Below are 43,036 nucleotides of genomic sequence, written 5' to 3'. Positions count from 1 at the left end.
CAAGCCAGCGTCATTTAGGCGCTGGCTTGGTTTTTCGGCCTTCTAGGCCGCGCTTCAAGCCACCCCTCTTAGGGGTGGTCTTGACTTTTTGTTTTAATGCTTTCCTAAAGAGTTATAGTCTTTATTGAGTTTAGCCACAATCCCAGCGCCCGCTAAGAGGGCGATGATGTTGGGCAGGAACATGAGGCCGTTGAACATATCGGACATGTTCCATACTAAGTCTACCTTTAGGCTGGAGCCCAACAGGACAAAGAGAACCACCAAGGCAGCATAGATCTTGACAGCTTTCTTTCCAAAGAGGGCCTTGACATTGACCTCGCCGAAGAAATACCAGCCGATGATGGTGGTGAGGGCAAAGAAGAACATACAGATGGCGATGAAGATCTTTCCGAAAGAGCCAAAAGCAGAGTCAAAGGCCGACTGGGCCAGGGGCGCGGCAGTCAATCCGTTGCCTAACACTCCGGTGGAAAGGATGACCAGGGCGGTCAGGGTCAGGATGATAAAGGTGTCGATAAAAACGCCCATCATGGCGATGATGCCTTGATCGCTGGGGTGTTTGACCTTGGCGATGGCGTGGGCATGGGGGGTAGAACCCAAACCTGCCTCGTTGGAGAAAAGTCCCTTAGCCACACCGTAGCGCATGGCTTGTTGGACCCCTATGCCCAGGGCCCCACCCATGACGGCCTGGGGATAAAAAGCGCCCACAAAGATATCCCGGAAAGCCTGAGCGACACCGGAGCCATTCATAAAGAGGATGATGAGGCAGCCCACCATATAGAAGACCGCCATGAGGGGCACTACCTTTTCGGTGACCCGGGCGATCCTCTTGACGCCGCCCAAAAAGACAAAGCCGGCGATGAGGGCGACAACGATGCCTATAGACCAAGCGGGAATCCCGAAAGCGGTGTGGAAGGCGTCTCCGATGGAGTTGGACTGGACCATGTTGCCTATAAAGCCCAGTGCCAGAATGAGGGCTACAGAGAAGAAACCTGCCAGGAATTTACCGAATTTCCCTTTAAATAGATATTTGATATAGTAGACAGGGCCGCCGATAAGCTGGCCATCCTCTTCTTTCCGGGTCTTTTGGGCCAGTACTGCCTCCGCGTAGATGGTGGCCATGCCGAAGAAGGCGGAAAGCCACATCCAGAAGATGGCGCCAGGTCCGCCGGATGCGATGGCGGTGGCGGCGCCGGCAATATTTCCGGTGCCCACCTGGGCTGCGATGGCGGTGGTCAGCGCCTGAAAGGAGCTGAGGCCGTTTTCCTGATCCTTGCCATGGAGGGAAAAGTTGCCGAAAAGTTTTTTCATACCGGTACCGAACCGGCGGATTTGGACAAATCCCAGCCGGATGGTGAAAAAGATGCCGGTGCCCATCAGCAGGAAAATCAGGGCATAATCCCAAAGCCAGCTGTTAATCAGCTGCACGACCCCATCCACGCTGTCCATGGCGGACGCGAAGAATTGTGAAATTGCTTCCATACTGATAAATCTCCCCTCTTTTTTCGGAGACTCCAACAAAGCGGGCCATAAAAAAAGAGCTGACATATTTGTCAGCTCCGGAACAACAGACGGCAAAGGGCAGCCCTTAGCCCGCGGTTTTCTCACCTAGGCCTTTCTGCCATTTGACCATAACCCTGTCCTTTTGCCTGAGAGATTCATGGCGATCAGCCACTTTCACCTTCGGCACCCACCTATATGGGATTCTCCAGAGCGCCATCCAACCACAGTCCTGTCCCCACCGGGGACGCCTGAGAGTATCATTCCTTCGGCAAGCATTCGCTGTTTTCCTGCGGTTTTCATCTGGCTTTGATCAATTAGCTTCTATCATAACGGAATTTGTAGGATTTGTCAATCTTCACGGGGGCTTTGGTGAATTTTTACCCTCTCTTTGGCCGGTGGATTTTCGCCGGTTCCAAGGATAAGATGGAAAAAAGAGCGGCAAAAGCTGGAGGAAACCCTCTATCGATACCCATTGACTTTTATCCGTTTTCGGACTATAATGCCAGATGCCCGCCTCTGGAAGGAAAGGAGGAGCCGATGGAAAATATGACGAGTGATCCCCTTGCGTTGTTTAACCAGCTTTATAAGGAAATGGATGAGATTTACCATCAATATGCAAAAAGACGGGGAATTTCCGACACAGCCTTGTGGCTGTTGTATTCCCTTTATGAAGACGGCGCCGGCTATACCCAAAGGGAACTGTGCTCCGCCTGGCATTACCCGCCCCAGACCATTAATTCCGCCCTGAAAAGCCTTGTGAACCAGGGCTACATCCGGCTGAAACCGGTGGAGGGCAACCAGAAAAACAAGCGAATCGCCTTGACCGAAACGGGAAAAGAATTGATGCGAGAGGTCATTTTCCCCCTCATCCAGGCGGAGAAAAGAACGTTCCAGAGATTAGAAAAGAGTGAAAGGGATACCTTACTGTCCCTGACCCATAAATATGTGAGTCTTTTGAAAAGTGAAGTCAAATAAATCCAGCTTCCCCGCCAGCGTCCAGTAGTTTTGGCAGGGAGAAGCAAAAGATGGTAGGAAAGGAAGGGATACCCATTTATGAGCTCCATCGCATTGTTTGCGAAAACACCGCCGCTGAAGCTATTCTTTTTGGCGTCCATTCCCGGCGCCATCAGCATGCTGGCTTCCGCCCTTTATCAGACCATTGACGGCGTCTTTGTAGGCCAGTTTTTAGGCGCCACCGCTTTTGCGGCCCTGAATCTGGCCATGCCCTTTGTCATTATCAACTTTTCCTTGGCGGATCTGATCGGTGTCGGGTCCTCGGTACCCATTTCGGTGAATCTGGGTAAGGAAAACAGCCGAGAAGCGCACAACATCTTCACCTGCGCCTGTCTGATGATTATAGGAGCCGGCGTTGTCATCGGCGCTATTATGTTTGCGGCGGCTCCTTTGCTTATGCGGCTGATGGGCGCCGAAGGGGAGTTTGCCCGGCTGGCGGTACAGTATTTACGGGTTTATGCCTTATGTTCCCCGGTGACCACCATCATCTTTGCCGTAGACAATTATCTGCGGATTTGCGGATATATCCGGGGCAGTATGGGGCTGAACATCTTCATGTCTATGATCAGCGCCGGATTGGAGTTCTTATTCCTGGGCGTGTTTCATTGGGGGATCTGGGCGGCAGCTTTGGCTACCTGTTCAGGGATGTGTATCAGCGCTGTCATCGCCTTTATCCCGTTTTTCCGGGGAAAGGCCCTCCTCCGGTTTTGCAAGCCACGGTTTTCGGGGAAGATGATCCGGCAGATTATTGCCTGCGGAAGCCCCAACTTTTTAAACAACATCGCCGGCAGGATTACCTCCATTCTGATGAACTTTATCCTGGTTCGGCTGGGCGGGGAGACGGCGGTATCGGTCTATGGTATTCTGATGTTCGCCGAAGGGTTTATCCAGCCGCTGCTGTACGGCATGTGCGACTCCCTCCAGCCAGCGGTGGGATACAACTGGGGGGCCCAGAAGTTTTCGCGGGTCCGCGCCATTGAAAAATGCTGCTTTGCAGCGGCTGCTGTTGTTTCCCTGCTGTCGGTATTTGCCATCGCCTTTTTCCCGGAGCAGATCACCAGGCTGTTTGTGGCCAACCCAAGCAACGACATCCTCAACATGTCCATTGGCGCTCTGCGGCTCTTTAGTCTGACCTATGTGACACGGTGGTTCTCCTTTGCCACCCAGAGCTATATGCTGGCCATTGAAAAGCCCCTGCCAGCGTCCCTCATCTCCCTATCCACTGCATTGCTGTTCCCCGTCGTACTGGTAGGCGCTCTCTGGCCTTTAGGTCTGACAGGCATCTGGATGAACTTTGCGGGGACTTCCCTGCTGGCAGCCATCCTTTCTGCGATCATCCTGAAAAAGCTGTGGCATGAGCTGAAAAAGCCGGATGCAGAAAAAGCGGTGGCCTCTGAGGGAAATTCCTGATCGACAATCAGCTGAAAAACGGTTGCAAAAACGCCAAGCTCCTATGGGGCTTGGCGTTTTTTACCGGAGGGAAATCCACTACAAAAAAACAAGGCCTTCCATGGGAGCCCATGGAAGGCCTTGTTTATTCATGCTGAAAAAACTACGTTTTGACAGCTTATTTGTTTGCCTCTTCTACTGCGACAGCGCAGGCAACAGTGGCGCCAACCATGGGGTTGTTGCCCATGCCGATGAGTCCCATCATCTCCACGTGTGCGGGGACGGAGGAAGAACCTGCGAACTGTGCGTCGCCGTGCATACGGCCCATGGAGTCGGTCAGGCCATAGGAAGCCGGGCCAGCAGCCATGTTGTCCGGATGGAGGGTACGGCCGGTGCCGCCGCCGGAAGCGACGGAGAAGTATTTGACGCCGTTCTCATAGGACCATTTCTTATAAGTGCCGGCCACCAGATGCTGGAAGCGGGTGGGGTTGGTGGAGTTACCGGTGATGGAAACGTCAACCTTCTCATGTTTCATGATGGCAACGCCTTCCAGAACGTCGTTGGCGCCGTAGCATTTGACCTTGGCTTTGTCGCCGTCGGAGAATGCTTTCTCTTCCACGACTTTCAGCTCGCCAGTGGCGAAGTCATAATCAGTCTTTACATAGGTAAAGCCGTTGATTCTGGAAATGATATAAGCGGCGTCCTTGCCCAGGCCGTTGAGGATAACCCGGAGGGGTTTCTTTCTTGCCTTGTTGGCGGTTCTGGCGATACCGATTGCGCCTTCTGCGGCGGCGAAGGACTCATGTCCTGCCAGGAAGCAGAAGCAGTCGGTCTCTTCTCTCAGGAGCATTGCGCCCAGGTTACCATGGCCGCGGCCCACGTCTCTCTGCTCAGCGACGGAACCGGGGACACAGAATGCCTGCAGACCCAGGCCGATAGCCTCAGCAGCGTCAGCGGCAACTTTGATACCTTTTTTCAGCGCAATGGCAACGCCCAGGGTGTAAGCCCAGACGGCGTTTTCAAATGCGATGGGCTGTACGCCTTTGACAATGGCGTCAACATCTATACCCTTGCTCAAGCAAAGGTCACGTGCCTCCTCGAGGGATGCAAAGCCGTACTCAGCCAGGCATTTCTCGATTTTGGCCATTCTTCTTTCTTTACCTTCAAACTGTGCCATGTTTGTTACCTCCTTCTTCCTTATTCTTCACGCGGATCAATGTACTTGGCAGCGCCCTCATAGCGGCCGTATGTACCGATCGCCTTCTCATAAGCTTCTTTCGGATCCATGCCATGGCGGATGTTTTCCAGCATGACGCCCAGTTTTACGAATTTGTAGCCGATGACCTCGCCGTTCTCATCCAGAGCGATCTGCAGAACATAACCTTCAGCCATTTCCAGATAACGGACGCCTTTTTCCTTGGTGGAGAACATGGTGCCCACCTGGGAGCGCAGACCTTTGCCCAGGTCTTCCAAACCGGCGCCGATGGGAAGTCCGCCCTCGGAGAAAGCGGTCTGGCTGCGGCCGTAAGCCAGCTGTTTGAAGATTTCCCGCATAGCTACGTTGATAGCGTCGCAGACCAGGTCGGTGTTGAGAGCTTCCAGCAGGGTTTTGCCCGGGAGGATCTCAGCGGCCATTGCTGCGGAATGGGTCATGCCGGAGCAGCCCAGGGTTTCTACCATGGCCTCTTCGATGATGCCCTCTTTGACATTCAGGGTGAGCTTACATGCGCCCTGCTGGGGTGCGCACCAACCCACACCGTGGGAAAGACCGGAAATATCAGAAATCTGATAAGCTTTGACCCATTTTCCCTCTTCAGGAATGGGCGCCGGGCCGTGTTTGGGGCCCTTTGTGACGACACACATTTTCTCAACTTCATGAGAATAGTTCATATCGGTACTCCTTTCGGCTCCACGGGAAATCCCCGTGAACATAGATTTGAACGTCCGGGCCGCTTTCTTGGCCGGTGGTAACAGCGGCTGACGTAAAATTCTCCGTCCGCCATTCTGTACCTGATTCACGGCAAAATATGCCGTTTTTGGACAGAATCGCGTACCTACCTTGTATTATAATATGGGCAGGGGTATTAATCAAGATAAAAACCGGTTAAAATTGTGTCAATCCTGCAAAAATGCTTGATTTCAAGCCGTTTATTCACTGAATGTTCATCCATTCACAGGGGAGCTTGACTATAATGATAATGTTTGCTGGCCGAAGCTTTTGCCTCCAAAAGGGCCCTTCCTCCCGGCGGTTGGCCATGTCCGGGACGGCGCCCGTCGGCCGCGTTTTTCTGCCGCCTGTAGGCCAAAGGTGCCTTGGCCCCGGCGTTGACAAACGCCAGGAGGGCGGCTAGAATAGGAAATGCTCACAGGAATCCGGTTTGCACCGTATAAAACGGTGTTTCCAATAGATATTAGAGGTGAAATTACTATGGGTTTTCTGGAAAAAATCTTTGGCTCCTATTCCCAAAAGGAGCTCAAACGGATCAACCCCATTGTGGATAAGGTCATCGCCTTGGAGGACAAATTCAAGGCAATGAGCGACAGCGAGCTGAAAGCCATGACCCCTGCCCTGAAGGAGCGGCTGAAAAACGGCGAGACGGTGGATGACATTCTGCCTGAGGCCTTCGCCACCTGCCGGGAGGCTGCCGACCGGGTGCTGGGGATGCGCCACTTCCCGGTACAGATCGTAGGCGGCGTGGTCCTCCACCAGGGCCGGATCGCTGAGATGCGCACCGGTGAAGGCAAGACCTTGGTGGCCACCCTGCCGGCCTATCTCAACGGCCTGACAGGGGAGGGCGTGCACATCGTCACCGTCAACGACTACCTGGCCCGCCGTGACTCGGAGTGGATGGGCAAGGTCTACCGTTTCCTGGGCCTGTCTGTGGGCCTGATTGTCAACGGCCTCAACAACGAGGAGCGCCGCAAGGCTTATAGCTGTGACATCACCTACGGCACCAACAATGAATTCGGATTTGACTACCTGCGGGACAATATGGTCATCTACAAGACCGACAAGGTCCAGCGGGGATTTCATTACGCCATTGTGGACGAGGTGGACTCCATCCTCATCGATGAGGCCAGGACCCCTCTGATTATCTCCGGCCAGGGAGATAAATCCACCGATCTATACTCTATGGCGGATCAGTTTGCCCGCACCCTCCGCTGCAAAAAGGTCAAGGAGCTCAACGACAAGGAGGAGCAGGAGGACGAGGTAGGAGAAGATTACGACTACATCGTGGACGAAAAGGCCAAGACCTGCACCCTGACCAAAAACGGCATCAAGAAGGCGGAGGCCTACTTTAATGTAGAAAACCTGATGGATGCCGACAACATGACGCTGCAGCATCATATTAACCAGGCCATCCGGGCCCACGGCATCATGCACCGGGATATTGACTATGTGGTCAAAGATGACCAGGTCATCATCGTCGACGAGTTTACCGGCCGTCTCATGATCGGCCGCCGTTATAACGAAGGACTCCATCAGGCCATTGAGGCCAAGGAAGGGGTCAAGGTGGAGCGGGAGTCCAAGACCCTGGCCACCATCACCTTCCAGAACTACTTTAGGATGTACAAGAAACTGGCCGGTATGACCGGTACCGCCCTCACCGAGGAGGCTGAGTTCCGGGAGATTTACAAGCTGGACGTCATCGAGATCCCCACCAACAAGCCCTCCCAGAGGGTCGACCATCCCGATGTGGTCTTTAAAAATGAGGCTGGAAAATTCAACGCTGTCATTGAGCAGATTGTCCAGTGCCATGAAAAGGGCCAGCCGGTGCTGGTCGGTACCATCTCCATCGATAAGTCGGAGCGGCTGGGCAATATGCTGAAGCGCCGGGGGATCAAACATGAAATCCTCAACGCCAAATACCACGAAAAAGAGGCGGAGATTGTCGCCCAGGCCGGCAAATACGGCGCTGTGACCATCGCTACCAACATGGCCGGACGTGGTACCGATATTATGCTGGGCGGTAACGCCGAGTTTATGGCCAAGGCGGAGATGCGCAAGATGGGCCTTCCCGAGGAGCTCATCAGCGAATCCACCGGTTTCTCTGACACAGATAATCAGGAGATTCTGGACGCGAGAAAGACCTTCCAGGAATTAAACGCCAAGTATAAAGAAGAGATCGCCGGTGAGGCCGAGAAGGTCAAAGCCGCCGGAGGCCTCTTTATTGTGGGTACCGAGCGCCACGAGTCCCGCCGTATTGACAATCAGCTGCGAGGCCGTGCCGGCCGTCAGGGAGACCCAGGTGAAACCCGGTTCTACCTGTCCATGGAGGATGATCTGATGCGGCTGTTTGGCGGCGAGCGGATGCAGAACATGATGGAAGCCCTCAATCTGGAAGACGATATGCCCATCGAAAATAAGATGCTGACAGGCACCATTGAGTCGGCCCAGCAGAAGGTGGAAGCCCGTAACTTTGGCATCCGCAAAAACGTCCTTCAGTTTGACGACGTTATGAACCGTCAGCGTGAAATCATCTACGACCAGCGTTCCAAGGTGCTGGATGGGGAGGATCTCCACGACAACATTTCGAAGATGATCGAGGCGGTGGTCCAGACCGCTGTGGATCAGTTCATTCCCGATACCGACGACAAGGACGACTGGAATTTAGACGGCCTGCGGGGATATTTCCTCGGCTGGGTGCTGACAGATGATGATCTGAAATACACAGATGACCAGCTCTTCGGCCTGACCCGGGAGGAGCTGGTGAAGGATATCACCGATAAGGCCCGGGTTCTCTATGCCGCCAAAGAGGAGAAACTGGGCAGCGAGCTGATGCGGGAACTGGAGCGGGTTGTCCTTTTGCGGAATGTGGACGCCAAATGGATGGATCACATCGACGCTATGGATGAGCTCAAACGGGGTATTTACCTGCGCTCCTATGCCCAGAAGGATCCGGTCGTGGAATACCGTCTGGAAGGCTTTGACATGTTCGAGGAGATGAACAACTCCATCCGAGAGGATACGGTGAAGATGCTCTTTACCATCCAGGTCAAGACCGAGGAAGCCCCCAAACGGGAGCAGGTAGCCAAACCTACCACTGCTTCCCACGGCGGCGACGGAGACGGCTCCGAGAAAAAACAGCCCATTAAAAAGGGCAAGAAGATCGGCCGCAACGACCCCTGCCCCTGCGGTTCCGGCAAAAAGTATAAGAAGTGCTGCGGCCGCGACGCCTGACCTGCTCTCAGCAGGAGGCCTCCCGGCTGCGGAAGGAAACCGCTGATCCTATGATGGCGTCGGAGCAGTGGACTTCTGACACGAATCGCGGCCAGATTAAAGCTGTGCCGTCTCATCCGCCGGCAGGTATTTGAATATAACAGAAAAAAGGACCGTGGAATTTTCCACGGTCCTTTTTCAGTGACAATGATGCGGCTTATTCACCGAAGATCCGGGCATATTCGCTGTTAATGCGGGCGATTTCCTCATCAGAGAGCTCCCAGTCGGCGGCAGCTACATTCTGCAGCGCCTGCTCCGGAGTGCGCATGCCCACCAAAGCGGTGGAAACCAGATCGTTCTGGGTGGTCCAGTTAATGGCAACCTGTCCCACCGGCACATTGTGGTCGGCGGCGATGGAACGAAGCACCTCTACCAGGGCCATGCACTTGCTCCACTTGGGCTCCTGGAAGAAGTCATAGAAGTTGGCGCGGTTGTCGCCAGGGCCAAATTTAGGCAGTTCTTTATATTTGCCGGAGAGAACGCCGGAGCCCAGGGAACCATAGGTCAGAACGCCCATGCCGTGCTCCTTAGCATAGCGGAGCAGATGTTCCTGATCGCGGTAGATCAGGGAGAACTGGGGCTGAATGCTGACCACTTCTCCAGCTTTGAGGCAAGCGTCCATCTGCTCAGGGCTGAAGTTGGAAACGCCGATGTAGCGAATCTTTCCCTGGTCTTTGGCCTTCATCAGGGTAGCCATTGTATCCTCAAAGGGGGTCTTATAAACCGGTTCCGGCCAGTGGATCTGCATCAGGTCGATGGTGTCCACATCCAGACGGGTCAGGGAATCCTCGATCCCCTTCATCAATGCCTCCGGAGAGCAGTCTTTAATGATCCGTTCGGTGTCGGACCAGCGGATGCCGCATTTGGTGGCCAAAACTACCTTGTCCCGAACACCTTTGATGGCTTCTGCTACAATTTTTTCCGCATGGCCGTGGCCGTAGGCAGGAGCAGTATCCACCAGGGTCACACCTGCGTCAATGGCGGTGCGGATGGTTTTGATGGAGTTGGCGTCATCTACAGCGCCCCAGAAGTCACCGCCGATGGCCCAGGTACCTACGCCGATGACGGAAACATTCAGATCCGTATTTCCCAATCTTTTAAAACGCATGTTTTTTGCCTCCTGTTTTTCAGGTTTCGTTTTTGCAACATCTCTTATTATATCACTTTTTGATAGCAAGACAAGACGCTGCTTCTCTGCAACTTGTACCGGAATTCTCCGTCCCAAAGGGGTCGTGATGATAAAAAAGAGCTTCCCATCCTGAGATGGGAAGCTCTTTTGTTGGGTACATTGATTTTAGGCGAAAAGTTCTGTCAACACCCGCTTGGTGTCTTCCAGGGTAAAGATGCCGGGAGTATTCTGGAAATTGGCGTTGCCCTTAAAGCGGGGCAGGTAGTCCTCGATCTGGGGCGGAGTCATCTTTACGTCCATCCGGCTCATTTCTCGGATCAGGCAGAGGAAGGTTTCCATGTGCTGGCCCAGGACGCTTTCAAACCGGGCGTACTTTTGAGGATCGGCTTTCTCAGCCCGGCGGATATACTCCGCCAGGAAGACGGCACAGGCTTTGCCGTGGGAGATGTGATAATCCTCGGTCAGGATATAGCTCAGGGCGTGGCAGAAGGTGGTGCCGGTGATATTGATGACAAGGCCGCCGTAGAGGGAGGCGTAATAGAGCCGCTCCCGGAGGGTGTGGGGGAGATGTTCCCCGCTGTCCCCTTTGTGCATATACAGCTGGATCAGGCTGCCGCCCAGGATGGAGATGGCCCGGAGGGCATAACTGTCGGAAACCTCGTTGCCATGGGCTGCGAAAAGGCCCTCCACCGAGTGGCACAGGGCATCCAGCGCCGTGCTGACGGTGAAATCATAGTTTAAGCTATAGGTGTATTTGGGATCCCCAAAGGAGAGGGCGGCATAGGTTTGATCGCACTTAAAGCTTTTTTTCTGGCCGGTGGCGTCGTTGGTCAGCACCGAAACGGCTGTCACCTCACTGCCGGTGCCGGCGGTTGTGCCCACCAAAACAAAGGGAAGGGCTTTGTTCTCCCAGCTGCCGTAGATCCCTTCGGGGGGAAGCTGGGGATTGGCGGTAAAGACCGCCACCGCCTTGGCAGCGTCCAGAGGGGAACCGCCGCCGATGCCGATGATGAACTGGGCGCCTATTTCCCGGGCAACACTCCCCGCCTTATGGCAGGTGGAGACATAGGGGTTTTGGGTGACCTCGTCAAAGACCTGATAACCGATGTTTTCCTTTTCCAGGGCCTGGATGACGTCATCCAGAGCCCCACAGGCCTTGGCGCTGTGCTTACCGGTGACAATGAGGCATTGATTCCCCAGCTGCCGCAGTTTGCCGCTGTTTTTGAGGACACAGTCCTCCCCGCTGATGACGCGGGCCGGCATATACATATCAAAATTCATAGATAACCGATCTCCTCTCTATGGCTGGCCTTCGCCCAGCTATGGGCCGAAGACGGGATGTTCCCCTCTATTATAGTCCTTCCCGCCCTGGGAAGCAAGCTTTGGGGAGGAAAGGACAAAAAAATAGCAGCCAAAGCCGCTATTTTTTCTCGTCCTCCTCAGGCTGATCCTCCCAAGGGGCCGGATAGGGTTCGGTGCGGGAAGGAGCTTCCTCGGTTTCTCCCTCCTCATCATGGGGCTGAGGAGGAGGATAGACCTCCTTGTTTCCCCACTTTCCTATGTGGATGAAAGGAATTTTCACACTTTTGCCGCTGCCCAGATGGATTTCCTGGGGCTCGGCTTCATAGTCTTTGGTGCGCCAGGGCATCCCCTGCTTTTCCAGCCGCTTTTCGGTGACGCCCCGGATGATGGAGTAAAGGACGGCAAAGACCGGAATCCCCAGGAGCATGCCGAGAAAGCCAAACTGGCCGCCGGCTAAAATGATAGCTAACAGGGCCCAAAAGGCGGGAAGGCCGGTTTTGCTGCCGGAAATTTTAGGTTCAATAATGTTGCCGTCAATCTGTTGGAGGACAACAATAAAGATGACAAAGAAGATAGCCTGGAGGGGGTTGACCATCAAAATAATCAAGGTGGAGATGATGGAGCCGATGATGGCGCCGAAGAAGGGAATCAGGCTGCACACTCCCATAATCACCGCCACCAGCAGCGGATAGGGCCAGCGGAAAAGGCTCAGACAGACAAAGCAGACCACGCCTACCAGCAGGCCGTCAATGAGCTTGCCGGTGATAAAGCCGATGAAGATCTGATGGCTGTGACGGGCCAAATTGACAGCGCCGTCCATAAATTTCCGGGGCAGGAAGGCATAGAGTACCTTTTTGACCTGGGCGCAAAATTTTTCCTTGTTGACCAGCATATAAAAGGAGACAACCAAACCTAGGAAAAAGTTGGCCAGCCCCGACCCCAGGGAGACAGAGAAATCCAGAACCCTGGGCAGGGCCATGTTGACAAGTTCCAGCGCCTTGGTCATGATTTCTTCGCCCGACATCATAAATTTGGAGACAAGAGCGCTGATTTCCGGCTGTTCAGCCAGGAATCGGTTGACCCAATCGGTGAGCTGATCCACATAGCCGGGAACGCTGCGGGCCAGGCTATAAACGCTGCTGACCAGTTGGGGGAGGATAAAGGAAAAGAGGGTGACCAATACGGCCAAGGCCACCAGATAAGCGGTGATGACGGCCAGATTGCGCTTGAGTTTTTTGTGAGGCTTATTTTTCTCCAGGAGCCGGCCGTAAATCCGCTCGAAAAAGTTCATGGGAGTATTGAGGATGTAGGCGATAAAAAAGCCGATGAAAAAGGGGGTAAGAATGCTGAGCAGCCTTTGAAGGCCGCTCATGACGGAGCCCAGGTTCCAAAAGAAAAGAAAAATCAGAACACCGGCGGCAAGGACGATGATATTAGAAATGGTCCGGGATGTATATCGACGGTTCCAGCGGAATTTCAACGGATGGAGCACCTCACTTTTCACGTTTTTAGGAACAACCTGTCCCACTTTATACCACTAGTATAGAGCACTTTGGCTAAAAAATCCAGCGAAGGCGGTCAATGTTAAGGAAAGTTTTCATTTTATACATCCTGGGGTTACCAGGGACAATTGAAAAAATCCTATTTTTTTGGTATAGTAAATATTATTTATAGCCTCTGCCGCCAGAGGTGGGAGGAAAAACAGAGGATGGGCGGATAAGCCGCCCCAATCAAGGGAAGGTGAGGAAGATGATCCGGGATTTATCCAAGCAAAACAGAAGCTATACCTGCTTTAACCAGAGCGCGGCTGTCCCCTACGAGCTGTTGGAAAGCCTGGTGGACGCCGCCCGGTACGCGCCTTCCTGCCTGAACATCCAGCCCCTGCGGTATGTGATCAGCTGTACCGAGCGGAAGAACCAGAAAATTTTCCCCGCCATCAATTGGAATGTGCTGCTGCGAGGCTATGACGGGCCACGGGAGGGCCAGAAACCCATGGCTTACATTGTGCTCATCGCCGACAAGGGGCTGATGCCGGAAGACGAGATGATGTGGATCGACATTGGCATTTCCGCCCAGACCATGATGCTGGCGGCGGTGGAACAGGGCCTGGGAGGCTGTATGATCGCCAATTTTGACAAGGCGGCCCTGGCCCGGGAGCTGCGGCTGGAAAAATGGTATGACCCGGTGCTGATCCTGGCGCTGGGCAAGCCCAACGAGCGGATCTTTTTAGATTATATCAACCGCACCGACGCCACCGAATTCTACCGGGACCGGGAAGGATACCTTCACATCCCCAAGCGCCGGCTGGAGGATGTGATCCTCCCCTTTGAGCCCAAAGACTAATATGCCCTGCTCCCGGCCCGCAAAATATGCTTTTCTTTTTGCCTGGGCTCGTGTATGATAGGGAAGCAGGTTTTGCAATGCCAACAAGAAGGAATGAGGATATGTACAACTATCTCAAGCGCACCTGGGCCGAAATCGACCTGGACTGCATTTCACATAATGTCAAATCCATCCGGTCCCTCCTGGCTCCGGACTGTAAGCTGCTGGGAGTGGTGAAGGCCGACGCCTACGGCCACGGGGATAAAACCGTGGCTTTGCAGATGCAGCAGGACGGGGTGGATTGGTTCGGCATCTCCAATGTGGAGGAAGGCGTGGGCCTCAGGGAGGCGGGCATTACCGGCCCTATTCTCATCTTTGGCGCCACACCGGTGGAATGGGTGGAGACCCTGGCCAAATACCGGATTACCCAGGCTTTATTTTCCCCCGAATACGCTGTGCAGCTGAGCCAGGCGGCGGTGGAGGCCAGGGTCCAGGTGGATGTTCATGTGAAGGTGGACACCGGCATGACCCGGATTGGTTTCCCCTGTACCGGGGGTATTGACAAAGCGGCGGAGCAGATTGCGGCCGCCTGCCGCCTGCCCCATCTGCACCCTACAGGGATTTTTACCCACTTTGCCGTGTCCGATGAGCTCAGCGATGGGTCGGTGGAGTACACAGAGAGACAGTTTTCCCAGTTCATGGCGGTGGTGGAGGCCCTGGAGGGGCGGGGGATCACCTTCCCCCTGCGTCACTGCTGCAACAGCGCCGGGGTCATCAGCTATCCCCAGATGCACCTGGATATGGTGCGTCCGGGCATCATCTGCTACGGCCTGAAGCCTTCCAACGAGCTGCGCCGGGATCTGGACCTGCGCCAGGCCATGAGTCTCAAATCCATCATCTCCATGGTCAAGGAGATCCCTGAGGGGACCACCGTCAGCTATGGGCGGAAATTTACAAGCGCCCGGCCCTCCCGGATTGCCACCGTGCCCATCGGCTACGCCGACGGCTACAACCGGATGCTGGGGGGCAGGGCCTATGCCCTGGTTCGGGGGAAGAAGGCGCCGGTGGTGGGCCGGGTATGCATGGATCAGATTATGCTGGACGTCACCGACATCCCCGGTGTACAGGATGGGGATGTGGTCACCCTCCTGGGCCGGGACGGCCAGGGCAATGAGATCGACATCAATGAGGTAGGAGCATTGTGCGGCACCATTGGCTATGAGGTGGTCTGCCTCATTGGAAAGCGGGTGCCCCGGGTCTATCTGAAAGACGGCAAACAGGTAGGGGTGGTGGATTACATCAACCCTTACCGAAAATAAGAGAATTTCCTACAGAAAACCCCGCCCTCCTTCGGGAGGGCGGGGTTTATTATCTTTAGGTAGCGGAGCCCTTGAACCCTTCCGGGTAGGCCAGCAGGGCCATCACTTCCAGTTCCTGCATCATCCGCTTGCTCTGCCGTTCAAAAAGGAGCATGTCCACCTGGTAGACGGCATTATTCTTGACAGCGTTGGAATTTTGATAGAGGGGGCAGAGTTTGACCAGCTCCACATCCACCGATTTGTCCACAAACAGGACGTCGGGGTTGGTCTGTTCCACCTCGTCAGCGGCGAGGGCCCAGCCGGTGGAATCCTCCGCCAGATTAATCAGGCCCATCTGGTGGAGGATATCCCCGGCGAAGGTGTCTCCGGTGGCCACAGTGTTGTCCAGCATCCGGATCAGGTAGCAGCTCTTCCCCGCCCGCTTAAGGACGGTGCGCAGTTCGAAAATCCGGGTGGCCATGATGGAGTAGAGGTCTACCCCCTTCTGTGCTCCGGTGATCCGGCCTCCCAGGACAGCGCCCAGGGTCTGATAAACCCGGCGGAGATCCCACAAAGAATCAGCCGGGGGAATTTTTACCACCACAATTCCCATCCGCTGGATTTGGGCAATATCGTCTTCCAGCAGGCCGGAGGATACAAGGAGGTAGTCGGGGGAGATTTCCTCCAGCTGCTCCAGATCAGGGGTGCGGATGGATCCCACCGCGGGGAGATCGTCTGTCTGGGGGGGATAATCACAGCTGTCGCTGACCGCCACCAGCTTATCCCCATACCCCAGGGTATAGACGATTTCGGTGAGGGAGGGGGAGAGGGAAGCCACCCGGAGGGGCTCGCTCCGGATCACGGTGCTTTCATCGACTTCATAGGGATATTCCTCTTGGGAGGAGGTGGTGGGAGGAGCCGCCGTTGAGGAGGAATCTTCTTCGAGATTATTACAAGAAGTAAAATTGATTAATAAAATAACACAAAGCAATATATTGACTAACCGTTTCACAGGACACCTCCTTGTCAGCTGCTCCACTGGAATGTCAAAATTTCCGAGCCCCTAACAGGCGGAAACAGAGAGGATCAATATAAGCTGGACGGTGGAACCCATCGGTTGCTGGTGGGCCACAAAAGCGCCTCTAAAGAGGGGCGCTAAAAAGACACAGCATCTGTTTAGGCATATGGTATTGTTTCTTATTTTACCCTCCTCTTCCTATAGTGTCAATTTCTTTCCCTTTTTTTGCCTTTTTCTGCAAATGGGGCGGGGCTGAAAAAAGAGTTGACGGGGCGCCGCCCACAATCGTATAATTATTTACAACTTTAACTGTCGAAAATAATCCTGGCTTCACAGGTTTTGGATGGGCCTTACCCGATCTGCGCCTGTTGAGAGCGGGGAAAGACGGCAGCAGGAAAGAGAGGAATTGCAGATGAGAATGACAGGTGCCGCGGCTATGGTAAAATGTTTGGAGAACGAGGGCGTATCTGTCGTATTCGGCTATCCAGGGGCCACCATCTGCCCGTTTTACGATAGTCTGTCCCATTCCTCGGTCCGCCATGTGCTGGTGCGGCAGGAGCAGAATGCGGGACATGGGGCCAGCGGCTATGCCCGCATTTCTGGAAAGGTGGGGGTGTGCGCCGTCACCTCCGGGCCCGGAGCCACCAACCTGATTACCGCCCTGGCCACCGCCTATATGGATTCTATCCCCATGGTGGCCATTACCGGCCAGGTGCAGAGCGACCTTTTGGGCCGGGATGTGTTCCAGGAGGCTGACATTACCGGCGCGGCGGAACCTTTTGTGAAACATAGCTACCTGATTAAGGACGCCACCCAGATCCCACGGGTTTTCAAGGAGGCTTTTTATATCGCGTCCACCGGGCGGCCGGGGCCGGTGCTCATCGATGTGCCCATTGACATTCAGAATACAGAAATTGAATTTTCCTACCCCTCCGGCGTCAGCATCCGGGGGTATAAACCCAACACCAAAGGGCACATTGTCCAGATGAAACGGGTGGTGGACGCCATTATCCACAGCGAGCGGCCGGTCATCTGTGCCGGCGGCGGGGTGATTGCGGCCGGCGCCAAGCGGGAACTGCGGGAATACGCGGAGAAGTGCGGGATTCCGGTGGTGTCCACCATGATGGGCATCGGGGTCATGGCCTCCGGCCATCCCCTCTACCTTGGGATGCTGGGAACCCATGGCACCTGGGCGGCCAACCGGGCCATTGACGCCTCCGACCTATTGATTATCATCGGCGCCCGGGTGGGAGATCGGGCGGTAGCCACCCCCGGCGTTTTGGAAAAGCGGACCCGGGTAATCCATATCGATATTGACCCGGCGGAGATCGGGAAAAATATGGGCACCGCCATCCCCCTGGTAGGAGATGCCAAGCACATCCTCCACCACCTCTACGACATGACGCCGGGCACCGACTTTTCCCAGTGGCTGGTCCAGGTCCGCCAGTGGCGGGAGGAGGTTTCCTTTGACCTGGAGGACCGGGAGGGATATATCAATCCCCGGCAGCTGATTCGCCAGCTTTCCGCCGCCCTGCCCGATGACGCGGTGGTGGTCTCCGATGTGGGGCAAAACCAGATTTGGACGGCCAACAACATCAATGTCCGGCCGGGAGGCCGTTTCCTCACCACAGGGGGGATGGGCACCATGGGCTATTCCCTGCCGGCGGCAGTTGGGGCCCAATTCGCCGACCCGGGCCGGGCGGTAGTGGCGGTCTGCGGAGACGGCGCCTTCCAGATGCAGATGATGGAGCTGGCCACCATCTGCCAGGAGAATCTGTCGGTAAAGGTTATCCTGATGAAAAACGGCAGCCTGGGGATGATCCGGGAGCTGCAAAAGAATTTATACCATGGCAACTATATGGCTGTAGGGCTGGAGGGCGGACCGGATTACATCAAGATTGCGGGAGCCTATGGCATAAAAGCCGCCAGTATCCGGGAGCAGAGCCAGGCGGAAGAGGCCATCCAGGAGATGCTTCGCCATCCGGGCCCCTATCTGCTCCAGTGCCTGGTCCGGCCGGACGAGCCTTCACACTAAAGAAAGGACGGAAGAGAAGATGAAGCATACCATTTCAGTCCTGGTGGAAAACCACTCCGGCGTCCTTTCCCGGGTGTCGGGGCTGTTTTCCCGGCGGGGCTTTAACATTGACAGCCTGGCGGTGGGAATCACCGAAGACCCCACTATTTCCCGGATGACCATCGTGGTGGAGGGAAACGACTACACGGTGGAGCAGGTGGAAAAGCAGCTCAATAAGCTCATCGACGTTATCAAGGTCCGCACCATCCCCGAGGAGGAGCTGGTGACCCGGGAACTGGTCCTTTTTAAGATCCAGACCGAGATTTCCCAGCGCAGCGAGGTAATGGACCTGTGCAAGATTATGGGGGCCAAGATCATCGACATCTCCCGCTCCACTCTGACTGTGGAGATGACCGATACCGCCGAGCAAATCGCCCTGCTGGAGGATCTGCTCACCCCCTACCGCATCCTGGAGGTGGCCCGCACCGGCCTGATCGCCGTGCAGAAAGGGGCACTGACCATCAACAAAAAATAAGCGCCGTTTTCAGAGCAAAAAAACCGTGCCTTCCCGGGCACGGTTTTTTTATTCGTCGGATAAAGTTTGCGAGAGGGCAACAATTTCTGAGAGCTGGCCGGTGTCCTCCACGTCGTAATAGGTGGTGAGGAAGGAAAGGAAGGGAACGTGATAATACAGGCTAAAGCGGTTGTTCACCTCTGAAATAAATTCCATCCGCCCAGGCGCCTCCACCTCAATAATGGTGTTGCCCAGGGTCCTGGTCTCATCCAGGGAGATGTGCCGCTGGAAGGAAAGGGCCTGGATCTCCTCCATCAAGGCGGCCACATGGGCAGGGTCGGTGACCTCCCAATAGTCATCCCCATGGCGGACCGAAATCCGATAGACGTCGGCAACCCGCAGGGACAGGGCGTCCTCTCCCGAAAGCTGGTCGTCTAAGGCGTAGGAGATAATGGGAATCAGGGTTAACAAAAGCAGTACGACGGCGGCGATCATCCAAATTTTGCTGCGCGGCTTTTCTGCCATCTCCGTTACCCTCCCCAATATCACTCCACGAAATGCACCTGTTTTTATCTATTTCGATACTACAACTATTATATTATAAAATAGTAAAGAGTGCAACTGGAGAAGAGGGCCGGCGTCAGGAAAAATCAGCCTCCAAGCCGGATTCCTTTTCAAACTGGTCAAAGATAAAGTCGAGCATATCGCTGGACATCTGAAAGGCCTCCTTCACCTTGGAAAGGGACAGGTCCAGAGGGATGTCGGCGGGATACCGGGTCTCAATGTAGCACCGGTTGAGCTTGGCCGATTGAGAAAGCCACCGGGCAAAGGTCCCGTCCAGCTTCACCGCCTGTTTGCAAAGCCAGGTCAGGTTGTGACCGTCCACCAGATTGCCGGTGCGGAAGAGGATATAGCCTTTGAGCCCCTTCTCGATGGCCTGTTGGCAGTGGAAAGCGGAAAGATTGTAGCACCGCTCATTCTGCATCAGCAGCTGGGCGGCGGCCATATCGTCCTCGGCCTGGTTGAACCAGTCGTAATACCGCCGGGAATCCCGGGGATTAATTCTTCGCCTACCCATCGATCACACTCCCTGTCTGCGCGATCCGCCAGGCAAAGGAACCCTCACAATTTTTCAGATGGTTCCACTGGGCGGGGGTGTAGATGAGCAGGTCAAAGGGGATATCGCAGTCGATGGTCAGATAGAGCTGGCGCTCTACCTCCGACGGACGCCGGGTGTCCAGGATAAGACAGAGTTTAAAGGAGGTGGTCTCCCCGGTCACGGCATGCTTTTCGTTATAAAGGATGATCTGCTCTACCGGATATCTCTGGCGGATACTATCCGCCACCTGTTGAATGATAGGGCTGCACTGCATAGAAAAGACTCCTTTTTAAAAGATGGGGCAGTCTATGCCCGGATGGGAAGGTTAATCCAATTCGTCCAAGGTCAGATAGAATCCGGCCATGAACTCGTCCAAAAAGATGTCGGCCTCCGGAAGTTGATAGGCGCGGATGGCCTTTTCTGTGGAGACCTTGGCCTTGGAAAATTCAGAGTTGGAGGCTTTTTCCTCCTCCACGCATTTGATCAGGGCGCAGATTTTGTCCGCCGCCTTGACCAACCGGAGCAGGTAGCCATCCTCTTGGGGCGGGAAGAAGATGGCCTCATAATCGGGGCGCAGATCCTCCGGCAGCATGGAGAGAAGCTTTTTTCCAGCCACCTGCTCCACCTGCTGATAGGCCTGCCGGATGGCGGGATTATAGTATTTGACGGGGGTGGGCAGATCCCCGGTGAGGATTTCCTCCGCGTCATGGTAGAGGGCCAGGACGGCGGCCCGGTTTCCGTCCAGGTTTTTGTGAAGCCGGCGGTTGCCGATGACGCACAGGGCGTGGGCGATGACAGCGGCCATGAGGCTGTGTTCGCTGAGGTTTTCCTGGCGGGTGTTGCGCATGAGGGCCCACCGGTCAATATATTGCATTCGGGAAATCATGGCGAAGAAATTTCCCTTTCCCATAAAGATCGCCTGCTTTCTTTGGAGATTGCTTCCCGCCGGCCCCCTGCTGGCATGCTGTCGGGGCGGGGCGGAATATGTTGGGTGATATTGTTTTCAGTATACCTGATCCCACAGGGGTTTTCCACCGCCGGGCTTAATTTTTTATGACTTTTTCAGGCCCATGCTGACCGGATGGGTAAATTGTGGTATAATAACCCAGAAGCGGCAGTTTTGCTGCCAAGGCAAAATCAATGCCAAAATAAAGAAATACGCATTTTTTCATAGATTTTATGACACTGAGAAAGAAAAGAAACAGGCGGTGAAACCCATGGATTTGGTACAGAGTTTGGAGAACGGCTCCACCAAAAAGTATAAACAGGCGTTTTTTCTGGCCCTTCTGACGGCGGCGGTGATGTTTCTGCCCTACGTCATTATGGGCGGCGGATACTTTACCTTCTACGGGGATTTTAATGTCCAGCAGATCCCCTTTTATAAGCTGGCCCATGAGGCCATCCGCTCCGGGGATATCTTCTGGAACTGGTATACCGATCTAGGGGCCAACTTTATCGGCTCCTACAGCTTTTACCTTCTCATGAGCCCCTTTTTCTGGCTGACCCTGCTCTTCCCCACCAGCTTTGTCCCCTACCTGATGGCGCCTTTGCTGGTGCTGAAATTCGCCTGCGTCTCTCTGACAGGGTACGCTTTTATCTCCCGGTTTGTCCGCAACCAGAATTACGCCCTGGTGGGCGGATTGCTCTATGCGTTTTCCGGCTTTGGCATCTATAATATCTTTTTTAACCATTTCCATGAGGCCATGGTCTTCTATCCCCTGCTCCTCATCGCCCTGGAGGAGTTTGTCCTCCACGACCGCAGAGGGGTTTTTGCCCTGGCGGTAGCGGCCAATGCCATTGTCAACTATTGGTTCTTTATCGGGGAAGTAGTCTTTACCATCCTCTACTTCTTTGTGCGGCTGACAAGCCCCAGCTTCCGGTTGAGCTTTCAGCGGTTCCTCTGGCTCTTCTTCGAGGCGGTGCTGGGGATGGGCCTGGCCCTCTTTATCTTCCTGCCCTCGGTGCTGGCCATCCTGGGCAACCCCCGCACCGGTACCGACTCCCTCCTCTCGGGGTGGAACCTGTGGCTTTACAGCCATCCCCAGCGCTACTGCGGGATCATCCAGTCCCTGTTCTTTCCGCCGGATCTGCCTCCCGCCCCCAACTTTTTCCCCGACCACGGCGGGAAATGGTCCTCCCTTTCGGCATGGCTGCCCTTGTTCAGTATGTCGGGGGTCTTGGCCTACCTGCTCTCGGTGAAGAAAAACTGGCTGAAACGGATGCTCTGCATCTGCCTGGTCATGGCTCTGGTGCCTGGCCTCAACGCCCTGTTTATCCTGCTGAACAACTCCTATTATGCCCGGTGGTTTTATATGCCCATCCTCCTGATGGCTTTGGCCTCCGCCAAGGCTCTGGACAGCCCCCAGGTGGACTTTATGCGGGGGATGAAGTGGACCGGGATCATCTCCCTGATCATCGCCATTCCGGTGGGGCTCACCCCCCAGAAGGTGGATGGGGAATGGCGGATCGGCCTTGCCGCTGATGCCGGCCAGTTCTGGGCCTATGTGCTCATGGCGGCGGTCTGCTTTGTGCTGTGCTATCTGATTATGCATCACTACCGGAAGGATCCCCGATTTATTGCCTTCCTCCTCAGCGGGGTCATGGGGGTGAGCGCCTGCTTCGGAATGATCTATCTGGGCATGGGCTATTTCAGCACCAACGGCGGGGAGATTGTAGAGACCGCCATCCAGGGGCGGGATCAGCTCCAGCTGCCGGAGGATGACGCCTTCTACCGCAGCGATTTTTACGAGACCACCACCAATCTGGGGATGTTCTGGCATCTGCCCAACATCCAGGCCTTCCACTCCATTGTGCCGGTTTCCCTCATGGAGTTTTACCCGGAGGTGGGGGTAACCCGGGATGTTTCCTCCAAGCCGGATATCTCCCTGTATGCCCTGCGGGGGCTGCTCTCGGTCAAATATCTTTTTGCCGACCAGGACGCGGAAGAGGCGCCGGATCTTCCCGGCTTTGAAAAGGTGGACAACCAGTTAGGGCACGATATCTACGAAAACCAGTATTTTGTACCCATGGGCTTTGCCTATGATTACTATATCGACGACACCGCTTTTGAGACCTGCACCGAGTCCAAACGCTCCAACCTGCTGATGCAGGCGCTCTACCTGACCGACGAGCAGATCGCGGAGTATGGGGATATATTGGGGCCGCTGCCCAACAGCGCCTTCCCTGACCTTACCCGGGAACAGTATCTGGAGGACTGCCTGGACCGGCGCTCCATGAGCTGCGACACCTTTGAAATCGACAACCGCGGCTTTACGGCCACGGCCAATCTGGACCGGGAGAACCTGATGTTCTTCAGCGTCCCCTACGACGACGGATGGAGCGCCACCGTCAACGGGGAGCCGGTGGAAATCGAACAGGTGAGCATTGGCTTTATGGCGGTGAAGGTGCCGGCAGGCCCCTGTGAAATCCGCTTTGAATATGTGGCGCCAGGGCTGATTCCGGGCCTTGGGGTGACAGGGGCCAGCATCCTGGTGCTGGCGGCCTATCTGCTGTGGGTGCGCCGCAGCAAAAAGCGGGTCTCCGCCCAGGCGCTGGCAGCGCCCCGGCCGGGGGAAATTATCCCGGCGGCGCAGGACTGGGAAGACCTTTTGAAGGATCGCGATGAAAGAGATCCCGGCGAAGGGAATCTGCCGGATCAGGAGAAGAAATAAAAGAAAGGCGTGAAGAATGTGACAAGCCCGGTACTCTATATTGTGGTGCCCTGCTATAACGAGCAGGAGGTGCTCCACGAAACGGCCAAACGGCTGACCGCCAAGCTGGAAAGCCTGATGGCCCAGCGGAAAATTTCCGGCGACAGCCGGATGCTCTTTGTCAACGACGGCAGTAAGGACGCCACCTGGAGCATCATTGAGGAACTGTGTCAGGAAAATAGCTATGTCTGTGGCCTGAAGCTCTCCCGGAACAAGGGGCATCAGAACGCCCTGCTGGCGGGGCTGATGACCGCCAAAGAGCTGTGTGACTGCGCTATCTCCATGGATGCGGATCTCCAGGACGACATTGAGGCGGTGGATGGCTTCCTGGAAAAATTCCAGGAAGGCTGCGACGTGGTCTACGGCGTGCGCAGTAAGCGGGATACCGACACCTTCTTTAAACGGAGTACGGCCCGGGGCTTTTACAAATTCATGAAGGCCCTTGGGGTGGATATTGTGGAGGATCATGCGGATTACCGCCTTATGAGCCGGCGCGCGCTGGAATCCCTCTCCCAATTTGATGAGGTCAACCTGTTTTTGCGGGGGATCGTTCCCCTCATCGGCTATAAGAGCGGGATTGTCACCTATGAACGCCACGAACGCTTTGCCGGGGAATCCAAATACCCCCTCAAAAAGATGATCGCCTTTGCCTTTGATGGAATTACCTCCTTTAGCGTCAAGCCCATCCGGCTCATTGCCACCATCGGCTTTGTCATCTTCTTTGTCTCCATTCTGGTGCTCCTCTATTCCTTGATCGTGTGGCTGATGGGACATACCGTCCCGGGATGGACCACCCTGGCCGCGTCCATCTGGCTCATCGGCGGAATTCAGTTGCTCTGTTTGGGAGTCATCGGGGAGTACATAGGCAAAATTTATGGTGAGGTCAAGCATCGGCCTCGGTATATTATCGAAACGTTTTTAAAACAATAGACCAACGAAAAAAGGGCGGCGGACTCATGGTCCGCCGCCCTTTTTACACGAACAACGACATCATATTGACATCGTTTTATAACAGAAATATAATAGATTCGATATCATAAAAAACGCAACTGCTGCTGGTTTAGCCACTGCAATCCGGCCGCCTCTAGCGTTTTATTATAGGAGCACAGCAAATCTTCGATGACCTCATAAAAATGTATGGTCGATAGTTCCAACTCATTGAATCGCTGTGCAATTTTTTCCGCCATCTGGCGGTTGGGAAAAAGGCCCTCAACTTTCTCACCGGTTACTGCATGAATGCTAAAGCAACCGTTGGATGGGCTTTTCACCACGTAGTACCTGTTCATCCCATGGCAACTCCTTTACAATTTGTATATTTTGATTATAAAGAAACGGTTGGTATTGTCAAGGGCTGTTTGTAAAAAACAAAAGAAATATAGGGGTTTTTTACCATAAACGGATAATTGAGGAGGGATTATGATGAAATCGTGCATGGTAGAAAAGCTCATTTATCTAAAAAAACGGGACAGGATGACGACCCGGGAGCTATCGAGAAAGAGCGGGATACCCATCGGTACCCTGAACAAAATTTTATGCGGGGAAACCAAGCGGCCGTCTTTGAGCAGTGTGGAACGGTTGGCGGTGGCTTTCGATGTAGCGGTGCGCTATTTGATGGACGACGATGTTCCGGTGGAATGCGCTGAGGGCGCGGTGACGGCGCTGGCGGAAAAGTACGACTTTTATGCCATCAGTGAGAGGGAACGGCTATTGGTAGAAAGATTCCGATGTTGCACCTCCCGAGAAAAAGAGGTAGTAGAGCGGCTGGCGGGACAGCTGCAGCAGGTCAGGGGAATGGGAGAAAAGGCCGGGAGCAGGCGGCTTCCGGTATATTTGGCAGCGGCCGCCGGCGGACAGGGCGTGGCCATAGGCGCGGCGCTGGTGGAGGAAATGCTCATCCAGGACGACAACATCTCCCGCCAATCTGATTTTGTGGTCCAGGTCATGGGTGATGCCATGGCGCCTCTTTACAACAAAGGGGATCTGCTGGGGGTCCGGCAGGGCGAGGCGAAGCACAACCAGATCGGCGCGTTCCTCCTCAATGGGGAGGGCTTTGTGCGAAGATATTTTCACAGCAAGGGCGTTACCAAGCTGATCTCCATCAACCGAAAGGTGCCGATCATCCAAGTGAAGGATGGCGACGATCTGTGCTGCATGGGCGTCGTGGTGGGGATTGTCCGCCGCGCTTCAGGGAAAGAGATGCCGATGTCCGTCAAAAAAATCCGCACTCTGGACCATGAGCCCATGGAACGGTAACTCCTATCATATCCGATAAAAAAAGCACCGGCCTAGCCGGTGCTTTTTAGATTCTCTTATTTTACCTGGGCAAATTCCAGTTCTTCGCCGTCGGGACCGGAAATTTTAAAATACCGGTTGGACTTGGGGGCGAACATATCATTGGATTCGATGCCCTGGGTGGTAATTTTGTATCCTAAGGAAACAGCCTCTTCATAGGCGGCGTCAATGTCGTTGGAGACAAAGGCAATGTGGTCGATAATGCCGATGGGTTTCTGGGAAAGGTCGTCATGGCGCTGATAGATTTCCATGGTACATCCATTGTTCTCCAGCATGCAGGATTCTTCCAGCATAACGACTTCTTTAAAGCCGAGGCTCTTATAGAATTCCACGGATGTTTTGAAATCTTTCACAGGCAGACCGATGTGGGCCAAACCGACGGGATTATTTTTCATAATACACACACCTCTTTTATAAAAATAGTGAAAACGCCTGTCTCTATTATAGTTGTCCCCACAGGGAATTGCAAGGAAAGGACCTTCAGAAAATCTGACGGATCTCTTGGTGAAAATCACAGAAAAGTCCAGATAAAAGATTGTTTAAGAGTTGTTCGTTGTTTGGTCATAAACGGCGGTTTTGTTTACAAAATGAATGATTTACTTTCATTCGCTATTCAGTTTCCATTCAAAAAACTGTCACTTGGCCTGGTTATACTATAAAACGTAATCAGGAACAGAAGAAACAACCAATATCAAATGACAAAGATAATGAATATAAATGAGGAGGAACCTGTTATGTATGACGACAGAAATAATGAGGAGAACAGTTTGTTTGAATTTTTACGGGAAGAAAATAAGTTCCAACAGGAAAAAGATAATGAGGCCCCATCCGATTCCCAACAGACCAGCGCATCCGGTTTCGCACCCCAGCCGGATGACAGTCAGACAACTTACGGCGGCGCCACACCGGAAACCGGTTGGACCATGTCGGACGCACCTTCCGGCCAGCAGGATGGTGGAAGCGCCGGACGCAGCACCGATTGGTATGCGTCCCAGCCGAGACAGGCGCCAAAGGAGAAAAAACCGAAAGCGCCTAAGGAGAAAAAGCCATCCCGTCCCATGACGATGAAGGCGGCGGCTTTTATCCTGGCCGCAGGAGTTGTGGTCTCAGCCGCTGCGGGCTTTGGCGGTGGATATCTCTCCGCCAGCCTACGGCAAGGGTCAACGGCACAGACCAACAGCGGAAGCACCTCCGCGCCGGCTTCTACCGTCAGCGCTGATACCGGTAGTATGACAGTACAGCAGGTGGTGGAAATGACCCAGAATTCTGTGGTAGAGATTACCACAGAAAGCGTGACCAACGGCGGATTCTTTATGGAGCAATATATTTCCTCCGGCGCCGGCAGCGGTGTCATTATCTCGGAGGATGGATATATTATCACCAATAACCACGTCATTGAGGACGCCAACACAGTGACCGTCCGGCTGAAGAACGGTGAGTCCTACGATGCAACACTGGTAGGCACCGATCCTGAGACAGACGTAGCCGTCATCAAGATTGACGCCGAGGGACTGACTCCCGCAACCTTAGGAGATTCCGACACCCTTCAGGTGGGCCAGACAGCCATTGCCATCGGCAATCCTCTGGGCCAGTTGGGCGGTACCGTTACCAACGGTATCATCAGCGCTCTGGATCGTGAGATCACCCTAGACGGGGAGACCATGAACCTGCTGCAGACCAACGCAGCCATCAACCCTGGCAACTCCGGCGGTGGACTTTTTAACGACAAAGGCGAACTGATCGGCTTGGTGGTGGCAAAATCCACCGGTGAAAATGTGGAAGGCTTGGGCTTTGCTATCCCCATCAATGATGTCAAGGAGGTTTTGGACAGCCTGATCGACTATGGCTATGTAAAAGGCCGTTTTGAGCTGGGCGTCACCACCATTGATATTACCAGTGATGAGGCGCAGGCCAGATACCGTGTTGATGAGCAGGGCGTCTATGTCCAGCAGGTCAATGTAGATGGAAATGCCGCTTTAGCCGGTATGCAGGCAGGCGACCGGATCGTATCGGTAGACGGCACTGCCATTGAAAGCGGCTCTCAGCTCAAGGAGATCATCCAGAGCCACACCGCTGGCGATAAGATCACAATTGTAGTGGAAAGAAACGGCCAGCAGGTGTCTCTTGCAGTGACGCTGGCGGAAACCACCTATAACTAAGGTGAATAAAATCCGGCGGGATGAGGCAATATATTGATAGATGAAAAGCAAAGGCCAGGGGATGAAACCATTGGGGTGACATATTGATTCCCCACAAACTGGCCGACTTGATTGAGCGTACTTCGAAAGAATACTTCTTCTTCTCAAAATATTCTCCAAACACAAAGAGCCGGTCCTTCGGGACCGGCTCTTTGTGTTCAAAAGGCTCCAGCACTGTTATCTCGTGCTGGAGCCTTTTGCCTTACTGCTCAGCGGTATCCAAATTAAGCCGGAGCGCCTCCTCCGCCAGCCGCTGAGCGTCGGCAAACTCCCGAAGGGAGCCTGCCATCCGCCGCAGGGAAGCGGCTCCCCGCAGCCCGTGCATGTAATAGGCACAGTGGCGCCGGGCCTCCCGCATGGCGGTGTATTCCCCTTTGTACTCACAGGCCAGCTGCATCTGATGAAGCATGGTCTCCATCTTCTGGGGCAGATCGGGCTCGGGCAGAACGGTGCCGTCCTCGAAATACCGCCGGATCTGAGCGAAGATCCAAGGCCGGCCCAAAGCGCCCCGGCCGATGGCCACACAGTCACAGCCGGTTTCCTCATACAGAGCCAGGGCCCCTTCCAGGCTGGTCACATCTCCGTTGCCAAAGACGGGGATGGAGACAGCCTCCTTGACCTGGCGGATGATGCCGATATCCACAGGCGGGGAGTACATCTGCTGCCGGGTCCGGCCGTGGATGGTGAGGGCGGCGGCTCCCGCCCCCTCCAAAATCTGAGCAAACTCCACGGCGTTGACATGCTCCTCGTCCCAGCCCTTCCGGAATTTGGCTGTCACCGGCACCGGAACTACCTTCACCACAGCGGCCACAATCTCCCCAGCCAGTTTCGGATGCTTCATCAGGGCGGAGCCTCCGCCGTTGCCCGCCACCTTGGGGGCGGGGCAGCCCATGTTGATGTCGATGATGTCGGGGTCAAATTCCATGGCCCGCCGGGCGGCTTCGGCCAGGGTGGCGGGTTCGTCCCCGAAGAGCTGGACCGCCATAGGCCGCTCCCTGTCGGTGACGGTGAGCAGGGACTTGGTCTTTCTGTCCGAGTAGGTCAGTCCCTTGGAGGAGGCCATTTCCCCCACCACATAAGCGCAGCCAAACTCCTTGCACACCTGCCGGAAGGCGCGGTCTCCCACCCCGGCCATCGGGGCCAGGGTAGCGGTTTTTTCGATTTTCACGTTGCCGATGGTGATATATTCCATGGATAGTCTCCTTTGTTTGATGCATAAAATTAATTCTAGCAAATTTGTGGGAGAGGTGCAACAAATGTGGTATAATATCTTTCGTATGGGCACCATTTCTACCCAAGAGGTAAATAGGCGGCGAAATCGAGAGCTTGCCCGGCCGCAGATGAGGTGAAGCTATGAAATTACTGGCAGTGGATTCCAACAGCATTCTCAACCGGGCCTTTTATGGCATCCGGCTGCTTTCGAATAAGGACGGCGTTTATACCAACGCCATTTTTGGGTTTGTCAATATCCTGCTCAAACTCATGGAGGACGTGAAACCGGATGCGGTGGCCTTTGCCTTTGACCTGAAGGCCCCCACCTTCCGCCATCTCATGTTTGATGATTACAAGGCCAACCGAAAGGGGATGCCGGAGGAACTGGCGGTCCAGCTGCCCCTTGTCAAGGAGCTGTTGACCGACCTGGGCTATAAAATTGTGGAAAAAGAGGGCTACGAAGCCGACGACATCCTGGGCACCCTGGCCCAGCACTGCAAAAACGATGGGGACGAGTGCGTCATCGCCACCGGGGACCGGGACTCCCTTCAGCTGGTGGGAGATGGGGTCACGGTGCTGCTGGCCGCTACCAAGATGGGGAAAGCGGAATACACCGTCTACGGCCCCGAGGAGGTCAAAGCCAAGTACGGCGTCACCCCCAAGCAGTTTATCGATGTCAAAGCCCTCATGGGGGATGCCTCCGACAACATTCCCGGAGTGGCTGGCATCGGGGAGAAAACCGCCACCGATCTGATCTCCCGCTTTGGGAGCATTGAGTATATCTTTGAGCACTTTGAGGAAATCGAATTAAAACCCGGCGTCCGCAAGAAGCTCCAGGACGCCCAGGGCATCGCCCAGATGAGCAAGGTCCTGGCCACCATTGACGTGGGCGCGCCGGTGGAGTGCGGAGCCGGCTGCTATGTCCGGGGAGAGCCGGACGAAGGAGCCGCGGTGCGGCTTCTCTCCAAGCTGGAGATGTATTCCACCATCCAGCGGCTGGGGCTGCGGGCTGAGGCGGTCTCCGCGCCTGCGCCAAAGGAGCGGACGGAAGAAGCGTCGGTGGCCTCCATCCCTGTAGAGGAGCTGGACGCCGCCGCGTTAAAGACGCTGTTGGGAGAGGCAGAGCCTTTCTCCCTCTGTGTACGGAGTCAGGGGGAAGAAATCACCGAAGCCTGGGCCGCCACAGCTGAAAGGGTTTATCACACCGAGGACACCGCCCTCATCGATCAGATTTTGCAGGCGGATCAGGTGAAAATCATCACCGACAATGGCAAGGCCCTCCATCACCACGCCATCAGCCGGGGCTACAGGGTGGACAATCTGGCCTTTGACGTTTCCCTGGCCGCCTATCTGCTCAGCCCCACCTCGGCAAGCTATGACCTGACCATGCTTTCCTCCCAGTACGGCGCCAAGGTGCCCCTGCTGACCGGGGAGCGCAAAGACGAGCGGGGGGCCCTGGATGCCGCCATGACCTTGGCGCTGTATCCGTCCCTGCTGGCCGCCATCCAGGAAAACGGCCAGGAGAAGCTGCTCTTTGAGATTGAGATGCCCCTCTCCCGGGTGCTGGCGCAGATGGAGCATGTGGGCTTTGACATCGACACCGCTGGGGTGGCGGAGTTTGGCAAGGGCCTGGACAAGGACATCCTCTCCTTACAGGAGCGGATCTATGGCTTTGCCGGGGAGGTCTTTAACATCAACTCCCCCAAACAGCTGGGGGTGATCCTCTTTGAAAAGCTGGAACTGCCCGCCCGGAAGAAGACCAAGACCGGTTATTCCACCAATGCGGATGTGCTGGAATCCTTGCGGGGCAAGCATCCCATCATTGAGGACATTCTGGAATACCGGAAGCTGACCAAGCTGAAATCCACCTATGTGGACGGGCTGCTGGCGGCAGTGCAGCCCGACGGCAAGATTCACTCCAGCTTTAACCAAACCGAAACCCGGACCGGCCGGATCAGCTCCACCGAGCCCAATATGCAGAACATCCCGGTGCGCACCGAGCTGGGCTCCACCCTGCGGAAGTTTTTTACCGCGCCCAAGGGCTGGACCCTCATCGACGCAGACTACTCCCAGATCGAGCTGCGGGTTTTGGCTTCCATTGCCGAGGATGAGCATATGATCGAGGCATTTCGCAACCATGAGGATATCCACCGCCAGACAGCGGCCCAGGTATTCCATCTGACCCCTTTGGAGGTGACGCCTCTCATGCGTTCCCGGGCCAAGGCGGTCAATTTCGGCATTGTCTACGGCATCGGCGCCTTCTCCCTTTCCCAGGACATTGGGGTCAGCGTAGCCGAAGCCGACAGTTACATCAAAGGCTATCTGGACACCTATCGCGGGGTGGCCCAGTATATGAAGAATATTAAGGAATTTGCCAAGGAAAACGGTTATGTGGTAACCCTGATGGGCCGCCGCAGGTACCTGCCGGAGCTCTCCAGCTCCAATCGGAATATGCGCAACTTTGGAGAGCGGGTAGCCATGAACACCCCCATTCAGGGCACAGCGGCGGACATCATCAAAATCGCCATGGTCCGGGTCAGCGAGGCCCTGGAAAAAGCGGGACTACAGACAAAACTGATCCTGCAGGTCCACGACGAACTGATTCTGGCCGCTCCGCCGGAGGAGGTGAACAGGGCTTCTGCCATCCTCAAAGAGGAGATGGAAAATGCTGTTCACCTCAAGGTCCCCATGGAGGTGGATGTCCACGCCGGGGAAAACTGGCTGGCTGCCAAGGGCTGACCACCTGCCGGCGGGCGGACAGTGTCCGCAGCCAAGTCGCGCTGTGGTGTTATTCGAGATAAAATCGCGTGTGCCGCGGCAGTGTCACGATCAAAAGCCATGGGCGCGGATTGCCCGCCGCTAGGCGCGGGCAGCGCGGTGATGATTTTAGCTAGGCCTGGGGCGCGACCTGCCCGCCGCTAGGCGCGGACAGCGCGGCGGTGATTTTAGCTAGGCCATAGGCGCGGATTGCCCGCTACCAGGCGCGCCACCTACCGGTGGGGGATACCGCGTTTTTGTGTCAATCGCAACAAGCTTATGTGGGCCGCGGCGGTGTCGCAAATAAAATTTAGGGCGCGAATTGCCGCCCGCCGAAGCTAACAATACAATTGGGAATAAAGGACGGAAATGGTATGGAAGCTGTAGAAGGAATCCGGATTGTAAAGATGGAAGGCTCCCACATCAAAGAGGTGGCCCGGCTGGAAAGGGAGTGCTTTTCCACCCCATGGCATGAAAATGGGCTGCGATATGAGCTGACCAACCCCTTGGCGGCTTTTTATGTGGCGCTGGATCCCAAAGGCCGGGTAGCCGGCTATGCGGGGATGCACAACATTGTGGGGGAAGGGTATGTCACCAACGTGGCGGTGTATCCCTCCTGCCGGAGAAGGGGGATTGGCCGTGCCCTCATGGAGACGCTGCTTCAATTTGCGGAAGAAAACCATCTGCGCCTGGTGACGCTGGAGGTTCGTGCCTCCAATGCCGGGGCCATTGCCCTGTACGAGCAGCTGGGTTTTGTCCAGGTAGGCTTTCGGCCTGGCTATTACCAGAAGCCAAAAGAGGACGCCCTGATTATGACCAAGGATTATTGGCACGACCGGGCATTTCCCGAACAGGTGCATGGAGCCGAGTTCCTCACGCCAGCTCAATGAAGAAAGGAAGGGAAACCTTTGAAGATATTAGCCATTGAAAGCTCCTGCGACGAGACCGCCGCCGCTGTGGTGGAAGACGGAAGGAAGGTCCTTTCTTCTATCATCGCGTCCCAGGTGGAGGAGCACAAAATTTACGGCGGCGTGGTGCCGGAGATTGCATCCCGCCGGCACTGTGAGGCCATTGACGGGGTGGTCACCTCCGCCCTTTCAGAGGCAGGCCTTCCCCTGGACGGGGTGGACGCTGTGGCTGTCACCGCTTATCCAGGGCTCATCGGCGCGCTGCTGGTGGGGGTAAACTATGCCAAAGGGCTCTGTCTTGGCTCGGGAAAGCCTCTTATCCCCGTCCACCATATCCGCAGCCACATTGCCGCCAACTATATCGAACATCCGGATCTTGTCCCCCCTTTCCTCTGCCTGGTGGCCTCGGGAGGGCACAGCCATATTATCGAGGTGCGGGATTATACCGATTTCCGGATTGTGGGCCGGACCCGGGACGACGCGGCGGGAGAAGCCTTTGACAAGGCGGCCCGGGCCATGGGATTCCCCTATCCCGGAGGCATCTATATTGATAAAGCGTCCAAGGTGGGAAACCCTGACGCCTACAAACTCCCCCACCCTAAGGTGGAGGGAAGCCCTTATGACTTTAGCTTTTCGGGGCTGAAAACAGCGGTGATTAACCTGATCCACAACTGCGCCCAGAAAGGGGAAGGGTACAACCGGGATGACCTGGCCGCCTCCTTCCAGAAGGCGGTGGTGGAGATTCTCTCCGGCCGGCTGCTGCTGGCGGCCCAGGAACTGGGCTACCGCCGGATTGTTCTGGCAGGAGGCGTCAGCGCCAACTCCGGCCTTCGGGAATATCTGCAAAAGCAGTGCGACGACAGGGGCTATACCCTGACCGTCCCCTCCCCCGTTTACTGCACCGACAATGCGGTCATGGTGGGGGCCCAGGCTTATCATGAATTTCTGGCCGGACATGTGGCGGATATGGCGTTAAATGCCTGTGCCAGCCTACCAATTGACCAGATTTCTGGGGTGAAAGGGGTATAATTTGTTTCGGTTTTGAAAATTTGATAAGAATGTAACAATATTTTCTTGAAAACCCTGGACATACCGTTTATAATGGTACTTGTGGAACTTTTGCTTATATCCGATTGCCAAAGCAATCGGCGAAAGGAGATAGGACAATGCTTACAAAAAACAAGAATGTTCTTGACTGGGTCGACGAGATGGCGGCCCTGACAAAACCGGACAAGATCGTCTGGTTGGACGGAAGCGAGGAGCAGCTCAGCGAGCTGCGGGATCAGGCGATTGCCACCGGCGAAATGGAGCGGCTTAACGAAGAGAAGCTGCCCGGCTGCCTGCTGCACAGAACAGCGATCAACGACGTGGCCCGGGTGGAGGGAAGAACCTTCATCTGCTCCAGAGAAAAAGAAAATGCAGGTCCCACCAACAACTGGGAAGACCCGAAGGTCATGTATCCCAAACTGAGAAAACTTTTTGACGGCAGCATGAAAGGCCGTACCATGTATGTCATCCCCTACTGCATGGGCCCCATCGGTTCCGAGCTGTCCAAGGTAGGCGTTGAGCTGACCGACTCCATTTACGTTGTACTCAACATGGACATTATGACCAGAATGGGCGTCGACGCTTTCAAACACCTGGGTGATGAGTCCAACGACTTTGTCCGCGGCCTCCATTCCAAGGCACAGCTGGACGAAGAAAACAGATACATTGTCCACTTCCCCGAGGACAACACCATTTGGTCCGTCAACTCTGGTTACGGCGGCAACGTGCTGCTGGGCAAGAAGTGCTTCGCACTGAGAATTGCTTCCTACCAGGGCTGGAAGGAAGGCTGGATGGCAGAGCATATGCTCATCCTGGGCATTGAGAATCCCCAGGGCGAAATCAAATACATCACAGCTGCATTCCCCTCTGCTTGCGGTAAGACCAACCTGGCTATGCTCATTCCTCCCAAGAAATATCAGGATCTGGGCTACAAAGTTTGGTGCGTCGGCGATGACATCGCCTGGATGCGCATCGGTGCTGACGGCCGCCTGTGGGCCATCAACCCGGAGAACGGCTTCTTCGGTGTTGCACCTGGCACCAACGAGAAATCTAACCCCAACGCTCTGGCAACCACCAGAAGCGACACCATCTTCACCAACGTTGTCCACAACCTGGATGACAACACTGTTTGGTGGGAGGGTCTGGACAAGAACCCGCCGAAGAACGCCATTAACTGGAAGGGCGAGAAGTGGGATTGCACCGACGGCTCCAAGGGCGCTCATCCCAACAGCCGTTTCACCGCTCCGGCGAGAAACTGCCCCTGCATCAGCAAAGAATTCAACAATCCCAAAGGCGTTCCTGTTTCTGCTATCGTATTCGGCGGCCGCCGTGCAAAGACTGCTCCCCTGGTTTACCAGTCCCGCGATTGGAACCACGGTGTCTTTGTGGGCTCCATCATGGCTTCTGAGACAACTGCAGCCGCAACCGGCGCTGTAGGTGTTGTTCGTCATGACCCCATGGCTATGCTGCCCTTCTGCGGCTACCATATGGGCGATTACTGGCAGCACTGGATCGACATGGGCAAGAAACTGGGCGACAAAGCTCCCAAGATCTTCAACGTCAACTGGTTCCGCACCGATGACGAAGGTCACTTCATCTGGCCGGGCTTTGGCGACAACATGCGTGTCCTGCTGTGGATCCTCAACCGCTGCGAAGGCAAAGCTGACGCAGTAGAGACCCCCATCGGCTACGAGCCCAAGCCCGAGGATATCGACATCGACGGCCTGGATCTGGATCTGGATACCATCAAGGGCCTGCTGGATGTTGACGTCGACCTCTGGAAAGAGGAAGCTAAGGGCATCCATGAGTTCTATGGAAAATTCGGCGACAAACTGCCGGAGGAACTCCGTCATCAGCTGGCGGTTCTGGAAGAAAACCTGAACAAATAAGCCGGTTTCTGGCAAAAAAGGCGGTACAAATCGTACCGCCTTTTTTAATACCCTGTGGTGAGAAAAAATTCTCACCACAGGGTAGGGACTTTGAAAAAATACAAGGAAATGATATTCCAGCAGGAGAAAATTGGACATAACGACGAGATTTTAATAAAAAATAGGCTGTTTTGTCTATTGACATACTGTGTGCAACCAGGTATTATAATAATAATTTATTGAGATAATAATTTTTTATTAAATCCATAGGAGTATAATTCCTCCATAAGCCGGCGGCACAAGTTTTCTATCTCGTTGCACATAATCAGGGCCGGCCTGCCCTAATAAAATCGGGAGGAAAGACATAATGACAGCAGATGACATTTTGCAAATGTACATCCCCTTTGTCAAATTTATAGGAAAGGTGTTTGGAGAAAATGCGGAGGTAGTGCTCCACGATATCCGTCACCTGGAAAAATCTATCATCGCTTTGAGCGATCACACCCTAACGGGAAGAAAACTAGGAGGAACGATTACCGACTTTGCCTTGGTGCTGATCCATGGTAAAGAATATGAACACCGAGATTACATCACCAATTACACCGGAAAGATGAAAGAAGACGGAAGAATTTTCCGTTCGTCCACCTATTTTATAAAAGATGAAGATAAAAATTTGATCGGCATGTTTTGTATCAACATCGATATCTCGCCCTACCTGCGGGTTCGTCAGCAATTGGATGGAATGTTGATGTTTTCGGGTACAACTGCTATACAAGATGGGGAGGATCAGGAGCAGAGAGAAAGTTTTGCGTCTTCCTTTGAAGAAATGCTCTCCCAAATGGTCCAGACTGCCATGGGGGATTATGCGGTGGACGCTTCCCGCATGACCATTGAGGAGAAAAAACAAGTTGTCGCAACTCTCCAGGGTAAAGGAGCGTTTTTACTCAAAGGCGCAGTAGGTGAAGTCGCCCAAGCGCTGGATGTATCCGAGCAGACCGTTTACCGTTACCTGAAGGAGATTTGAATTTCAAACAGGTAAGGAGCTGTTCCCATGAAAAAAGAAATTTGTACTAAAAATGCACCAGACGCTATTGGCCCTTATTCCCAAGCGGTGAGGGCGGGAGATTTCCTTTATGTTTCCGGTCAGGTGCCTATTGATCCCAAGACAGGCGCTGTTGTGGAAGGCGGCATCCAGGCCCAGGCCCATCAGGTGTTCAAAAACTTGAAGGCAATTTTGGAAGAGGCTGGCATGAGTTTCGACAATGTGGTTAAGACTACAGTGCTTCTGGCTGATATGGGAGATTTTGCCACTGTCAATGAGATTTACGCCCAGTACTTTAATGGCGCTATTCTGCCGGCTAGAGCTGCTTTCCAGGTAGCAGCTTTACCTAAAGCCGCTATGGTTGAGATTGAATTGGTGGCTTATCAAGGCTAATTTGCCCCGCATTTTGCCTACAGCAGGTAATGATAAAGCCTTCTTATTGGGCTTTAGAGGCGAGGCAATGAGATACAAATTTATTTTTTCAACTGGAGGGAGAACATTGAGTACAAACGAAGTCAAAGAAGTTAAGAAACAAACGAGCGACATCCAGAATGACATTCAGGACGATTACTCTCTGGATACTGTCCCCAAGGACAAACGCCGGAGCCTGATCGCCACCGCCACCGTCTGGATCGGCTGGTGTATTTCCCTGAGCGCCTTTATGACCGGCGGTACCATCGGATCCGGCAGTACGGCAGGAAACGGCATCCTGGCTGTTTTCGCCGGCAACCTGGTACTGATGCTTATTGCCGTTTTCGTCGGCCTCATCGGTTATCGCACTGGTCTGACCACCTATTCTATTGGCCGTATTGTTTTTGGTAAGAAAGGTTCGATTATTTCATCCCTGCTCATGGGTATTCTTTCTATGGGATTCATCGGCGTCCTGCTCAACTCTTTTGGCGACGCGCTCCATTCTCTGGTGCCAGAGATCCCGTCTTGGATTGCGGTCATTGTGTTTGCTATCCTGGTTGGCGCGGCCGCACTCTTTGGATTTAAGGGATTGTCTATCGTTGGCACCATTGCCAGCCCGGCTCTGTGGATCCTTTTGATTGTCCTGTTCATCTGTACTATAATGCATGGCGGCGGTTTAGGCGCTATCTTCAGCATCCAGCCTGAGGAGCCCATCTCCTTCTCCACCGCTATGGGCGCGGCCATCGCCACCTGGGTTACCGGCGCCGCCCTGGTTTCCGACGTTACCCGTTACTGCAAAAAGGCCTCCCATGTTATCCTGGGCGCTTTCGCAGGTTATATCCTGGGTTCCGGACTTTATGAGGCCGTGGCAGTCCTGTCCTCTGTTGCCACCGGTACTGGCGATTTTGTCCAGACCATGACCATCCTGGGCCTGATCATCCCCGGCATTATCATCCTAGCCCTGGCCCTGTGGACCACCACCAACAGCAACCTTTACTCCTCGGCTCTGGCGTTTACAAACCTCAGTGAAATGGTTCACATTAAGGTAAGCAAGCCTGTTTGGACCGTCATCTCTATCCTGATTGCGGTTGCAGTCGCTATGCTGGGCCTGGCTTCCAAGTTTGTGGTATGGCTCAACTTTATCGGCACCGTTATGCCTCCCTTTGCCGGTATTATTATCGCCCACTTCTGGATTATCCATCGGGATAAGAAGAAAGTCTTTATGCCCTCTGGCTTCCGTTGGACCGCCTTTGTGTCCTGGATCCTGGCCGTTGTCATTGCTAAGGTTTCCAACGTGACCATTCCGGCTATTATCGGTCTGCTTTCCGCTATCGTTATCTATGCCATTATCGGACTCATCTTTAAGAACAAAGAGAGCACCAAGGGTGAAACCTTCACCATGGCGGTTGCAGAAGAAACTTCTGGGAAATAATTTAGATTTGCTGTCGCACACCGGGCAGGAGTTTGTCCGCCCGGTGTGTCTTTCTTAAAAATCTCAATAACCGGCGCGGGCCGGTGAAAGGAAGGTTCTTATGAAATTTGGTATTGGTATCCCTACCGGCACCGAGGGGCTTATGTACCCCATCCCCTTCGCCCATGTGCGGGACAATATTAAAATGGCCAAAGCGGCAGAGAAGTTGGGCTTTGATTCTGTGTGGGGCAATGACCATGTTTCCACCCAGCATTATGTCAGCGAGGAATTCGGCTGCGCCCCCAACTACTACGCTCCCCTGATCACCCTGGCTGCCATTGCGGAAAACACCACGACTTTGAAGGTAGCTACCGCCCTGTTGGTGTTCCCCTTCCGCAATCCTGCTATCATCGCGAAAGAACTGGCCACTCTGGATCAGCTCTCCGGTGGGCGCACCATCATTGGTGTAGGCATCGGCGCATACCGCGAAGAGTTCGAGGCTATGGAAGGCGCGGCCGCCCAGGGTGTCAACCGGGGCGAGATGCTGGACGAGTCTTTGGAGATGGTTGCTCGCCTGTTTAAAGAGGAACGGGTAACCATGAAGGGCAAATATTTTGACCTGCAAGGGGTACAGTCCTATCCTAAGCCGGTTCAGGATCCCTTCCCCTTCTACATCGGTGGAAACAACCCCAACGGCCGTAGAAGGGTTGCGAAATATGGCACCGGCTGGCTGCCCGCCGTACTGACCCCTGGTGAAATTAAGGCTGGCGTAGAGGATATCGCCAGACTGTGCGAGGCTGAAGGCCGGGACATCAAGGATATCGACATTGCGCCTCAGCTTTCTATCTCTATTGCACGGACTAAAGAGGAAGCCTGCAAGAAGTTTGAAAGCTCCCAGCTCTATAAACACCTGGTGAGCCTGAAGAAATCTACCTTAAAGGATCAGGACGCCAGCAACTATATGGAGCGAAACCTGATCGGCACACCGGATGAAATTTCCGAGCAGATCCAGAAATATAAAGAAGCCGGCGTGACCACCTGCTCCGCCATGCTGTTTGCCGCAAATACCGTCGATTCTTTCATCGAGGATATGCAGCTGTTCTCGGAAGAGGTTATGCCAAACTTCAAATGATCAATATTGCCGGTGTGTGGTACATCACCCTGCCGCTGGCAAATCATGCGGCCGGCTAAGTTCGGCCGCATTTTTATAGAATCCCTTTTTGAATCTACCGCACATGGAGAAATTATGCCGGGTGCGGCGGCGCGGAGGAAAGCCTATGAGCAGTTTGCTTGTGTTTAAAAGGGAACGGACCCGTTCCCAAATGAAAAAAAACAGCTTGGACCTGTTGGTGGCCTCTTTGCCGGAGAATATCTATTATCTTTGCGGCTTTGACAATGTAGGGCAGCAGATTCTGAGCAAAACCCAGTCCTATTTGGTGTATAACCTGGCGGAGGACAAAAAAACCATCGTCACATCCGCTTCTGATGTCCCCACCCTGCTGGAGGCGGGCCAGGTAGATGAGATTCTGGCTGTGGGAGGATTCCAATTCTCTTACTGCGACCAGGGGATTGGCCCCTTGGGGGAGAAGCTGCAAAAAGCCATTCAGTACCGTTATCCTTCCGCTATCGAAGCGCTGAAATCAGCGATTTTGGCGGCGTGCCCTACCGGCGGCCGGATCGGCTTGGATGAAAGCCGGACCCCCATTACCGCCTGGAAATGGCTGGAGCAGGAGCTGCCCCATCACGAGCTTATCCCGGCGGCGGGGATTTTCTCCCAGATCCGGCTAATTAAGCATCCGGATGAGATTGCCCTGATCCAGCGCAGTGCCAATATTGCGGAAGATGCCATGTATGAGGCTATCGATCAAATCAAACTGGGAATGAGCGAATACGAAATCGCGCGGCTTTTTGCCGAGGGCTGTGGAAAAAGAGGGGCTCTACCCTTCTTCTGCGTCATCACCATTGATGAGCGGGCGGCCTATTCTGATACCATCAACACTAGGACCCAGGTAGTCAAGGATGGCAGCGTGATCCGTTTTGACCTGGGCTGTATCTATGAAAGCTATCGTTCCGATATTGCCCGGACTGTTGTTGTGGGCAATAATCAAAAGGCGGAAGATTATTATGCCGCCATCTTGGAGGGGGAGGAAAAGGCCATTGACGCCATCCGTCCCGGCGTGACGGCGGAAGAAATCTTCCAGATTGCCCTGCGCACAACCCAGGAGAAGATGCGCCACTATCAGCGTCATCACTGCGGGCATGGCATTGGCATTGAGGTCTATGATCCACCGTCTGTGGCACCTGGAGATAAGACCGTCCTCCAGGAAGGGATGACCCTGAATGTGGAGACTCCCTACTATGAAATCGGCTGGGGCGGTGTCCAGGTAGAGGATACGGTGGCCGTAGAGAAAGACAGTGCCCGGTATTTAACCAAGTCCTCCCGGAAACTGATCAAACTGAGCCTGTAGGAGGAATAGTAAGCTATGAGTTATTATCAGGGAATTCAATGCATCAAATGCGGCTATGAAGGCACCTTGGAGGAGGCTTTCGACGCCTGCCCTGTCTGCGGAGCCAAGGGCATCAATGTGAATTTTACAACCGTCTATGACTTTGGCGATAAAGCCAAAGCCAAGGAGACGTTCCTCTCCGCCAAGGGAAAGGGGCTGTGGAAACACCGTGAATTTCTTCCCATCGCGCCCGAGACAGAGCCTGTCACCTTGGGGGAAGGGGACACTCCCTTGCTCCACCTAAAGAAATTGGGCAGAAGCATGGGGCTCAATCACCTCTATCTGAAAAATGAGTCGGTCAATCCCACCTGGTCCTATAAAGACCGGCTGTGCAGCGTGGCAGTGACCCGGGCTGTCCAGGAAAAACGGCCGGTGGTCACCGTTTCCTCCACCGGAAACCACGGTGCGGCCACGGCGGCTTACAGCGCGGCGGCGGATAAGCCCTGCGTCATCTTTACCCTGCCCCAGGTCCCCACAACCATGAAAACACTCATGCAGTCCTTTGGAGCCTATGTCATGGTGACGCCCCAGCCCATCGACCGCTGGACTATCATGAAGGCCTGTGTTAAGGAGAAAGGCTGGTATCCCCTCAGCGGCTATATGTCTCCGCCCATTGGCAGCAACTGTTTTGGCATCGACGGATATAAGACCATTGCTTTTGAACTGTATGAGCAGCTGGGGGATCTGCCTGAGTTTATCGCCGTTCCCTCCGCTTATTCCGACGGCCTTTACGGCGTCTGGAAAGGGGTTAAGGACCTACAGACCATCGGTGTTTCTGAGAAAAAGACAAAGATGATCGCTTCAGAAGTCTTCGGTTCCCTGAAACAGTCCCTGAAAGAAAACGCCGATGGGCCGGTAGTAGTCCCCTCCGAGTGGTCTATCTCCTTCTCCATCGCCGGACCCCAGGGTACCTACCAAGGCTATGCCGCGCTGAAGGAATCGAAAGGCTACGCCGAGACCAGCTCTGATGAGGAGACCATGGCCATGCAGCTGCGGCTGGCCCGGGAAGAAGGGATTTATGGTGAGGCTGCTTCGGTTACCTCCTTGGTGGCCATTGAGAAGCTGGCCCAGGCTGGAAAGATAGGGCCCAATGACAAAGTAGTCGCGGTGATCACCTCTACCGGGCTGAAAGACCCCGCCACCACGGCGGAGCATCTGCCGGCAGTGCCCACCATTCAGCCCACCTTTGAGGAGCTTGCCAAAGCGTTGAAAGAAAATTACGGCTATGAAATGAAATAGAGAAAGGAGTAATCTATTATGGCGAACCCCTATAATTTAGGCTTCGGATTTTACGGCGGTCACGACTGCGACACCGTTATGAAACTGGTCAAAGCTTCTGAGGACAATGATTTTGCTTCTGTTTGGATTGCGGAGGACTATTTCTATGGCGGCGCTTTCTCCACAGCGGCGGCCTGCGCGGTGCAGACCTCCAAAATCCAGATCGGCATCGGCGTCATCAATCCCTTTACCCGCCATCCGGTTCTCTCCGCCATGGAGAGCGCTTCCCTGGACGCCATTTCCAAAGGCCGCATCATCCTGGGCCTTGGCGGCTCCAACAAGCGCTGGATGGAGGATATGGCGGGCATCCCCTTTAAAAAACCGATCCAATCCACCAAAGAGTGTGCTATGATTATTAAAGAACTCATCGGCAAGGGCCATGTGAAATTCGACGGAGAAATCTTCAAAACCGGGGATGTAGAGCTGGATTTCGTCCCCTACCGCAAAGACCTGCCAGTCTATCTGGGTGTTAAGGGACCCAAAGCCCTGCATATCGCCGGACAGATTGCGGACGGTGTTCTGCTCTCCACCATGACAAGCCTTCCCTATGTAGCCTATGCCAAGGAGCACATCGC

Annotated in this window: 37 protein-coding genes and 2 riboswitches; of the genes, 23 read left to right on the top strand and 14 right to left on the bottom strand. The window is 54.4% G+C overall.

What is annotated here, in order from left to right; translation table 11 throughout:
* Positions 1 to 93 precede the first annotated feature (93 nt).
* Positions 94 to 1,446 (bottom strand): alanine/glycine:cation symporter family protein, encoded by a 1,353-nt coding sequence (locus tag ACZ25G_RS09920; protein WP_463682341.1) that lies wholly within the window; start codon positions 1,444 to 1,446, stop codon positions 94 to 96.
* A 186-nt stretch (positions 1,447 to 1,632) separates the two neighbouring features.
* Positions 1,633 to 1,711: riboswitch (glycine riboswitch) on the bottom strand.
* 3 nt (positions 1,712 to 1,714) lie between these two features.
* Positions 1,715 to 1,800, bottom strand: a riboswitch (glycine riboswitch).
* 69 nt (positions 1,801 to 1,869) lie between these two features.
* Between ACZ25G_RS09920 and ACZ25G_RS09915 the strand changes: the two genes are divergently transcribed.
* Positions 1,870 to 2,475, top strand: coding sequence for a MarR family winged helix-turn-helix transcriptional regulator (locus ACZ25G_RS09915; RefSeq protein ID WP_463682340.1), 606 nt, complete (start codon positions 1,870 to 1,872; stop codon positions 2,473 to 2,475).
* Between the two features lie 78 nt (positions 2,476 to 2,553).
* Positions 2,554 to 3,924, top strand: a complete 1,371-nt coding sequence (locus tag ACZ25G_RS09910) for an MATE family efflux transporter (RefSeq protein WP_463682339.1) — start codon at positions 2,554 to 2,556, stop codon at positions 3,922 to 3,924.
* Between the two features lie 157 nt (positions 3,925 to 4,081).
* Here the strand turns inward: ACZ25G_RS09910 and ACZ25G_RS09905 are convergent, their stop codons facing one another.
* Positions 4,082 to 5,080 carry a GGGtGRT protein gene (locus ACZ25G_RS09905; RefSeq protein WP_191509351.1) on the bottom strand — a complete coding sequence of 333 codons (999 nt, stop codon included), beginning with the start codon at positions 5,078 to 5,080 and terminating at the stop codon, positions 4,082 to 4,084.
* Positions 5,081 to 5,100: 20 nt separating this feature from the next.
* On the bottom strand, positions 5,101 to 5,793 hold the full coding sequence (locus ACZ25G_RS09900) for an iron-sulfur cluster assembly scaffold protein (RefSeq protein WP_191481320.1): 693 nt from the start codon (positions 5,791 to 5,793) through the stop codon (positions 5,101 to 5,103).
* Between the two features lie 538 nt (positions 5,794 to 6,331).
* Between ACZ25G_RS09900 and secA the strand changes: the two genes are divergently transcribed.
* Positions 6,332 to 9,085 carry a preprotein translocase subunit SecA gene (gene secA, locus ACZ25G_RS09895; RefSeq protein ID WP_463682338.1) on the top strand — a complete coding sequence of 918 codons (2,754 nt, stop codon included), beginning with the start codon at positions 6,332 to 6,334 and terminating at the stop codon, positions 9,083 to 9,085.
* Complete coding sequence (locus ACZ25G_RS09890; RefSeq protein WP_463682337.1) at positions 9,064 to 9,219, top strand: hypothetical protein; 156 nt, start codon at positions 9,064 to 9,066, stop codon at positions 9,217 to 9,219. The genes secA and ACZ25G_RS09890 overlap by 22 nt, the downstream gene beginning before the upstream one ends.
* Positions 9,220 to 9,281: 62 nt before the next feature.
* Here the strand turns inward: ACZ25G_RS09890 and ACZ25G_RS09885 are convergent, their stop codons facing one another.
* The 3 genes from ACZ25G_RS09885 to ACZ25G_RS09875 all read right to left on the bottom strand — a co-directional run bounded on the left by ACZ25G_RS09885 (position 9,282) and on the right by ACZ25G_RS09875 (position 13,083).
* Entirely contained in the window at positions 9,282 to 10,232 is a 951-nt protein-coding gene (locus ACZ25G_RS09885; protein WP_463682336.1) for an aldo/keto reductase, read from the bottom strand.
* 186 nt (positions 10,233 to 10,418) lie between these two features.
* Positions 10,419 to 11,534 (bottom strand): iron-containing alcohol dehydrogenase family protein, encoded by a 1,116-nt coding sequence (locus ACZ25G_RS09880; RefSeq protein WP_463682335.1) that lies wholly within the window; start codon positions 11,532 to 11,534, stop codon positions 10,419 to 10,421.
* A 139-nt stretch (positions 11,535 to 11,673) separates the two neighbouring features.
* Positions 11,674 to 13,083, bottom strand: coding sequence for an AI-2E family transporter (locus ACZ25G_RS09875; RefSeq protein ID WP_463682334.1), 1,410 nt, complete (start codon positions 13,081 to 13,083; stop codon positions 11,674 to 11,676).
* 221 nt (positions 13,084 to 13,304) lie between these two features.
* Between ACZ25G_RS09875 and ACZ25G_RS09870 the strand changes: the two genes are divergently transcribed.
* Together ACZ25G_RS09870 and alr are read left to right on the top strand one after the other, a co-directional pair.
* Positions 13,305 to 13,898, top strand: coding sequence for a nitroreductase family protein (locus ACZ25G_RS09870; RefSeq protein ID WP_191509346.1), 594 nt, complete (start codon positions 13,305 to 13,307; stop codon positions 13,896 to 13,898).
* 77 nt (positions 13,899 to 13,975) lie between these two features.
* Positions 13,976 to 15,196, top strand: a complete 1,221-nt coding sequence (gene alr, locus ACZ25G_RS09865; RefSeq protein ID WP_463682333.1) for an alanine racemase — start codon at positions 13,976 to 13,978, stop codon at positions 15,194 to 15,196.
* Between the two features lie 55 nt (positions 15,197 to 15,251).
* Here alr and ACZ25G_RS09860 read toward each other — a convergent pair whose 3' ends face one another.
* Positions 15,252 to 16,187, bottom strand: coding sequence for an ABC transporter substrate-binding protein (locus ACZ25G_RS09860; protein WP_463682332.1), 936 nt, complete (start codon positions 16,185 to 16,187; stop codon positions 15,252 to 15,254).
* A gap of 418 nt (positions 16,188 to 16,605) precedes the next feature.
* Between ACZ25G_RS09860 and ilvB the strand changes: the two genes are divergently transcribed.
* Complete coding sequence (gene ilvB, locus ACZ25G_RS09855; protein WP_463682331.1) at positions 16,606 to 18,228, top strand: biosynthetic-type acetolactate synthase large subunit; 1,623 nt, start codon at positions 16,606 to 16,608, stop codon at positions 18,226 to 18,228.
* 19 nt (positions 18,229 to 18,247) lie between these two features.
* Positions 18,248 to 18,742 (top strand): acetolactate synthase small subunit, encoded by a 495-nt coding sequence (ilvN, locus tag ACZ25G_RS09850; protein WP_191509343.1) that lies wholly within the window; start codon positions 18,248 to 18,250, stop codon positions 18,740 to 18,742.
* A 48-nt stretch (positions 18,743 to 18,790) separates the two neighbouring features.
* Here the strand turns inward: ilvN and ACZ25G_RS09845 are convergent, their stop codons facing one another.
* The 4 genes from ACZ25G_RS09845 to yfbR form a co-directional block, all read right to left on the bottom strand.
* On the bottom strand, positions 18,791 to 19,246 hold the full coding sequence (locus ACZ25G_RS09845; protein ID WP_191481330.1) for a hypothetical protein: 456 nt from the start codon (positions 19,244 to 19,246) through the stop codon (positions 18,791 to 18,793).
* Positions 19,247 to 19,361: 115 nt separating this feature from the next.
* On the bottom strand, positions 19,362 to 19,799 hold the full coding sequence (locus tag ACZ25G_RS09840; RefSeq protein WP_191509341.1) for a HEPN domain-containing protein: 438 nt from the start codon (positions 19,797 to 19,799) through the stop codon (positions 19,362 to 19,364).
* On the bottom strand, positions 19,792 to 20,094 hold the full coding sequence (locus ACZ25G_RS09835) for a hypothetical protein (RefSeq protein WP_191481332.1): 303 nt from the start codon (positions 20,092 to 20,094) through the stop codon (positions 19,792 to 19,794). The genes ACZ25G_RS09840 and ACZ25G_RS09835 overlap by 8 nt, the downstream gene beginning before the upstream one ends.
* A 51-nt stretch (positions 20,095 to 20,145) precedes the next feature.
* The gene (yfbR, locus tag ACZ25G_RS09830; RefSeq protein ID WP_191481333.1) at positions 20,146 to 20,730 is read right to left on the bottom strand and encodes a 5'-deoxynucleotidase; all 585 of its coding nucleotides are present in this window, start codon (positions 20,728 to 20,730) and stop codon (positions 20,146 to 20,148) included.
* Between the two features lie 307 nt (positions 20,731 to 21,037).
* Here yfbR and ACZ25G_RS09825 point away from each other — a divergent pair, with 307 nt between their 5' ends.
* Together ACZ25G_RS09825 and ACZ25G_RS09820 are read left to right on the top strand one after the other, a co-directional pair.
* Positions 21,038 to 23,491, top strand: coding sequence for a YfhO family protein (locus ACZ25G_RS09825; protein ID WP_463682330.1), 2,454 nt, complete (start codon positions 21,038 to 21,040; stop codon positions 23,489 to 23,491).
* A gap of 9 nt (positions 23,492 to 23,500) precedes the next feature.
* Positions 23,501 to 24,460, top strand: coding sequence for a glycosyltransferase (locus ACZ25G_RS09820; protein WP_463682329.1), 960 nt, complete (start codon positions 23,501 to 23,503; stop codon positions 24,458 to 24,460).
* Positions 24,461 to 24,564: 104 nt separating this feature from the next.
* Here the strand turns inward: ACZ25G_RS09820 and ACZ25G_RS09815 are convergent, their stop codons facing one another.
* The gene (locus ACZ25G_RS09815; RefSeq protein ID WP_463682328.1) at positions 24,565 to 24,816 is read right to left on the bottom strand and encodes a hypothetical protein; all 252 of its coding nucleotides are present in this window, start codon (positions 24,814 to 24,816) and stop codon (positions 24,565 to 24,567) included.
* Between the two features lie 133 nt (positions 24,817 to 24,949).
* Between ACZ25G_RS09815 and ACZ25G_RS09810 the strand changes: the two genes are divergently transcribed.
* Positions 24,950 to 25,783 carry an XRE family transcriptional regulator gene (locus ACZ25G_RS09810; RefSeq protein WP_463682327.1) on the top strand — a complete coding sequence of 278 codons (834 nt, stop codon included), beginning with the start codon at positions 24,950 to 24,952 and terminating at the stop codon, positions 25,781 to 25,783.
* Between the two features lie 56 nt (positions 25,784 to 25,839).
* Here the strand turns inward: ACZ25G_RS09810 and ACZ25G_RS09805 are convergent, their stop codons facing one another.
* Positions 25,840 to 26,217 (bottom strand): VOC family protein, encoded by a 378-nt coding sequence (locus ACZ25G_RS09805; protein ID WP_463682326.1) that lies wholly within the window; start codon positions 26,215 to 26,217, stop codon positions 25,840 to 25,842.
* A gap of 339 nt (positions 26,218 to 26,556) precedes the next feature.
* Between ACZ25G_RS09805 and ACZ25G_RS09800 the strand changes: the two genes are divergently transcribed.
* On the top strand, positions 26,557 to 27,981 hold the full coding sequence (locus ACZ25G_RS09800) for a S1C family serine protease (RefSeq protein WP_463682325.1): 1,425 nt from the start codon (positions 26,557 to 26,559) through the stop codon (positions 27,979 to 27,981).
* Between the two features lie 241 nt (positions 27,982 to 28,222).
* On the opposite strand, the gene dusB is transcribed toward ACZ25G_RS09800, so the two are convergent.
* On the bottom strand, positions 28,223 to 29,212 hold the full coding sequence (gene dusB / locus ACZ25G_RS09795; RefSeq protein ID WP_463682324.1) for a tRNA dihydrouridine synthase DusB: 990 nt from the start codon (positions 29,210 to 29,212) through the stop codon (positions 28,223 to 28,225).
* Positions 29,213 to 29,373: 161 nt separating this feature from the next.
* Here dusB and polA point away from each other — a divergent pair, with 161 nt between their 5' ends.
* The 11 genes from polA to ACZ25G_RS09740 all read left to right on the top strand — a co-directional run.
* On the top strand, positions 29,374 to 31,971 hold the full coding sequence (gene polA / locus ACZ25G_RS09790) for a DNA polymerase I (RefSeq protein ID WP_463682323.1): 2,598 nt from the start codon (positions 29,374 to 29,376) through the stop codon (positions 31,969 to 31,971).
* Between the two features lie 392 nt (positions 31,972 to 32,363).
* On the top strand, positions 32,364 to 32,879 hold the full coding sequence (gene rimI / locus ACZ25G_RS09785; protein ID WP_463682322.1) for a ribosomal protein S18-alanine N-acetyltransferase: 516 nt from the start codon (positions 32,364 to 32,366) through the stop codon (positions 32,877 to 32,879).
* A gap of 18 nt (positions 32,880 to 32,897) precedes the next feature.
* A complete protein-coding gene (tsaD, locus tag ACZ25G_RS09780; RefSeq protein WP_463682321.1) occupies positions 32,898 to 33,926 on the top strand; it encodes a tRNA (adenosine(37)-N6)-threonylcarbamoyltransferase complex transferase subunit TsaD in 1,029 nt (342 codons plus the stop codon).
* 137 nt (positions 33,927 to 34,063) lie between these two features.
* Complete coding sequence (locus ACZ25G_RS09775; protein ID WP_463682320.1) at positions 34,064 to 35,833, top strand: phosphoenolpyruvate carboxykinase (GTP); 1,770 nt, start codon at positions 34,064 to 34,066, stop codon at positions 35,831 to 35,833.
* A gap of 346 nt (positions 35,834 to 36,179) precedes the next feature.
* Entirely contained in the window at positions 36,180 to 36,836 is a 657-nt protein-coding gene (locus tag ACZ25G_RS09770; protein ID WP_463682319.1) for a helix-turn-helix transcriptional regulator, read from the top strand.
* 27 nt (positions 36,837 to 36,863) lie between these two features.
* Complete coding sequence (locus ACZ25G_RS09765) at positions 36,864 to 37,247, top strand: Rid family detoxifying hydrolase (RefSeq protein ID WP_191481344.1); 384 nt, start codon at positions 36,864 to 36,866, stop codon at positions 37,245 to 37,247.
* A 106-nt stretch (positions 37,248 to 37,353) separates the two neighbouring features.
* Entirely contained in the window at positions 37,354 to 38,697 is a 1,344-nt protein-coding gene (locus ACZ25G_RS09760) for a cytosine permease (protein ID WP_191509331.1), read from the top strand.
* Between the two features lie 100 nt (positions 38,698 to 38,797).
* The gene (locus ACZ25G_RS09755) at positions 38,798 to 39,808 is read left to right on the top strand and encodes an LLM class flavin-dependent oxidoreductase (RefSeq protein ID WP_191481346.1); all 1,011 of its coding nucleotides are present in this window, start codon (positions 38,798 to 38,800) and stop codon (positions 39,806 to 39,808) included.
* A 145-nt stretch (positions 39,809 to 39,953) separates the two neighbouring features.
* On the top strand, positions 39,954 to 41,144 hold the full coding sequence (locus ACZ25G_RS09750; protein ID WP_463682318.1) for a M24 family metallopeptidase: 1,191 nt from the start codon (positions 39,954 to 39,956) through the stop codon (positions 41,142 to 41,144).
* A gap of 15 nt (positions 41,145 to 41,159) precedes the next feature.
* Positions 41,160 to 42,422 carry a threonine synthase gene (locus tag ACZ25G_RS09745; RefSeq protein ID WP_463682317.1) on the top strand — a complete coding sequence of 421 codons (1,263 nt, stop codon included), beginning with the start codon at positions 41,160 to 41,162 and terminating at the stop codon, positions 42,420 to 42,422.
* A gap of 18 nt (positions 42,423 to 42,440) precedes the next feature.
* Positions 42,441 to 43,036: LLM class flavin-dependent oxidoreductase (locus tag ACZ25G_RS09740; RefSeq protein ID WP_463682316.1), on the top strand; the 596-nt coding region annotated here is incomplete at its 3' end.

The sequence above is a fragment of the Zongyangia sp. genome (assembly GCF_965361945.1).
This window is presented reverse-complemented; position numbering and strand designations above follow the sequence as displayed.

Excerpts from the sequence above, each read along its gene's own strand:
- ACZ25G_RS09755 (WP_191481346.1), top strand. The coding sequence starts at position 38,798 with ATGAAATTTGGTATTGGTATCCCTACCGGCACCGAGGGGCTTATGTAC.
- rimI (WP_463682322.1), top strand. The coding sequence starts at position 32,364 with ATGGAAGCTGTAGAAGGAATCCGGATTGTAAAGATGGAAGGCTCCCAC.
- polA (WP_463682323.1), top strand. The coding sequence starts at position 29,374 with ATGAAATTACTGGCAGTGGATTCCAACAGCATTCTCAACCGGGCCTTT.
- ACZ25G_RS09885 (WP_463682336.1), bottom strand. The coding sequence starts at position 10,232 with ATGCGTTTTAAAAGATTGGGAAATACGGATCTGAATGTTTCCGTCATC.
- ACZ25G_RS09765 (WP_191481344.1), top strand. The coding sequence starts at position 36,864 with ATGAAAAAAGAAATTTGTACTAAAAATGCACCAGACGCTATTGGCCCT.
- ACZ25G_RS09845 (WP_191481330.1), bottom strand. The coding sequence starts at position 19,246 with ATGGCAGAAAAGCCGCGCAGCAAAATTTGGATGATCGCCGCCGTCGTA.
- dusB (WP_463682324.1), bottom strand. The coding sequence starts at position 29,212 with ATGGAATATATCACCATCGGCAACGTGAAAATCGAAAAAACCGCTACC.
- secA (WP_463682338.1), top strand. The coding sequence starts at position 6,332 with ATGGGTTTTCTGGAAAAAATCTTTGGCTCCTATTCCCAAAAGGAGCTC.
- ACZ25G_RS09825 (WP_463682330.1), top strand. The coding sequence starts at position 21,038 with ATGGATTTGGTACAGAGTTTGGAGAACGGCTCCACCAAAAAGTATAAA.
- ACZ25G_RS09805 (WP_463682326.1), bottom strand. The coding sequence starts at position 26,217 with ATGAAAAATAATCCCGTCGGTTTGGCCCACATCGGTCTGCCTGTGAAA.
- yfbR (WP_191481333.1), bottom strand. The coding sequence starts at position 20,730 with ATGGGAAAGGGAAATTTCTTCGCCATGATTTCCCGAATGCAATATATT.
- ilvN (WP_191509343.1), top strand. The coding sequence starts at position 18,248 with ATGAAGCATACCATTTCAGTCCTGGTGGAAAACCACTCCGGCGTCCTT.
- ACZ25G_RS09815 (WP_463682328.1), bottom strand. The coding sequence starts at position 24,816 with ATGAACAGGTACTACGTGGTGAAAAGCCCATCCAACGGTTGCTTTAGC.
- ACZ25G_RS09900 (WP_191481320.1), bottom strand. The coding sequence starts at position 5,793 with ATGAACTATTCTCATGAAGTTGAGAAAATGTGTGTCGTCACAAAGGGC.
- ACZ25G_RS09835 (WP_191481332.1), bottom strand. The coding sequence starts at position 20,094 with ATGCAGTGCAGCCCTATCATTCAACAGGTGGCGGATAGTATCCGCCAG.
- ACZ25G_RS09905 (WP_191509351.1), bottom strand. The coding sequence starts at position 5,080 with ATGGCACAGTTTGAAGGTAAAGAAAGAAGAATGGCCAAAATCGAGAAA.
- ACZ25G_RS09910 (WP_463682339.1), top strand. The coding sequence starts at position 2,554 with ATGAGCTCCATCGCATTGTTTGCGAAAACACCGCCGCTGAAGCTATTC.
- ACZ25G_RS09750 (WP_463682318.1), top strand. The coding sequence starts at position 39,954 with ATGAGCAGTTTGCTTGTGTTTAAAAGGGAACGGACCCGTTCCCAAATG.
- ACZ25G_RS09840 (WP_191509341.1), bottom strand. The coding sequence starts at position 19,799 with ATGGGTAGGCGAAGAATTAATCCCCGGGATTCCCGGCGGTATTACGAC.
- ACZ25G_RS09770 (WP_463682319.1), top strand. The coding sequence starts at position 36,180 with ATGACAGCAGATGACATTTTGCAAATGTACATCCCCTTTGTCAAATTT.
- ACZ25G_RS09775 (WP_463682320.1), top strand. The coding sequence starts at position 34,064 with ATGCTTACAAAAAACAAGAATGTTCTTGACTGGGTCGACGAGATGGCG.
- alr (WP_463682333.1), top strand. The coding sequence starts at position 13,976 with ATGCCAACAAGAAGGAATGAGGATATGTACAACTATCTCAAGCGCACC.
- ACZ25G_RS09870 (WP_191509346.1), top strand. The coding sequence starts at position 13,305 with ATGATCCGGGATTTATCCAAGCAAAACAGAAGCTATACCTGCTTTAAC.
- ACZ25G_RS09920 (WP_463682341.1), bottom strand. The coding sequence starts at position 1,446 with ATGGACAGCGTGGATGGGGTCGTGCAGCTGATTAACAGCTGGCTTTGG.
- ilvB (WP_463682331.1), top strand. The coding sequence starts at position 16,606 with ATGAGAATGACAGGTGCCGCGGCTATGGTAAAATGTTTGGAGAACGAG.
- ACZ25G_RS09745 (WP_463682317.1), top strand. The coding sequence starts at position 41,160 with ATGAGTTATTATCAGGGAATTCAATGCATCAAATGCGGCTATGAAGGC.
- ACZ25G_RS09800 (WP_463682325.1), top strand. The coding sequence starts at position 26,557 with ATGTATGACGACAGAAATAATGAGGAGAACAGTTTGTTTGAATTTTTA.
- ACZ25G_RS09880 (WP_463682335.1), bottom strand. The coding sequence starts at position 11,534 with ATGAATTTTGATATGTATATGCCGGCCCGCGTCATCAGCGGGGAGGAC.
- ACZ25G_RS09810 (WP_463682327.1), top strand. The coding sequence starts at position 24,950 with ATGAAATCGTGCATGGTAGAAAAGCTCATTTATCTAAAAAAACGGGAC.